Source organism: Paraburkholderia sp. CNPSo 3272 (assembly GCF_024206495.1).
Classification (GTDB): Bacteria; Pseudomonadota; Gammaproteobacteria; order Burkholderiales; family Burkholderiaceae; genus Paraburkholderia.
This window is the reverse complement of sequence record NZ_JAMBPQ010000001.1, coordinates 336323-393196: the sequence shown is the minus strand read 5'-3', so window position 1 is coordinate 393196 and position 56874 is coordinate 336323. Positions and strand designations below refer to the sequence as shown.

The following is a 56874-nucleotide window of genomic DNA, read 5'->3' as shown; positions in this document are numbered from 1 at the left end:
GACCCAGGGCCACGCAAGGAGGCGCGCATGATGAACCGGCGACGGCCCAAGCGTGTGGGACTCGTGCTCGGCGGGGGCGCGGCGCGCGGCTGGGCGCATATCGGCGCGATCCGCGCGCTCGAGGAAGCGGGCATCAAGCCCGACGTGGTGTGCGGTACATCGATCGGCGCGCTGGTCGGCGCCGTGTACGCGAACGGCGATCTCGACTGGCTCGAGGACTGGGTGGGCAAGCTCACCTGGCAGACCGTGGTGCGCCTGCTCGACTTGCGTTTCTCGGGCGGCCTGCTCGGCGGGCGCAAGGTGATCGACCTGTTTGCGCACCAGTTCAACGGCCGCTCGATCGATGACCTGAGGCTGCCGTTCACGGCGGTCGCCACCGAACTCGACACCGGGCGCGAAGTCTGGCTGCGCGAAGGCGGCGTGGTGGATGCCGTGCGCGCGTCGATCGCGATTCCCGGCATCTTCACGCCTATCTGGCATGACGGCGTGTGGCTCGTGGACGGCGGACTGAGCAACCCGGTGCCGGTGTCTGCCGCGCGCGCGATGCGTGCGGACACCGTGATCGCCATCGATCTCAATCACGACATTCTCAACGGCCGCGACCTGGGCGGTGCGATCGACACGATGCCGCGCGAGCTGCCCGTGGAGGCGAGCGACGCGGCGACGGCGGCGTCGGCTGCCCTGGCGGCCAGCGGCGGCGCCAATGGAGCGGAAAACAACGAAGCGGCGCCCGAACCGCTCCTGCGGCGTAACGGCAAGCGCTTTCCGCGCTGGCTGCAGCCAGCAGGCCCCGGCGCGTCGGGCGGCCCGGACGTGCGCGTGGCGCCGCCGCCCAGCACGCGCGTGCCGTCCGTATTGAGCTCGGTGGCGCAGAGCATCGACATCATGCAGGTGCGCATTACGCGCAGCCGCCTTGCCGGCGAGCCCGCCGACGTGCTGATCCAGCCGCGCCTGGGCGGCATGGGGATCTTCGACTTTCATCGCGCCTCGCCCGCCATCGAGGAAGGGCGCGCGGCCGTGCAGTACATGATGCCGGCCATCAAGGCGCAGCTAGGACTGGACTAGGGCGCCTCGAGGGCGCTGTACGTACGCAGATCAAGGACATGCCGTCCCTGTCCTCAGTCCATCGCCGCGAGCCATACCCAGCCGTGCTCCGTGCGGCGTAGCGCCGTCACGGAAAGCGGCGCGATTTCGATCGAGCGAAAAGCCGATGAAGGCGCGCCCAGCGCGTGGAGAATCGCCGCCCGGATCACGCTCGCGTGCGTGAAGGCGATCAGGTTGTGCCCTGAATCGGGCACCGTATCGAGCCAGGCGCCGACGCGCGCGCGGACATCGTCGAACGATTCGCCGCCGCCGGGCGGCCGAAAGCCTGGATCACGTGTCCAGGCCGCGAGGGCTCCGGGCGCTTCACGCGCGAGATCCGTCAGGCGACGGCCCTGCCACGCGCCGAAGGCGGTTTCGGCGAGCGCGTCACCCGTTGTCGCGCCCGCGAAGCCTGCTGCGCGCGCGCTCGCGCGGGCGATCGCGGCGGGACTCGTGAGTGCGCGCGGCGCCTCGCTATTGCGATTACCACCGGCCAGCCGCGCGTGCCAGCGCTCGCGCCATGCGGCAAGCGCCTCGACTGCGCGCGCGTCGAGCGCTTCTTCGGCGTCATCGCCCGCTACTGACACCTCAGGCACCTCAGGCGCTTGCGGGAATATGCCCGAGCGCAGCGCGGCGTTCGCCGCATGACTCACCAGCCAGACTGTCGTCGGCATGCTTCTCCTTACGCGTGACTACTCTTTGGCTGACATTCGGGCCGCGGCCAGCCGTCGCAGCGCGTAGAATACAGGCTCCACGACACGCGGAAGCCGGTGCAAGTCCGGCGCGGTCGCGCCACTGTAACTGGTTGCCGTCGAAAGCATCGAAGCAACGGAAGTCAGACCTGCGCGTCGTGAACCACTCTTTCAACGACTAGCGGGGCGCGTAACCCCAGGAGAAGTCAGCATGTCCGATACCACATTCCCCGTGCAGCACGCACCGGCCGCGCCGGCGCCCATTCCGCTGCGGGAGATCCTGCCCTGGGCCGTCTTCGGCGGCCTCATGCTGCTGCTGGCCCTGTACTTCGTGGGCGCCGAGCAGGGCGCCACGTCGATCTTCCCGGGCATGTACGTCCACGAGTTCGTTCACGACGGCCGCCATCTGCTCGGCTTCCCCTGCCACTGACCGGGAGCTGAATATGGTTGGCAAGTTGCTGGTACGCGGCATGCTCGCAGGCATCGCCGCGGGACTTCTCACGTTCGGCTTCGCGAAGATCGCGGGCGAGCCCCAGGTCGATCAGGCGATCTCCTTCGAGGAGAAAGCCGACGCCGCGAAGGGTGAGGCACCCGATCCCGAAATCGTCAGCCGCAAGACCCAGGCGAGCTTCGGTCTCTTCACGGGCGTGATGGTCTATGGCGCGTCGATCGGCGGGCTCTTCGCGCTCGTTTTCGCGTATGCAAATGGCCGCGTGGGGCGTCTTTCGCCCCGCGCGCTCTCGGCCTGGCTCGCGCTCGCGGCGTTCGTCGCGATCTACATGGTGCCGAACATCAAGTATCCGGCGAATCCGCCCTCGGTCGGCGACCCGGAGACGATCGGCTATCGCACCGGGCTCTTCTTCCTGATGATTGCGGTTTCGATCGCCGTGTCGGTGTTCTCGCTCAAGGTGCGCGCCGCGTTCGTGCCGCGCCTGGGCGTCTGGAACGCTTCGATCGTGGCGCTCGTGCTGTTCGTCGTCGTGATCGGCGCGATCCAACTCGCGTTGCCGACGATCAACGAGGTGCCCGCCGCCTTCCCGGCCGTGCTGCTGTGGAAGTTCCGCACGGTGTCGATCGGCATGCAGGCCATTCTCTGGACGACGATCGGCCTGCTTTTCGGCGCGCTCGCCGAAAAGCTGCTTGGCGCGAACGCCCGTGCGGGCAGCGCACGCGGCACGCAAACGCGCGCCGCTTAAGCTTCGCCGGGGCCGCGGCGCGCATGCGGGACGCCTATCGAAAAAGCGACCCCAAACTTGCGTAAATGCCCCGCGCGCCTCGCGTGCCGGGGCATTTTTTTTCGCCTTTCAAAAGCATCGCGCCCGCGGCTGCGTGGGCCCCATCCGCACGCATGCGTGCGCCGCGCAGCAATGCTGCACTGCAATATCCGCGCCGCGCGAATTTGAGCAATCCATTTTGCACTGAGACGATCCGCGCCAGTTCATCGGTTTCGGCGGCGCGCAGGTGCCGCGCGAGGCCGCCCGAAACGACAAAACAACTTTGTTCCGGAGACGCGCGTGATCCTTTACGGCTTTGGCCCTGTGCTGCTCGCCGGCACGATCCAGACCATCGAGCTTTCGCTCCTCTCGCTCGGCGTGGCCGTGCTGCTCGGTCTGGCTGGCGCGGCGGCCAAGCTCTCGTTCAACCGGCCGCTCGCGGCCGTGGCGACCGCCTACACGACGCTGATCCGCTCGGTGCCCGACCTCGTGCTGATGCTGTTGCTCTTCTACAGCATCCAGATCGGCGTGAACGAGGCCACCGACGCGCTCGGCATGGCGCAGATCGATATCGATCCGTTCGTGGCCGGCGTCGTCACGCTCGGCTTCATCTACGGCGCGTACTTCACCGAAACTTTTCGCGGCGCGTTTCTCGCGGTGCCGCGCGGCCAGCTCGAAGCGGGCCACGCCTACGGCATGAGCGGCGCGCGCGTGTTCGCCCGCATCCTCTTTCCGCAGATGATGCGTTTCGCGCTGCCCGGCATCGGCAACAACTGGCAGGTGCTCGTCAAGGCGACGGCGCTCGTCTCGATCATCGGTCTCGCCGATGTCGTGAAGGCCGCTCAGGACGCGGGCCGCAGCACCTTCAACCTGTTCTTCTTCCTCGTGATCGCGGCGCTCATCTATCTCGCGATCACCACGCTCTCGAACTTCGCGCTCATCTGGCTCGAGCGCCGCTATTCGGTGGGCGTGCGTCACGCGCAACTCTGAGGAAAAGGCCGTCATGAACGAAATCATTCAGCAATTCGGCCGCGCGTTCCTCTACTGGGACGGCGAGCATGTCTCCGGCCTTGCGATGACGCTGTGGCTGCTCGTGATCTCTGTCGCCTTCGGCTTCGTGTGCGCAGTGCCGCTCGCCGTGGCGCGCGTCTCGAGCCGCCGCTGGCTCTCGCTGCCGGTGCGCTTCTACACCTACGTGTTTCGCGGCACGCCGCTCTACGTGCAGTTGCTGCTCATCTACACGGGCGTGTACAGTCTCGCGTTCATCCGTTCGGAGCCGCTGCTCGACGCGTTCTTCCGCAGCGGCCTGAACTGCGCGGTGCTCGCGTTCGCGCTCAACACCTGCGCGTACACGACGGAGATTTTCGCGGGCGCGATTCGCGCTACCTCCCACGGCGAAGTGGAAGCGGCGCGCGCCTACGGCATGAGCCCGTTCACGATGTACTGGCGCGTGGTCCTGCCTTCGGCGCTACGCCGCGCACTGCCGCTGTACAGTAACGAGGTGATCCTGATGCTGCACGCGACCACGGTGGCCTTCACCGCGACGGTGCCCGATATCCTCAAGGTCGCGCGCGACGCCAACTCGGCGACCTACCGCTCGTTCGAGTCGTTCGGCCTCGCTGCGCTGATCTACTGTGCGGTATCGTTCGTGCTGGTGGCCGCGTTCCGCCGTGCCGAAAAACGCTGGCTCGGCCATCTCGCCGTGCGCACCCGCTGATTCACCGGAAACTGGAGGCCATCTTGGCTCAGACGCAATCCTCAGATAGCAAGCTCGTCGCGCGCGACATCCACAAGCGCTACGGCGACAACGAGGTGCTCAAGGGCGTCTCGCTCGACGCGAAGAAGGGCGACGTGATCAGCATCATCGGCGCGAGCGGCTCGGGCAAGAGCACGTTCCTGCGCTGCATCAATTTCCTCGAGAAGCCGAACGCGGGCGAGATCGTGGTGGACGGCGAGGCCGTGCGCACGAAGGCGGGCCGCAACGGCGACCTGGACGTGGCCGATCACAAGCAATTGCAGCGCATCCGCACCAAGCTCGCGATGGTGTTTCAGCACTTCAACCTCTGGTCGCACATGAACGTGCTCGAGAACGTGATGGAAGCGCCTATCCACGTGCTCGGCGTGCCGCGCAAGGAAGCCGAGGACCGCGCGCGGCAGTATCTGGAGAAAGTGGGCCTCGCGCCTCGCGTGGAGAAGCAATATCCCTCGCATCTTTCGGGCGGCCAGCAGCAGCGCGTGGCGATTGCGCGCGCGCTCGCGATGCATCCCGACGTGATGCTGTTCGACGAACCGACTTCGGCGCTCGACCCCGAACTCGTGGGCGAAGTACTCAAGGTGATGCAAAAACTGGCAGAAGAGGGCCGCACGATGATCGTCGTCACGCACGAAATGGGCTTTGCGCGCAATGTCTCGAATCATGTGATGTTCCTGCACCAGGGGCGCACGGAGGAAGAGGGCGCGCCCGCCGATGTGCTCGGCGCGCCGAAGAGCGATCGCCTGCGCCAGTTCCTCTCGGGCAGTCTCAAGTAAGCGGCGCGTTCAATCTCGCGCCTCGTCTCGCCGATGGTCCGTTCCACCGTTCGTTCTCCTGCTGCCGTTCCTGCTGCCGCGCCAGGCGGCCAGGCGCCGCTCGCGCGCGCCGGCCGCACGACCCAGGTGGCGATCGTCGCGCTGCCGCCTGTTTCGATGTCGGGCGTGGGCCCGATCGTCGACGCGCTCAATCTCGCCAACGAGATCGACGGCCGCGCGCTGTACCGCTGGCAGATGTGCTCGTGGAACGGCCGCCCGGTGCCGCTCGCGGGCGGCGCGCAGTGGCCCGCCGACTGCGCGTTCGGCGACGCCGTTGCGGCCGACTGGCTGATTGTCGTTACCGAGCGCTACCAGCAGTTCGCCGACTACCGGCTCTTTCTCGCAAGCCTCGCGCGCGTGGGCCAGCGCACGCCGCTCGTCACGGGCATTCACCACGGCATCTGGTGGCTCGCGATGGCGGGGCAGTTGCAGGGCTACCGCGTGGCCGCGAACTGGGAGACGTTCCAGCAGTTCGCCGAGCAGTTCGAACGCACCATCGTCACGCAGCACATCTACGAAATCGACCGCGACCGCGCGACCTGCTCGGGCGGTCAGGCCACGCTCGACTTCATGCTCGCGATGATCGGCCGCGACCACGGCCCGGAACTCGCCGAGCGCATTGCCGACGCGCTGGGCGCGAGCACGCTGCGCAGCGGCGACGAGCGTCAGCGCATTCCGTTCGTGACCGCGCCCGGTGAGCGGCACCCGCGCCTGAACGACGCGCTCAAGCTGATGGAGGCGAATATCGAAGACCCGCTCACGACCGACGAGATCGCGAATCTCGTGGGCGTGTCGCGGCGTCAGCTCGAGCGGCTCTTTCGCCAGTACCTCGGCGCGATGCCGTCGAAGTATTACCTCGGCCTGCGTCTGGCCAAGGCGCGCTCGCAGTTGCAGCGCACTAGCAAGTCGGTGGTGCAGATCAGTCTCGCGTGCGGGTTTTCGTCGGCGGCGCATTTTTCGAATGCGTATCGCGAGCGCTTCGGCGTGACACCGCGCGAGGATCGCCGCAACTGGATCGAGCGCCAGCACGGCGGGGCCGCCGCCGAGCCGCGCGCAGGCGCGCTCGTGGAGCCGCCGGAAATTCAATGAACGCGGCCGCGGCGCATCAAGCGCGCGGACCTTGCGGGTTCCGTACGAAAAAACGCGTCGCGCCTGCGCAAGACGTTTGCGCGCAGCTTGCCTACACTGCACAAGTGTCGACGGGACTTGTGCGCTTGAGCGCTTAGTCCCGTCCCATGCAACGCCACCTGAGCGAAAGGGCGCGGCCCCCACGCACACCGACCCCGAATTCGACACGCACTGAGTAAAAGAGGAATCGCCATGAACGACCAGACTGTGAGCCGCAAGACCTTCGACGAAGTGATGGTGCCGTGTTTCTCGCCCGCGCCGTTCGTGCCGGATCGCGGTGTCGGCTCGCGCGTGTGGGATACCGAAGGCCGCGATTACATCGACTTCGCCTGCGGCATCGCCGTGACCTCGCTCGGCCACGCGCATCCGGAGCTGCTGCGCGTGCTCCAGGAGCAGGGCAGCAAGCTCTGGCACATCGGCAACGGCTACACCAACGAGCCGGTGCTGCGTCTCGCGCGCCAGCTCGAAGCGCTCACGTTCGCCGATCGCGCGTTCTTCGCGAACTCGGGCGCGGAAGCCAATGAGGCGGCGCTCAAGCTCGCGCGCCGCGTGGCGTTCGATCGGCACGGCGCCGACAAGTTCGAGATCGTCTCGTTCACGCAGTCGTTCCATGGCCGCACGTTCTTCACGGTGAGCGTGGGCGGCCAGCCCAAGTATTCGGAAGGCTTCGGGCCCGTGCCGGGCGGCATCACGCATCTGCCGTACAACGACATCGAAGCGGCGAAGCGCGCCATCGGCGCGCAGACCTGCGCCGTGATCGTCGAGCCGGTGCAGGGCGAGGGCGGTGTGATTCCCGCCGATCCCGCCTTCCTGCGCGCGCTGCGCGAAGCGTGCGATGCGCACGGCGCGCTGCTCATTTTCGACGAAGTGCAAACGGGCGTGGGCCGCACGGGCCACTTCTACGCGTACGAAGATACGGGCGTCACGCCCGACATCCTCACGACGGCAAAGGCGCTCGGCAACGGCTTCCCGATCGGCGCGATGCTGACGACCGAAGCGATTGCCGCGCACTTCAAGGTGGGCGTGCATGGCACGACCTATGGCGGCAATCCGCTGGGCGCCGCCCTTGCGGGCAAGGTGGTCGAGCTGGTGAGCGATCCGGCGCTGCTGGCGGGCGTGCGTGCGCGCGGCGAAGCGATTCGCGCAAAGCTCGCGAAGCTCAACGAGCGTTTCGACATGTTCAAGGAAGTGCGCGGCAAGGGGCTTCTGATCGGCGCCGAACTGAATGCGCGCTTTGCGGGCCGCGCCAAGGACTTCAACGGGGCGGCCGCGAACCGCGGCGTGATGATGCTGATTGCGGGGCCGGACGTGCTGCGCTTCGCGCCCTCGCTCATCATTCCCGAAGCGGACCTCGACGAAGGCTTTGCGCGCTTCGAGCAGGCCTGCGCAGATGTGATCGGCGCACGCTAAATCGCAACCCAGCCGCAACCCAGCGCACACACAGGACCGACGATGCTATTCGTTCGCCCCGCCAGGCTTTCCGATCTCGACGCGATCGCCCACATGGCGCGCACCGCGCAGCCAGTGCTGCATTCGCTGCCGCACGACCGCGCGGCGCTGGAAGCGCGCATCGCGCTTTCAGAAGATTCGTTTCGCGCGGACGTGGACTTCCCCGGTGAGGAGTTCTATCTGTTCGTGCTCGAAGATTCCGCCACCGGGCGGCTCGTCGGCACCTCGAGCATCGTGGCGGCGGCCGGCTACGCCGAGCCGTTCTACGCGTTTCGCAACGACGCGCTCATTCACGCGTCGCGCGAGTTGCACGTGAACCGCAAGATTCATGCGCTCACGATGTCGCACGAACTCACGGGCAAGAGCCGCCTCGCGGGCTTCTACATCGAGCCGACGCTGCGCGGCGACGCGGCCGCTCATCTCATGTCGCGCGCACGCATGATGTACGTCGCGATGAACCGCCGACGCTTCACGCCCGAAGTGTTCTCGCTGCTGCTCGGCGTGACCGACGAGACGGGCGCCTCGCCCTTCTGGGAGGCCGTGGGGCGCAAGTTCTTCGGGCGCGACTTCAAGGACATCGAACTGGCCTCGGGCGGACGCAGCCGCACCTTCATCGCCGAGGTCATGCCGGCTTATCCGCTCTATGTGCCGTTGCTGCCGGAGCCGGCGCAGCGCGTGCTCGGCGAGCCCGATCCGAGCGCCTTGCTCGCTTATGAGATCCATCTGGAAGAGGGCTTCGAGCCGGATCGCTACGTCGATATTTTCGATGCGGGCCCCGTGCTGACTGCGCAGGTGGACCGCACGGCCTCGGTCGCCGGCAACGAGACGCGCACGGTGCGCGAAGTGGCGCTCGCAACGAACCTCGAAGGCGCGGCGTATCTGGTCGCGAGCCAGGGCGCGGGCGAGTTCCGCTGCGTGCTCGCGACGCTGCCCGAGAGCGAGAAGGGCGCTGACATCATCGCGCCGCTCGACGCGAGCGCGCGCGCCGCGCTCGGCGTGCAGGACGGCGAGCCGGTGCGCTGCGCGCCGCTGTATCGCGCCACCCCGCAAACTGAGGATGCTTATATGGGAGACGCACAATGATCGTGGTACGCGTCGTGCAAACGGGCGACGTGGACGCGCTCGTCGCGCTCGCCAAGGAAACGGGGCCCGGCCTCACCACCTTCAAGCCCGACCGCGAGGCGCTCAAGGCGCGCATCGAGCGCGCGCGGCGCACGCTGGCGGGCGAGGCCGAGCTGCGCGAAGCCGGCTACTTTTTCGTGATGGAAGACACGGCCACGGGCGACGTGGCCGGCGTTTGCGGCATCGAAACCGCCGTGGGCCTGGAGCAGCCGTTCTACAACTACCGCGTAAGCACCGTGGTGCACGCAAGCCAGGAGCTCGGCATCTGGACGCGCATGCGCGCGCTCAATATTTCGCACGATCTCACGGGCTATGCCGAGGTGTGCTCGCTTTTTCTTTCGCCGCGCTATCGCACGGGCGGGGTGGGCAGCCTGCTTTCGCGATCGCGCTTCATGTTCATCGCGCAGTTTCGCGAGCGCTTTCCCGAGCGCCTGTGCGCGGAATTGCGCGGGCATTTCGACGCGCAAGGCACGTCGCCGTTCTGGCGTGCGGTCGGTTCGCACTTCTACCAGATCGATTTCAACGCTGCCGACTACCTCAGCTCGCACGGGCGCAAGTCGTTCCTCGCGGAACTGATGCCGCGTTATCCGGTGTACGTGGAGCTGCTGCCCGAGGAGGCGCAGGCTTGTGTCGGCCTCACGCATGCCGACACGATTCCCGCGCGCCGCATGCTCGAAGCCGAGGGGCTGCGTTATGAAAACCACGTCGATATCTTCGATGCGGGCCCGGTGCTCGAATGCCATATCGTCGACTTGCGCACGGTGCGCGACAGCGTGGTCGTGCCGGTCGAGATCGGTGAGGCGCATGCCGAAGAGGGCGTGCGCTCACTCGTATCCAATACGTCGCTCGGCGATTTTCGCGTGGGTTTCGCGCCGGGCGTCGTGCACGACGGCGTGTTCACGCTGGGCGCGAAGGAAGCGGCGGCGCTGAACGTCGCAGCGGGCGATCCGGTGCGCGTGCTCGGCCCCGCAGCGAAGCAGAAACAGGGATGACCATGAACGAGCTTTACATCGATGGACAATGGTGCGCGGCCTCGGGCCCCGCGTTCGCTTCGCTCAACCCCGGCACGGGCGAGACCGTGTGGAGCGGCAATGCCGCGAGCGCCGAAGATGTCGATCGCGCCGTGAGCGCCGCGCGCCGCGCGTTCGCAGCGTGGGCGCAAACGCCGCTCGAAGCGCGCTGCGAGATCGTGAAGCGCTTCGCCGCGCTCGTCACCGAAAAGAAGGAAACGCTCGCCCAGGCCATTGGCCGCGAGACCGGCAAGCCGCTCTGGGAAGCGCGCACCGAAGCGGCGTCGATGGCCGCCAAGGTCGCGATTTCGATCACCGCTTACGGCGAGCGCACCGGCGAGAAGCGCGCGCCGATGGCAGACGGCGTGGCGGTGCTGCGCCATCGCCCGCATGGCGTCGTCGCCGTGTTCGGTCCGTACAACTTCCCGGGCCATCTGCCCAACGGCCATATCGTGCCGGCGCTGATCGCGGGCAACGCGGTCGTGTTCAAGCCTTCGGAACTCGCTCCGGAAGTGGCGCGCGTCACGGTCGAACTCTGGCGCGAAGCGGGCTTGCCCGCGGGCGTGCTCAACCTCGTGCAGGGCGAGCGCGACACCGGCATTGCGCTTGCGAATCACAAACAGATCGACGGGCTCTTTTTCACGGGCAGTTCGGACACGGGCACGCTGCTGCATCGCCAGTTCGGCGGCCGGCCCGAGATCGTGCTCGCGCTCGAGATGGGCGGCAACAATCCGCTCGTCGTCGCGCCGGTCGACGATATCGACGCCGCCGTGCATCACACGATCCAGTCGGCGTTTCTTTCGGCGGGGCAGCGCTGCACGTGCGCGCGCCGCATTCTCGTGCCCGCCGACGCATTCGGCGAGCGCTTCCTTGCGCGCTTCGTCGAAGTGAGTGCGCGCATTACGGTGGGCGAGTACGACGCCGAGCCGCAGCCCTTCATGGGCGCCGTGATTTCGGCGCGCGCCGCAGGCAAGCTGGTGAGCGCGCAGGCGCAGTTGCTCGAGCGCGGCGCACGCGCCTTGCTGCCGATGACGCAGCGCGACCCGGCGCTCGGCTTCGTGACGCCGGCGATTCTCGACGTGACAGGCGTGGCCGACCTGCCCGACGAGGAGCACTTCGGCCCGCTCGCGCAGATCATCCGCTACGCCGGTTTCGACGACGCCATCGCGCAGGCCAACAATACGGCGTACGGCCTCTCCGCGGGTCTGCTCGCCGACGACGAAGCGCTGTGGCAGCGCTTCACGCGCGAGATCCGCGCCGGCGTGGTGAACTGGAACCGGCCGACCAACGGTGCGTCGAGCGGCGCGCCGTTCGGCGGCGCGGGCCGCTCGGGCAACCACAGGCCGAGCGCGTACTACGCCGCCGACTACTGCGCCTACCCGATGGCTTCGGTGGAGAGCGCGCAACTGCAGATGCCCGCGAGCGTTTCGCCGGGTCTTCACTTCTAAGGAACGACGATGCAAACCCTTGAAGCCAACTTCGACGGACTCGTCGGCCCCACGCACAACTACGCCGGGCTGTCGTTCGGCAATGTCGCCTCGCAGAACAACGAGAAGTCCGTAGCGAACCCGCGCGCCGCGGCGCAACAGGGCTTGCGCAAAATGAAGCGGCTCGCCGACCTCGGCTTCGCGCAAGGCGTGCTGCCGCCGCAAGAGCGGCCGTCGATCCGGCTGCTGCGCGAGCTGGGCTTCGGCGGTAAGGATGCCGAAGCGATCGCGCGTGCCGCGAAAGAAGCGCCCGAACTGCTCGCGGCGGCTAGCTCCGCGTCGGCCATGTGGACCGCGAACGCGGCCACGGTGAGCCCATCGGCGGATACGCCTGACCGGCGCGTGCATTTCACGCCCGCGAACCTGTGCAGCAAGCTGCATCGCGCGATCGAGCACGAGGCCACGCGCCGCACGCTTTCCGCGGTGTTCGCGGACCCGTCGCACTTCGTCGTGCACGAGGCGCTGCCGGGCACGCCCGCGCTCGGCGACGAAGGCGCGGCCAACCATACGCGCTTCAGCGCGCAGTACGGCGAGCGCGGCGTGGAGTTCTTCGTGTACGGGCGCAGCGAATACCGCCGCGGACCGGAGCCCAAGCGCTTCCCGGCGCGGCAGACGTTCGAGGCGAGCCGCGCCATCGCGCAGCGCCACGGCCTGACCGATGCCGGCACCGTGTTCGCTCAGCAGAATCCGGACGTGATCGACGCCGGCGTGTTCCATAACGACGTGATCGCGGTGGGCAACCGCAGCACGTTGTTTTGCCACGAGCGCGCGTTCGTCGACCAGAAGGCGGTGTACGACGAGCTGCGCACGAAGCTCACGGCGCACGACGCGCCGTTCCACGTGATCGAAGTGCCCGAAGCGCGCGTGAGCGTGGCCGATGCGGTGTCGTCGTATCTCTTCAACAGCCAGTTGCTGAGCCGCGCGGACGGCACGCAGATTCTCGTCGTGCCGCAGGAATGCCGCGAGAATCCGCACGTGGCGATCTACCTCGACGAACTGGTCGCGAGCAGCGGGCCGGTGGACGAAGTGCTCGTGTTCGATCTGCGCGAGAGCATGAAAAACGGCGGCGGTCCGGCATGCCTGCGTCTGCGCGTGGTGCTCAGCGCGCAAGAGCGTGCGGCAACGGCGCCCGGGGTGTGGATGAACGACGCGCTCTTCACGCGCCTCGACGGCTGGATCGAGCGGCACTATCGCGACCGGCTCGCGCCGCAGGATCTGACCGATCCGACGCTGCTCGTCGAGTCGCGTACGGCGCTCGACGAACTCACGCAGATTCTCGGCCTCGGATCGCTCTATGACTTCCAGCGCTGATACCCCGCTCGAGGACTTTCTCGCGTACACGCTCGCGGGCGCGCGCCCAGCCACGCCCGAGGCGGCGCGCGGCGAATGCGCGGGCGGCGTGCGCTGGCAATGGCTCGACGAGGGCGTGCTGGAGCTGGAACCGGCGCACATCGACGAGACGACGCGCAGCGTGCTGCTTTCGGCAGGCGTGCACGGCGACGAGACCGCGCCGATCGAGCTGCTCTCGCAACTCGTGGCCGACATCGCCGCGGGTCGGGCGCCGCTCGCCTGCCGCGTGCTCGCGGTGCTCGGCAATGCCGGCGCGATGCGCGCCGGCGAGCGCTATCTCGACGACGACCTCAACCGCCTGTTCGGCGGCCGCCATGCGCGGGTGCCGGCGAGCCGCGAGGCGCCGCGCGCCGTGGCGCTCGAAGCGGCGGCACAGCGCTTCTTCGCGAAGGCCGCGAGTTCGGCCGCTGCGCCGTTCGCGCGTTGGCACCTCGACATGCATACGGCGATCCGCGCTTCCGCGTTCGAGCAGTTCGCGCTGCTGCCGCACACGGGCGAGCCGCCCGCGCGCGCGATGCTCGAATGGCTCGCCGACGCGCGCATCGCAGCCGTGCTGATCCACACCGAGAAGGGCGCGACCTTGTCGTCGTTTACGGCGGAGACGTGTGGCGCGCTCGCCTGCACGCTCGAACTGGGCAAGGTGCGTCCGTTCGGCCAGAACGAGCTGGCTCGCTTCGCCGGCGCCGATGCCGCCGTGCGCCGTCTCGTGGCGGGAAAATTGTCGTTGCCCAAGGGTGCGCAGATGCCGCGCATCTTCACGGTGATCGGCCAGATCACGAAGCAGAGCGCGGCGCTCAAGCTCAACGTGGCCGCCGACGTGCCCAACTTCACGCCGTTCCCGCGCGGCGAGGTGCTGGCGGAGGACGGCGCCTACCGCTACGTGGTGCAGCACGACGAGGAGCGCATCGTGTTTCCGAATCCGGGCGTGAAGCCGGGCTTGCGCGCCGGCCTGCTCGTCGTCGATACGACCCGCGAGACGCTCGCCGCGCTCGCTTGAGCGTTTGCCGCAAGCGCGTGCGCTTTCACGCGCTTGCGCATCCACGACACCCACTTGCATGTTCGAACGCAGCGCGTGCGCTCGCCGCCGCGCTCGGGCGCGTCTTGCGCCCCGTGCCGCCCGCGCGGCGGGGCGCCGGCGCGGTCGCGGTACAATCGCGCCCTCGCGGTTGCTGCGGCGCACCACACGAGGGGCGCGCGATTGAGCCGTGTTTTTGGCGCAGCGATCCTGTGCCGGCGCCGGGAAGCCGTCTTTTAGCGGTGAATCGAACCATGAAGCTGCCCGAACGGGCTTCGCCGGCGCACCTAATCTGACTGGAATGAGACATTGATGAAGAAGAACTGGAACAAGCTGGCAACGCTCGCGTTCTGCGCGTCCGCCATGACGGCAGGCGCGGCAGGGGCCGCACACGCCGCCGATATCAAGGAAGTCCGCTTTGGCGTGGAGGCGTCGTACGCGCCGTTCGAATCGAAGTCGCCCGCGGGCGAACTGCAGGGCTTCGATATCGACGTGGGCAATGCCGTCTGCGCGAAGCTCAAGGCGAAGTGCGTGTGGGTGGAAAACTCGTTCGACGGCCTGATTCCGGCGCTGCAGGCGCGCAAGTTCGCCGCGATCAATTCCGACATGTCGATCACGGACCAGCGCCGCCAGGCCATCGACTTCACCGACCCGATCTACGCGATCCCGAACCAGATGATCGCGAAGAAGGGCAGCACGCTGCAGCCCACGCCCGAGTCGCTCAAGGGCAAGCACGTGGGCGTGCTCCAGGGCACGATCCAGGAAACCTACGCGAAAGCGAAGTGGGCGCCCGCGGGCGTCGACGTCGTGCCGTACCCGACGCAGGACCAGATCTACGCGGACCTCGTTTCGGGCCGCCTCGACGCCTCGTTTCTGGACGCCGAAGCTGCCTCCAAGGGGTTCCTGAACAAGCCGCAGGGCGCGGCCTTTGCATTCGCGGGCCCACAGGTCGTGGACGCAAAGCTGCTCGGCGAGGGCGTGGGCTACGGCGTGCGCAAGAACGACGCGGCGCTCAAGACCGCGCTGAACGGCGCGCTCAAGGACCTGAAGGCGGACGGCACGCTTGATCGCATCGCCGCGAAGTATTTCGACGTGAAGGTCGTGCTCAAGTAATCGGCCAGCACTGCCGATAGACCGACAGACCGACAGACCGCCCGGCCGCGCAAAATCCAGCCGGTCGGTTTTTTTTCGCGCCTTTGCTTCGGATTGCATATCAAGTGGTTCGTGCGTCGAGCGGCAACGCCATGCCGGCGACGCGTGTGGCACTGCAAAAACCGCAAAAAAATCCCGCGGATCGCGCAGAACTTCATTTCCGCGCCTTACTTGCCAGGATAAAATCGAGACAAGAAAGTGCCCTGTCCGGCGCGCAATGTGTGCGAAGCGCAAACGGTTGCGGCATGCCAGGAAACAAGACCAGGGCGCCGCCATGCGCGCGGCGCCGCGCGGGGGACCCCATGAGCTTCAACGCCGCAGACCGGCCGCAGATGTCGGAAGTCGCGGGCAGCACGCAGTCGCCGGAACAAGCCGGCCCGCCCATCGACGTGTATTTCGCGCGCCAGCCGATGCTCGACCGGGAAGGGCTCCTTTGCGCGTTCGAGACGTCGCCGCGCCTCGTGGACCGGCGCGAAAGCGCGGAAATCGAACAAGAGGCCGAAGCGGCCGCCAAAGACCAGGCCTCGGGCCTCGCGCCCAAGCCTTCCGCCACGAGCACCGCGCTCATCAAAAGCTTCGCCGCGCCCGTCTTGCGCGCGTCGCTCGCGGGCCATCCCGCCTGGCTCGACATGACGCGCGATGCGCTTTTCCACGACGGCCTGCAGCGCGTGAGCCCGGAACGGGTCATGTTCGAGTTGCCCGTTGATATCGGCGCGGACGCGGACCTGATCGCGCGGCTCGTCGAGCTGCACCGCCGCCGCTACCGCTTCGCGCTCGACCACGTGTCGAAGGCGGACGAGTCGCTCGCGAAACTGCTGCCGTACGTGGACGCCATCAAGATCGATATCCGCGAGATCGCGCCCGCGGTGCTGCCGAAGTTCGCGAGCGTGATGAAGGCGGCGGGCAAGCTTCTCGTGGCCATGGGCGTCGAGACCCAGGAAGACTATCAGCGCGCGCACGACTTAGGTTTCGACCGCTTCCAGGGCTACTTCTTCGCGAAACCGCATGGCGGCGCGCGCCGCTCGAGCGCGCCGCGCCAGGCGCTGCTGAACCTGCTGCATCTGCTCGCGGCCGAGCCCACCGTCGCGCAGCTCGAAGCGGAGCTGAAGCTCAACCCCGTGCTCGTGATGCATCTGATGCGGCTTGCCAACTCGGGCAGCATGAACATCGGCCGCAAGGTGACGACGCTGCGCGAGGCGATCAATGCGACCGGCACCAACGCGATCGCGCGCTGGACGCAGTTGCTGCTCTACGCGGACGGCCGCAAGATCGCCGCCGAAGACGACCCGCTGCTGCAACTCGTGGCCACGCGTGCGCGCTTCATGGAAATCGCGGTGACTCAGCTTGCCCACGCGCACCTCGAAGAGGAAGACGCGGCGTTCCTCGTGGGCGTGTTCTCCTTCGTCGAGGCGGTGTTCGGCGGCCCCCTCGAAAGCACGCTCGAAGTGCTCACGCTTGCCAAGCCGATCCGTACGGCGATCGTGAAGCGCGAGGGCGCGCTTGGGCGGCTGCTCGAACTTTCCGAGGCGCTGGAGCGTGCGGACTGGGCCCGCGTGGATGCGTTGTGCGCGGCGCTCGAGCCGCTCGACGCCGCGACGGTCGCGGCGATCTCGCTCACGGCGGCGGAATGGGCGGGTACGTCCGGCCGCGACGCGGAAGACGAGGGGCTGGAGCGGATCGAGGATTGAGCGGGCGGGGCGGTGCCGCGAAGCGATGCGGCGCCGCGCTCAGTCGTAACTCAGTCGGGAGTCAGGCGGTTTGCGGTACGTGCGTGAAGAAGCGCGCGAGCTGCTGCGCGAGATCGTTCAACGCGCTCATCTCTTTCTGTGAAATGCGGCGCGGCTCCTGGGTCACGAGCCAGTCGCCGTACAACAGTGCAACGGGCTCGACGCCAGGCGCCCCCACAGGCAGCAGGACGAACGCGCGCGCGTCGTCGAAACTCGCGCGATACCAGCCTGGCAGGCGCGCGAGTATCTTCGCGTCGCGCGCGTTCTCGATGAAGATGCCGACCTTGTTCGCGATGGCGAGATGAAACACGTCGGGCTGGAACGCGGCGGAAAACGAGAGCTTTGGCAGCACGTCGCCCATGTGCGGGCCGAAGCCGTGCTGCGCCTCGAACATGTTCGCACCGCGTCGCACGAACACCACGCTGCGTGCGAAACCGAGGCCCGCGAGCACGGTTTCGGTCGCGAGCGTGAGGGCGGTGCTCAGCGCGCTGTCGGCCGGCAATGCGCGCAGGTCCTCGACGCCGGCCGCAATGCGCGCCTCGGGATCGAGCGCTTCGCGGGCGATGGCGTCGGCGTTGGCGCGCAATTCGACGATCTCGCGCATCACGCCATCTTCGGCTTCCTCGCGCGCGAGCGCGAGACTCATCTGCACGAGCACATCGGCATCGGTCGAGAGCGCGCGGCCGTAGTGCTGCGCAAGCTCGGCGATATGCGTCTCGCGCATCTCTTCCGAGAGGCCTTGCGTGGTCAGCACGCGCGCGACTTCGGTCGAATAGTTGGTGATGGCGCGCAGCCACTGGACGTCGCGCGGTTCCTTGTCGGCCGGGTCGTACTGGCGCATGCCCGCACGGATCGTGTCGGGCAGGCGCCAGCGCGTGGCGGCTTCGAGGCCGAGTTCTTCGAAGGTCACGCCGAGCACTTCGAGGCAGGCCTCGTCGTCGCTCGCGCCTTCGTCGATCTCGCGGCGGATCTGGTCCCACTCGGGTTCGAGGTAGAACACCACGAGCAGCTTGCCCACCTGGCGCATCAGCGTGCAGACCACGGCCTCTTCGCCCGCGCGTAGGTCGCCATGCTCGGTGAGCTTGCGCGCGACACAGCCCGAGAGCATGGTGCGGTTCAGTTCGAGCTTGGCGTCGATGCGGCGCGGCGCGCTGTGGTGAAAGTGATCGACGATCTTCAGGCCGACGACGAGATGGCCGACCGCGTCCATGCCGAGCACCATCAGCGCGCGCGTGACGGTCGTGATGTTGCCGCCGAACGCCATGTACATGGCCGAATTCGCGAGACGCAGCACCTTCTGCGTGAGCGCGAAATCCGAGAGCACGACCTTCACGAGCGCGCTGAAATCGTAGTCGTCGTTGGTCATCGCCGCGACCGTGGTGCGCAGCGATTGCGACAGCAAGGGGAAGTCCCCGCGTTCATTCATGCGGGCCCACAAGCGGTCTAGCAGGACGGCCTTTACCATCTGAACCATGTCAATTTCGCGAAAGCCCTGCTGTTTGCGATGCCCGCATCATTGCACCTCGTGCACGTGCAACGCACCCGAAACGAAGCGCTGCTGCAATTCTTCTGAAGGCAGCGCCTTGCAGACGAGCCATCCCTGGATATGCTCGCAACCCATGTTCGTCAGCAGCTCGCGCTGCGCCTCCGTCTCCACGCCCTCGGCCACGAGTTCGAGATCGAGCGTACGCGCGAGCCCCACCACCGCGTTGACGATCGCCTGATCGTTGCGCGAAGTGATGAGGTTCTCGACGAAGCTTCGATCGATCTTCAGCTTCGAGAGCGGGAAGCGCTGCAGGTACGCAAGACTCGAATACCCCGTGCCGAAGTCGTCCACCGCGAAGCGAATGCCAAGCGAGGTAAGCTCTTCGAGCAGCGTTTTCGCATGCTGCGGATCGTGCATGAGCAGGCTTTCGGTGATCTCGAACACCAGCCGGCCCGGATCGACCCCGGTGAGCTCGATCGCCTCCTCGACACTTTCCCTGAAACGCGGATTGCGGAACTGCTGGGGCGAGACATTGACCGCCACGTACTGCAGCTCGATGCCTTGCTCGTCCCATTGGGTCAGTTGCATACAGGCAGCCTTCAAAACCCAGTTGCCGAGATAATTAATCAGGCCGACGGATTCCGCAAGCGGAATAAACGTTGATGGCGGCACGAGACCGTGCAATGGATGTTGCCAGCGGATCAATGCCTCCACGCCGACCACGCCGCGCGACGCGCTGCTCGTGATGGGCTGGAAGTGTAGCGAGAATTCGCCGTTGCGCACACCGTCGTAGAGGTCCGACTCCAGCTTCAGGCGCATCGCGTCGGTGGGATCGTCGACGGGGACGTGCAACGTCAGCGTGTTGCCGCCGATTGCCTTGGCCTGCTGCAGCGCCTGATCCGCGCGGCGGATGAGCGGCGTGGTGTCGGCGCTGCCATCGGCCTCGCTCGCCGCGGACGCATCAGGCCGCTGGTCCGGATGGAACGCAATGCCGATGCTCGCCGAAAGGTGCACGGGCTGGTTGCGAAACGAGTACGGCTGCAGGATCGAGGTGAGCAGGCGCCGGCCGAGCGCTTCGGCGGCGGCGCGCACTTCGTCGGGCGCGGCGTGGCGTTGCGGCGTGATCAGGATGGCGAATTCGTCGCTGCCGATGCGCGCGATCATTTCGCCCTGCAGCGCGAGGTGGGTGAGGCGCCGCGCGGTCTCGCGCAGCAGCTCGTCGCCGGCGTCGTAGCCGAGTGCGCGGTTTACACGCTGATAGTCGTCGAGGTCGAGCAGCAGCAGCGCCACCGGCACGCCGAAATGGTCCGCGTCGGCCTGGGCGCGCTGCAGCGCGGGCGCAAGCGCGGTCTGATTGGGCAGGCCGGTGAGCGGGTCGTGATGGAGCGCGTGGGTGAGCGCGGCCTCGGTGCCCTGCCAGCCGGAGACATCGAAGCCCGCGACGGCGAAGCCGGTCGTCTCGCCATACTGGGCGCGCTGCACGCGCAGCTCCACGGGAAGCGGGTAGGTGAGCGCCTTGACGAGGTCGATCGTGTCCTTTTCCACGGCGCCGCTGTGCGCGGCGCGCGCGATGAGCGCCTCCAGGCGCTCGTGATGCTCGGGCGTGACGATGTCGGCGAGCGTCGCGCCGAGCAGGAACTCGCGGTGATACCCCGCGAAGCGCAGGCTCGCGTCGGAGACGTAGAGAAAGTGCAGCCTCGCGTCCACATGCACGAGGAAGTCCACCGCAGCGGCCGTGTTCTCGAACGAGCGCGAAACGGCGTCGGCATAATCGGGTCCGGCTGCGCCAGGCAAGGAGGGCACGAGCGGCGCGGCGCCCTGGTCGGCGGCTGCGTCTGCTGCCTGCGCTGCAACTGCTGCGCTGTGTGCCTGCGCGGCATGCGGCGCGTTCGCGTCGCCAGGCATGGGCGGGTCGCCGGCAATGTCCTTGAGGCCGGCAAGCGCGTAAAACCGGTCGACGACCGTGCGCAACCAGCCCTCGCGGGGCGCGGAGATCCTGTTCGCTTCCATGTCTGTCGCTGGCAACCCTTTGTTTGTCTGTGGCGTCCCGGCCGGTTTCCATGTCCGGCTGAAGCCGCCCATCAGAGCAAGTTATCGACCCCGGACGAGAAATCTTTAGCCGCGGCGACCGAAAAAACACCTAACGCATAAAGGTGACGGGAGATCGGTGCGGTGGCGTCCAGATTCGGTTAAAGTGGCGCCGGTCGAGACGCCGTTCGCCTTGCGCGATGGGTCGGCGCGCGTGAAGCGCCCGTCTTGCGGGCCGCAGGGGCGGCCCGGCGCGTCGGCGGCCATTACCGGCCATTCCATCCGTACGAGTCATCCGCCATGTCCGATTCATCGTCAGCGTTTGCCGCGCCGGCAAGCGAGGCTGCGCGAGACGATGCGGGCAGGGGCACCCCTGGTTCCGCGCCTTCTATGCCGTCAGCTTCACAACCCGGCCTTGCTGCCGGGTCATCCACCGGTCCGCAGCCGTTTGTCTATCTCGGGCGGCAGCCCATTCTCGATCGCAATGGCGCGCTCAACGCCTATGAGCTGCTGTTCCGCGGCGGCGCGCAGAACCGCGCGGACGTCGACGACGACGCGCTCGCCACGGCCCAGGTGATGACGCGCACGATCGGCCAGCTCGGCGTGCCCGCGGTGCTCGGCCGTCACTACGGCTATGTCAACATCAGCCGCGAGCTGCTGTTCGACGACATCGTGCATCTGCTGCCGCCGGGCCGCTTCGTGCTGGAGGTGCTCGAACACGTGCGCTTCGACGCCGCGGTGCTGGAGCGTCTCGCGCAACTGCGCCGGGCCGGCTATCGCATTGCCTTCGACGACGTGTGCGAGATCACGGAGAACCTGCTGCGCGCGTTGCCCTATGCGGACATCATCAAGGTCGACCTGCTGCAAACCGAGCGCGCGGCGTTGCCAGGCCTCGTCGCGAGCCTCGCCGCGCACGGCAAGACGCTGATCGCCGAGAAGGTCGAGACGGGCGAGGACTTCGAACTGGCCTCGTCGCTCGGCTTCGAGCTGTTTCAGGGCTACTTCTTCGCGCGCCCGCAGGTGCTGCGCGCGCCGCGCGTGCGCGCTTCACGCCTCGCGCTCGTGCGCCTGCTCGCACTGGTGGCCAACGACGTCGGCACGGCCGAACTCGAGCGCGAGCTGCGCAGCCACCCGGGCGTAGTGGTGCAGCTGTTGCGTCTCGTCAATTCGAGCGCGTACTCGCCGGGGCGGCCGATTTCGTCGCTGCGCGAAGCGGTGCTCGCGGCGGGCACGCGCCAGATCGCGCGCTGGGCGCAACTGCTGCTCTACGCGAGCGGACGCGACCTGCCCTGGGGCTCGGACCCGCTCGTGCAACTCGCGGGCACGCGCTCACACTTCATGGAGCTTGCCGCGCGCAGCCTGAGCCCGCAGGACCCCGATTTCGCCGATGCCGCCTTCATGACCGGCATCTTTTCGCTCGTGCACGTGCTGGTGGGCTCGACGCCCGAGCACACGCTCGATCGTCTCGGTCTTGCGCGCGAGATCGTCGAGGCCATCGACGGTCATCGCGGCGAGCTCGGCACGCTGCTGCGCATCGCGACCGCGGCCGAGCGCGGCGATCACGACGGCGCGCAGCGGCTCGCGCGCGAGGCGGGCGGCATGTTCAACGCGCTCACGCCGCCGCTGCTCGGCGAGCTGAATCTGTGGGCCGGCGCGTGGTTCACGGCCTACGCCGACGGTTGAAACCGGGTTGTAAGATTGGCCCCGGGGGCGCGCGCTGCGAGTGCCGCAATTGTGTGATCCAATACCGGTATCGCCGCGGCGTCATGCGTCTCATTTGCATGATGGGCAAGACCCGCGGGCAAAACGCGCGCCGGCGTGGCGATTCAACTCGAGGGCATTCGACATGAAACCGAGGTTCTTTGCGGCGGGAGCCGTGGCGCTCGTCTGCGCCGGGCTTGCGCTCTTTACGCTGTCTGCACAGGCAACACTCAAGCCGGGCGATGCCGCGCCCGACTTCACGACCCAGGCATCGCTGGGTGGCAAGACCTACACCTATTCGCTCGCTTCGGAGCTGAAGAAGGGGCCCGTGGTGGTGTACTTCTACCCCGCTGCGTTCACGAAGGGCTGCACGATCGAGGCGCACGAATTCGCTGAAGCGGTCGATCAGTACAAGCAGTACGGTGCGAGCGTGATCGGCGTTTCGCACGACAACATCGACACGCTGACGAAGTTTTCGGTGAGCGAGTGTCGCAGCAAGTTCCCGGTGGCCGCCGACGAAGACTCGAAGATCATCAGGTCGTACGACGCGTCGATGCCGATGCACGAATCGATGGCCAATCGCGTGTCGTATGTAATCGCGCCGGACGGCAAGATCATCTACGAATACACGAGCCTGTCGCCGGATCAGCACGTGAGCAACACGTTGCGCGCCTTGAAGGAATGGGCCGCGCAGCATCCGCAGCAGTAGGGATCGCGAGCTATCGCAAACCGTAGTAAGCCACGAGGCCCGCCACGCGCGCGGGCCTCGTCGCGGTCTGTCCCAGTCGTCCCTCCGCGTTTCGCCCTGGTTTTTCTCTCCCGCCGCACGGATTCCTCGCATGCCGATCGTCGTCGTACTTCTCGCCATTGCCGCGCTCGTCTACGGCGCGTACTGGTCCTTCAACGCCATCGGGGCGCGCTTCGGCACGGGCGTTGCCGTGGGCGCAGCGGTGCTCGCCGCGGCGTTGTTCGTCGCGCTCGTCGCCTGGTGGTGGCGCCGCATGCGCGACGTGGCGCCCAATATGCGCGGCGAAGGCGACTGGACGCACCGTGTGGCCGGCGCCTGGGGCGAGGTCCGTCTCGCGGCGGGCAAGCGCTTTTGCGAGCTGACGCAGGGCGGGGCGCATGGCGCGTATATCTTCGCCGACCTGCAAGGCGCGCAGCCGGCGCACGATGCCAACGGCTGGCACGTGGCGCTGCGTGTGGCCGATCCGAAGCACCCGCTCTGGCAATTGCCGATGCAAAGCGAGCGTGAAGCGAAGCGCTGGGCGCGCATTTTCAGGCTGGCGATTGCGCAAAAACTCTGAGCGCGGCGGCCGCGCCGAACGATCCGGCCGCGCCGCTGTCTCAACAAGTTCCCGGCAGTCCTGGCCGGCAACGCACACTGGATATGTCACGAAGACCCTGGATCGCGGCGGCCTTGATCGCCGTCTGCGCCACGCTGCTCGCGGCGTGCGACCAGCAAAAGGTCGCCGACGCCGTCAACGCGATCAAACCCGATTCGATGGCATTCGGCGGCCTGCGCATTGGCGTGTCGACGGTCGAGGACGTGCGCCGGCAGGCGGGCAAGCCCGAAATGGTGTGGGAAGACGACGACGGCGCGCAGCGCCTCGAATACCCGCGCGGGCCCAACGGCCTCACCACGTGGATGCTCGACTTCGACGCGAACGGCAAGCTCGTGGCGATGACCCAGGCGCTTACGGCGCAGAATATCGCCCAGGTCGTGCCGGGCATGCCGCAGGACGAAGTGCGGCGCCTGCTCGGCAAGCCGGCCGCGGTAGCAAAATACGCGCTGAGCCACGAGGAAGTGTGGAGCTGGCACTGGGCCGAAGGCGGTGTGGCGGGGGACGGCATGTTCAACGCCCATTTCGCGCCGGATGGGCTCGTAATCAGGACGTCGCGCTCGGATGCACCGGGTCACGAGCAGCATTGAGGCGGCGAGCGCATCGATCGCGCCAGCCGCAAGGAGGAAGCAGATGAAACGTATCGCGTTGCTGTGGCATGTGGTGAAGGGCGATGCGCGCGTGCTGTGGCACGCGCTGCGCCAGCCGGGGCGCCCCGTGTGGCTCGTGCCCGCCACCGCGTTGCTCGCGCTCTATGCGCTCGACCCGTTCAACATCGCGATGCCGCTCGCCGGCGTTGTGGACGATGGGATCATCGTGCCGCTGCTGCTGCATCTGATCGTGCGTTGCCTGCCGGCGCATTTGCGCCAGCGTGAGTCTCGAAGAACTGCACGCGCATAAAAAACGGCTGAAGCACGCTTCAGCCGTTTTCTGCCGCAAGACCGCCCACTCACTCCGCCTGCGCCGCGGGCGCCGCGCGCCCGCGCTTCGCATCCCACCACATGCGCAGCCGGTCCATGTACAGGTAGACCACCGGCGTCGTATAGAGCGTGAGCATCTGGCTCACGATCAGACCGCCCACGATCGAAATGCCGAGCGGCGCGCGCAGCTCCGCGCCTTCGCCGCGCCCGAACGCGAGCGGCAGCGCGCCGAGCAACGCCGCACAGGTCGTCATCATGATCGGCCGGAAGCGCAGCAGGCAGGCCTGGTAAATCGCATCGCGCGAACTCAGCCCCTCACGCGAGGCCTGAATCGCGAAGTCCACCATCATGATCGCGTTCTTTTTCACGATGCCGATCAGCAGAATCACGCCGATCAACGCGATGATGCTGAACTCCGTCTTGAAGAGCAGCAGCGCGAGCAGGGCGCCCACGCCCGCCGAGGGCAAGGTGGACAGAATCGTGAGCGGGTGGATGTAGCTCTCGTACAGAATTCCCAACACGATATACACGGCCGCGAGCGCCGCGAGTATCAGCAGCGGCTGGTTGTCGAGCGACTGCTGGAACGCCTGCGCCGTGCCCTGGAAGCTGCCGTGAATCGTGGCGGGCATGCCGATCTCGCCCATCGTGTCGTAGATCGCCTGGGTGGCGTCGGAGAGCGATTTGCCGGGCGGCAGGTTGAACGAGATCGTCGAGGCCACGAACTGGCTCTGGTGATTCACCGAAAGCGGCGTCGTGCCGGGGCCGAATGAGGCGATCGACGAGAGCGGCACCATATTCTCCTTCGACGTGGACACAGCCGCGCCCGACGACGCGCTCGACTTGCCGCTCGCGGCGAGCGAGTTGGTCGCGAGGTTGCGCGCGGAGTCCGCGGCGATGGCTGCGGCGCTCGTCGCGGTGGTGGCGGCCGTGCCGCCCGTCTTGGCGGTGGTGGGGCCCGTCACCGTGCCGGCCGTCGCGTTGGTGCTCTGCGCGCCGCTCGCCGTGCCGCCCGAGGTGCTCACCCAGATCTCGTTGAGCATGGTCGGGCTCTGCCAGTACTTCGGCGCGACTTCCATCACCACGTGGTACTGGTTGAGCGGGTTGTAGATCGTCGAGACCTGGCGCTGGCCGAACGCGTCGTAAAGCGTGTTGTCGATCTGCGAGGGCGTGATGTTCAGCCGCGCGGCGCTCTGCCGGTCGATGTTGATCATCGACTCGAGGCCGCCTTGTTGCTGGTCCGAATTCACGTCGGCGAGTTCGGGGCGCGCCTGCAGCGCCTCGGTGAGCTTCGGCCCCCACTTGTAGAGATCGGCGGTGTTGTCCGCGAGCAGCGTGAACTGGTACTGCGCGTTCGACTGCCTGCCGCCCACGCGAATATCCTGCACCGCTTGCAGGAAGGTGCGCGCGCCCGCCACGTTCGAGAGCGGCCCGCGCAGCTGTGCGATCACCTCGTCGGCGGAAATCTTGCGCTCGCTCTTGGGCTTGAGCGAGACGAACATGAAGCCCGAGTTGGTCGCGCGCCCGCCTGAGAACCCCGCGACCGATTCCACCGCCGGGTTCGCCTGCACGATGCGCATCATTTCGGAGAACTTCACCTTCATCGCCTGGAACGAGGTGGACTGGTCGGCCTGGATGCCGCCGATCAGACGCCCCGTGTCCTGCTGCGGGAAGAAGCCCTTGGGCACGATCACGTAGAGCGCGACGTTCAGCGCGATGGTCGCGACGAGCGTGAGCAGGATGACGAACGGATGCGCCAGCGCCCAGCCGAGCGTGCGCTCGTAGCCGCCCTGCATGCGCTGGAAGCCGCGTTCGAGCCACTGCGCGAAGCGGCCTTCTTCCTTCTTCTCATGCGCCTCTTCGAGCAGGCGCGAGCACATCATCGGCGTGAGCGTGAGAGAAACGGCGAGCGACACCGCAATGGCGAGCGAAAGCGTGAGCGCGAACTCGCGGAACAAGCGCCCGACAATGCCGCCCATCAGCAAAATAGGCAGGAACACGGCAACGAGCGAGACGCTGATCGAGAGCACCGTGAAGCCGACCTCGCGCGCGCCGAGCAGCGCCGCCTTCATGCGCGGCACGCCGTTTTCGATATGCCGCGAGATGTTCTCCAGCACGACGATGGCGTCGTCCACGACGAAGCCGGTCGCGATGGTGAGCGCCATCAGCGAGAGGTTGTCGAGCGAGAAGCCCATCAGGTACATCGCCGCGAAGGTGCCGATGATCGAGATGGGCACGGCCACGCTCGGAATGAGCGTCGCGCGCCAGTTGCGCAGGAACAGGAACACCACCATCACGACGAGCGCCACGGCGATGATGAGCGTGCGCTCGGTGTCCTTGAGCGAGGAGCGGATCGTGACCGAGCGGTCGGACGTCGGGATCACCTCGACGTCGGCGGGCAGCGACGCCTTGAGCTGCGGCAGCATGGCAACGACGCGGTCCACGGTCTCGATGATGTTCGCGCCGGGCTGGCGGTAGAGGATCACGAGCACGGAGCGCTTGCCGTTGGCGAGGCCGATGTTGCGCAGGTCTTCCACCGAATCGACCACTTCGCCGACGTCCGAGAGCTTCACGCCCGCGCCGTTGCGGTAAGCGATCACGAGGTCCTTGTACTGGCTCGCCTTGCTTGCCTGGTCGTTGGTGTAGAGCTGGAAGCGCTGCGGGCCGAATTCGAGATCGCCCTTCGGGCTGTTCGCATTGGCCGAGGCGAGCGCCGCGCGCACGTCTTCGAGGCCGATGCCGTAGTGAAAGAGCGCGTGCGGCTCCAGCTCCACGCGCACGGCCGGATTCGCCGAGCCGCTCACGTCGACTTCGCCCACGCCGTCCACCTGCGAGAGCGACTGTTGGAGCACCGTGGCCGCCGAGTCGTAGAGCTGGCCCGCGCTCAAGGTGGGCGAAGTGAGCGCGAGAATCAGGATCGGCGCGTCGGCGGGGTTGACCTTGTGGTAGGTCGGGTTCTGCCGCAGGCTCGTGGGCAGGTCCGCGCGCGCCGCGTTGATCGCCGCCTGCACGTCGCGCGCCGCGCCGTCGATGTCGCGGTTCAGGCCGAATTGCAGCGTGATGCGCGTGCTGCCCACCGAGCTCTGCGAGGTCATCTCCGTGACGTCGGCTATCGAGCCGAGGTGGCGCTCCAGCGGGCTCGCCACGCTGGTCGCCACCGTTTCCGGGCTCGCGCCCGGCAAGGTGGCCTGCACGGAGATGGTCGGAAAGTCCACCTGCGGCAAAGGCGCGACCGGCAGCTTCGTGAACGCGAAGAGGCCGGCCAGCGCGATGCCGATGGCGAGCAGCGTGGTCGCGACGGGGCGCGAGATGAACGGGCGCGAGAGATTCATCGCGTCAGCTCTCCGACGAAGGCGACGCCGCACCGTGCGAACCACCGCCGAAGCGCTGGCGCAGACGCTGCGCGATCCGGTCGAACGCGAGGTAGATCACCGGCGTCGTGAAGAGTGTGAGCGCCTGGCTCACGATCAGGCCGCCCGCAATCGCGATGCCGAGCGGCCGGCGCAGCTCGCTGCCCGCGCCGTAGCCGAGAATCAGCGGCACGGCGCCGAGCAGCGCGGCCATCGTCGTCATCATGATCGGCCGGAAGCGCAACAGACACGCCTGGTAGATCGCCTCGCGCGGCGATTTGCCTTCGTGGCGCTCGGCCTCGAGCGCGAAGTCGATCATCATGATGGCGTTCTTCTTCACGATGCCGATCAACAGTACGATGCCGATGATGCCGATGATGTCGAGGTCGTGCCCGGTGAGGATCAGCGCGAGCAGCGCGCCGATCCCGGCCGACGGCAGCGTGGAGAGAATCGTGATGGGATGCACGAAGCTCTCGTACAGCACGCCGAGCACGATATACATCGTGACGATGGCCGCGAGGATCAGGAACAGCTCGTTGGACAGCGACGACTGGAACGCGAGCGCGGCGCCCTGGAAGCGCGTCTGGAACGAGGCCGGCAGGGCGATGTCCTTTTCCGCCTGCTGGATCGCCTTCACCGCCGCGCCGAGCGAGGAGCCCTGAGCCAGGTTGAACGAGACCGTCGTGGCCGGGAACTGCGAGAGATGCGTGACGAGCAGCGGCGCGGGCCGCTCGTTGAACTTCGCGATGGCCGACAGAGGCACCTGGCCCGTGCTCGAGGTCGAAGAGGGCAGGTAGATCGAATTCAGCGCGTCGGTGTAGTGCTGCAGAACCGGATCGGCTTCGAGAATCACGCGGTACTGGTTCGACTGCGTGAAGATCGTCGAGATGATGCGCTGGCCGTAGGCGTCGTAGAGCGCGTTGTCCACCGTCGCGGGCGTGATGCCGTAGCGCGCGGCGCTCGCGCGGTCGATCTCGATGAACACCGAGCTGCCCTGGTCCTGCAGGTCGGTCGCCACGTCCGCGAGTTCGGGCAGTTGCTTCAGGCGCTGCACGAGCTTCGGCACCCAGATCGTGAAGTCCTGGATGTTCGGCGTGGTGAGCATGAACTGATACTGCGTGGGGCTCACGGTCGAGTCGATCGTGAGGTCCTGCACCGGCTGCATGTAGAGCGTCGCGCCCGGCACGTGGGCCACGCTCGTTTGCAGGTCGCGGATGATCTCGCTCGCCGTTTCGCTGCGGTCGTCGCGCGGCTTCAGGTTGATGAGCATGCGGCCGCTGTTGAGCGTGATATTGGTGCCGTCCACGCCGATGAACGAGGTGAGGCTCTCGACGTTCTCGTTCTTGAGAATTTCCGCGGCGAGCGCCTGCTGGCGCTCGGCCATCGACGCATACGACACCGATTGCGGCATCTGCGTGATGGCCTGGATCACGCCCGTGTCCTGCACGGGGAAGAAACCCTTGGGCACGATCACGTAGAGAATGCCGGTGAGCACGAGTGTGATGAGGAACACGATCATCGTGAGGCGCTGGCGTGCGAGCACCCATTCGAGCGCCACACCGTAGCGGCCGATCACATAGTCGAAGAACGCATGCACGCGCGCCTCGAAGCGGTGGCTTTCGGGCGGCGGCGTGTGGCGCAGCATCTTCGCGCACATCATCGGCACGAGCGTGAGCGAGACCACGGCCGAGATCACGATCGTCACCGCGAGCGTGATGGCGAATTCGTGGAAGAGGCGGCCCACCACGTCGCCCATGAAGAGCAGCGGAATCAGCACCGCGATGAGCGACACGGTGAGCGAGATGATGGTGAAGCCGATCTGCTTCGAACCCTTTAGCGCCGCTTCGAGCGGTGTGTCGCCCGCCTCCACGTAGCGCGCAATGTTCTCGATCATGACGATGGCGTCGTCCACCACGAAACCGGTCGCGATGGTGAGCGCCATCAGCGAGAGGTTGTCGAGCGAGAAGCCGCATAGGTACATGACCGCAAGCGTGCCGATCAGCGAGAGCGGCACCGAAAGGCTCGGAATGATCGTGGCGTAGATGTTCGCGAGGAACAGGTACATCACGAGCACGACGAGCACCACCGACATCAGCAGTTCGAACTGCACGTCGCGCACCGAGGCGCGGATCGTGGTGGTGCGGTCGGTGACGATCTGCACATCGAGCGAAGAGGGCAGCGATTCCTGCAGTTGCGGCAGGAGCGCCTTGATGCTGTCCACCACCTGGATCACGTTCGCGCCCGGCTGGCGCTGCACGTTCAGGATGATCGCGGGCGTGCCGTCGGCCCACGCGCCGAGCTTGGTGTTCTCCGCGCCCTGGACGATGTTCGCGACGTCGGTGAGCATGACGGGGCGGCCGTTGCGGTACGCGATGACGGCGTCTTTATACGCGTCGGCGTCGGTGAGCTGGTCGTTCGCGTTGATCGTATAGGCGCGCGTGGGGCCGTCGAAGTTGCCCTTGGGCGTGTTGACGTTCAGGTTCGAAATGCTCGTGCGCAGGTCGTCGAGGTTCAGGCCGTAGGCCGCGAGCGCGCGCGGATTCGCCTGGATGCGCACGGCCGGGCGCTGGCCGCCCGAGAGGCTCACGAGGCCCACGCCCGCCACCTGCGAAATTTTCTGCGCGAGGCGGGTGTCGGCGAGATCCTGGATCTGCGTGAGCGGCAGCGTCTTCGAGGTGATCGCGAGCGTGAGGATCGGCGCGTCGGCGGGGTTGACCTTGGCGTAGATCGGCGGCGCGGGCAGGTCCGAGGGCAGCAGGTTGCCTGCCGCGTTGATGGCGGCCTGCACTTCCTGTTCCGCCACGTCGAGCGGCAGGTCGAGGCTGAACTGGAGCGTGATGACCGAGGAGCCCGCCGAACTCTGCGACGACATCTGGTTGAGCGACGGCATCTGCCCGAACTGGCGTTCGAGCGGCGCCGTGACCGAGGACGTCATCACGTCCGGACTCGCACCCGGGTAGAAGGTCTGCACCTGGATGGTCGGGTAATCGACTTCGGGCAGCGCGGAAAGCGGCAAAAAACGCAGTGCGACGAGGCCGACCAGCATGATCGCCGCCATGAGCAGCGCCGTGCCGACCGGCCGCAGGATAAAGGCGCGGGATGGATTCATGCTGGCTTACTGGGCTTGCGTCTGCGAGGCGTGGCGATGGCCATGTCGCGCGCCCGAGGCCGCGGCGGCCGACGAGGCGCCTTTCGCGCCCGCGGCTGCCGACGCTGCCTTTGCGTGTTGCGGATGCTCGGCGGGAATCGTGATCTTCGCGCCTTCGCGCAGACGGTCGGAGCCGTCGGTCACCACGCGCTCGCCCACGGTGAGGCCCGAGGCGATGCTGGTGCGCTCGGCATCGACTGGGCCGACCTTCACGAGCCGCACGGTCACCGTGTTGTCGGGCTTCGCGACGTAGACGTACTGCCCCTGCGAGCCGTTGAGCACGGCCGAAGTGGGCACGATCACGGCGTCGTGGATCGTATCGACGAGCAGGCGCGCGTTCACGAACTGATTCGGAAAGAGCCCCTGCTCATGGTTCGTGAAGCTCGCGCGCAGCTTGACGGTGCCCGTGGTGGTGTCGATCTGGTTGTCGATGGTCTGGAGCGACCCGGCTTCGAGCATCGTCGTGTTGCTGCGGTCGTAGGCCGTGACCGACATTTTCGTGCCGGCGCGCAGTTGCTTCATGATGGGCGGCAGATTGTCCTCCGAAGTCGTGAAGATCACGCTGATCGGCTCGAGCTGCGTGAGCACGACGATGCCGTTGGTGTCGCTGGGCGTCACGTAGTTGCCCGGATCGACCTGGCGCAGGCCCACGCGGCCCGAGACGGGCGCCGTGATGCGCGCGTAGGTCAGATCGAGCTTGTAGGTATCGACGCTGGCCTGATCGGACTTGACGGTGCCCTCATATTGCTTGACGAGCGAGGCCTGCGTGTCGACCTGCTGGCTCGCGATCGAGTCTTGCGAGAGCAGCGTCTGGTAGCGCTTGAGGTCGAGGCGCGCCGTGGCGAGCAGCGCCTGGTCGCGGGCGAGCTGGCCTTCGGCGTTGGCGAGCGAGATCTGGTAGGGACGCGGGTCGATCTGCGCGAGCACGTCGCCCTTTTTCACCATCTGGCCTTCCTGGAAGTACACGTCCTGAAGCGTCCCGGATAGTTGCGTGCGCACCGTGATGTCGGCGAGCGGCGTAACCGTGCCGAGCGCGGTGATGACGATGGGCATGTCGCCGGCCTTCGCCGTGGCCACGCTCACGGGCTGCGGCATGTTGGCCATGGCGCCCGGACCGCCGCGACGCATATGCGCGCCGGCCGCCGGTGTCGCGTTGCCGCCCGAGAGCGCCTTGTTCCACGGCTGCCAGCGCGCGAGCACGATGCCGGCGATTACGATGACCACACCCAGTGCGATGAACTTGCCCTTGCCGCGCCTCGCGGCGACCGGAGCGGGGGACTGCGGCGTCGTGTCTTTATGGGGGGAATCCGGGCGCTTTTCTTGTTGATCCATCGGTCAGGTCGGTAACAGGTTCTCGAAGCGGGGTTCTCGAAGGCTCTTGGCTGAGCGCACTACAGGTGCCGGCCGCGGAGCGCACGCAAAAAGCGCACGGCGCCGGCGCGGCGGGCGCGCGCCGATGCTACGCAGATCGTGCGCAAGCAAGATGTCAGGACGCGCCGCGCTGCGGCCCGAGTGCCGCGCCGTGCGCTCACGGGCGTGGACGGCGTCGTTGGCGGCTGGCTGGCGTTACGGGCGAAGGGCGGCGGCGCAGCTGGCCCTTGCCGCCAAAAAGCATGATGCTACGTTGCCCGCTTCGTTACAGTCCAGTGCCGTTTCTTTCGAGACGTTACGAGCGTTACACCCTTCGTGTGTTTTTCGTAAGGCGCAGGCGCTCGCGTCTTCAGGTCGCGTGGGGCAGGCGCAGGGCGCCGCCGATTTCGTCGACGACGCGCGCGACGCATTCGCGCATCAGCGGCACGACGTGGCCGACGAGCCACTCGCGGGGGCACTGCTGCGCGGCGCCGCCGCAGTTGATGGCGTAGATATCGCCGTTGGGACCCGCGAACGCCGTGGCGATGGCATTGAGCCCCTCGTACCATTCGCCGATCGCGAGCCCGTAGCCGTGGGCGGCCGTTTCGGCGAGCGCGGCGTCGAGCCGGCTGCCGAAGACGCCCCAGTCGTTGCCGGTCGAAGTCTGCAGCGCGGCGGTGAGCTCGGCGCGCGCGTGCGGATCGAGCGCGGCGAGGTAGGCGCGCCCGACGGCGGTGCGGCCCATGTCGATGCGCGAGCCGACCTCGAGGCGCGTGACGAGCACGGCGGTGCGCGGGCGGATCGCGTCGATCACGACCATGTCCAGACGGTCGCGCACGGTCAGGTGCACCGAGAGCGCGGTGCGCTCGGCGAGCCGCGTGAGAAAAGGCCGCGCCCGGCTGCGGATGTCGGAGTTGCGCAGGAAGCCGTTAGACAGCTCGAGCACCGACGAGGTGAGCACGAAGCGTTCGCTGTCGGCGAGCCGGGCGAGAAAGCCCGTGCTTACGAGCGTGCCCGTAAGACGCGAAAGCGTGGGTTTGGGAATGCCCGTGAGCTCGGTCAGTTCGCGGTTGCTCAGCGGCGCGTCGGCGGCCGCGACGCAGCGCAGCACGGCAAGGCCGCGCGCGAGCGCAGTCACTTCGTCGGCGCCGCCGTCTTTATCTCGCGGAGTTTCCTCAGAATGGCGCGAATCGGGTGCGGAAGTCATTGGGCGGCAATTTTCCGAAACGGGATTTCAGTTTTGAGAGTTCGCGCGAGGCGTTACAAAATCGGTGCGGCCGCGCCGCGGTGTGCAGTCGTTTGCGTTCGATCAAGGCGGCGCTCGCTAAATTAGGGCGCTACTCCTCAGACGATTGTAATGGATGCCAGAAGCTCGACGATTGGCGCATTTTGGCGAGATTTTGCTTGACTTAGTCAGCACGTAGGTAAAAAATGGAATCCGATTTCGGCAATCCGCCTTAACCCCGCAAATTGCGGGGTTTTAATGTGCCCTACGGTATGCAATTCGCATAATTGCGCATCTTTTTCCGATGGCACCGCGCAGCCGAATACCGTCTCTCAGGTTCTAGCACGGCCCTCGGAATGGCTAGAACTTTTCAAGGCGCCACGTGCAAGCGTGGCGCCTTTTTTTCCGTTAATGGGGCACAACGTAGTTGGCTCCAAAGCGTTTGAGGCGCTGGAATAAGGGTAAAGTTGGCTCCAGCAGGCGTGACGCGTTGTGCATTGCAGCAAGACTCTCCTTTATCTAATTGGTTCCAGACCAACGCAGCACCGCTCCGTAATCTGCCCTTTAAGTCGGGGCGGTTGAACCTGCTTCCTGACATCGTTCGACCAACATCCACTCCAAGCATCCGGCCGGATACTCTCGCGGCCACTCCCTTGCAAGCACCTCTAAAGAGCTGCGCATCGCCGCGCCAAGCCTCGGTCGCGCCTCTCTCTCCGGCACACCTGCTAGCAGTTCCCCGGCGATAGTCATCCTGTCCTGCGCACGGCGCAAACGAACAAAGCTGTCGCCGAAGTTTTTGAGGTCATTCAACGCGACGGCTACATCCGACAAGGCATCGTCGAGCAGGGTACAAAGCAAATCGATTTTTGCTTGTTCGCAGGCGTTGGCTGGGCAGGCGTCGTTCCTGCTCCGTTACTGCTGCGCCCCGCCTGGGTTCAAGGAAGTATTCCGACTCGTCAGGAATAACGCCGTCCCTGTATCGCGTGTCTTCCCACAACAGGCGCCAATGGGTGCCCACACGCTCTCTGCGAGATTCAGCCTCGTTCCATTGGCCATCGACGTTGGGCGCCTTTGTCTCCTTCACCAGATAGTTAAAGCAACCATTGTTCTCGACACTTTTCATGCCCAAAGGCACCAGGCCGAAGACCTTTTCCCGCTCGACCGTAACCGGCTCCCATATCCCGTCCACCGGTACGCGCTGCCCGGAACTGATGATGAGGTCCGTCGCCGCGGGCACTTCGGGAATTTCGACCGGAAAGACAGGATAGGGCAACTGAGAGAACTGGTACCTGTACATCTGGGGGTCTAGCAGCTCTCCCGGGCTTGAGTACCGGGCCGACAGGCGAGGAACGAAGGGAACCTCGAGCGGGGCGTAATCGCACCCATAGCGGGACGCAAGCAGCAGTCGATTGAGTGCCTCGACCTTCTCTGGGTAGGGTGCCGTCTGTGTACCTCGTTCCCAGTAATCCGGGTGCGTGTACAGAAAGTTCCGGACCGTCCCGCTTTTGTCCATCACGACGTCAAGGGGCTCGCCCGTTCGCCATACGAATCGGTGCCCCTTCCCGAGTTCGTCAACGCCCCTGTTGTACAGACTTAGCGTTTCATAGATTCCGGGAAGCAAATCGGCATCCATCCGCTCGGGGTCGCTTTTGGGCCACGTTCTGACAGCATTCTCGAATGCCCGGGCAAACACCTCCCAGGCATCCCGTTTCTTCGCCCACAGCGAATAGCTGGTCAGTCGCTTCAGCAGCCAAAACACCCGGCGGCGTGTCCCGGAATCCTGCATGTCATAGTCTTTCGTGACGTACCCCATCAAATCTACTCCTGTACGCTCGCGGCGGTACGAGACGCCGCGACGGTTTTACTGTTCGCTACCTTGGTTTTATTTCGTCGCTGGCAAACTTTTCTTGCCGCGGTGTGCTTCATCGTGAGAGCGACAAATTGGAGGTCGTTAAATTTAACGCGCGGAGTGGTTCTTATCACGTTTCGTGTACATGCTCGATGGTTTTTTCTATCCGCAGTGGCGACGACGGCAGTATCTTGTCAAGTAAGATTTGCAGATACGGAGAGCGCTATGAATTGAAATTTGTTGACTTGCTCGCACCTAGGGGATTCTCCTGAGTCGGCCGCGCGGAGTCTCAACTTGTCAAAGGACACTTTAGCAAATTGGAGAGTAAGATTTGGAACGGAAGACGTGGCGAGACGACCAACACATACCAAAATCGTAAAATGGCGTCGTGAATGGAGGAATGCGGTGAAGCTGGAAGGCGGCCCACGACGAATTACGCTCGCGCAGAAAAGGAATTATTCAATTTATAAGAATCTGAATCTGTACGACCATGATTGGATAATTAAATTCAATCTTGATGTCTGGCGTGAGGCATACGTTGTATCAAAGGCAGACGCGTTCCTGGAAGAGGCGATAGCCAGATTGCGATTGGCACGCGCAAATCTTGAATCGCTTGCAAAGCCAGTTCGCATTACTGGGACGGCATTGCGGAGTGTTTCGGGTTTGGGCACTTCGACGCGTCCCGACATTAGAGAGTTGCTTTCCCAGCTTCTGGAATCGAAAGAAGAGTTTCGGGAGCGAGCATCCAACTATTGGCTCTCGCGTCTAAACGAGAGGCAGGCGATTACTCGGCAGCGTTTTGAGCAGATAACGGGGCTTGGTGCGCTTTCTGACGAACACAAGCACGGTTTCAAGCGTGGTGCGAAAGAAAGCCACGTTTGAACGCGTAACGGAAACTGCCTCGTTGTCTTCCGGAAACAGCGGTCTGAATGCACGCTGGATATGCTGCAACGCAGCGAACACTAGCATATGGAGCTAATTAAAAAGTCGCGCTCTTGGCCGTCACACGGCCTTGGCGCAGACTTTGTGCGATTTGTGCGGGACTCCGGGTTTCAACGGTACGCCGTTGAGTCCAGCAATTTGGGTCCCCGAGAGAATGGGATATACGCAGTGTAGGGACTCAGCGGCATTTTTTGATGCGAACTATGTTGTGCTCCATTATCCGTGCGGCTGCGCGCGGGCAAACGTGCGACAGGCGATCAGGCGACCTCGCCGCTGAAGCGCTCCCTCAACTCACGTTTGAGCACCTTGCCGATCGGGCTGCGCGGCAGCGCGTCGACGACTACCAAGGCGGCAAGTCGCTGCATTTTCCCCAATTGCCCGTTGGCCCAGTCGGCGAGCGCGTCGGCGGTCGCTGCCGAACCGCGCCGGAGCGTGACGAACGCCACCGGCGTTTCGCCCCAGCGCGCCGATGGCACGCCGACCACCGCCGATTCGAGAACGTCGGGGTGCCGGGCGAGCACCTGTTCCAGATCGCTTGGGTAGATGTTGAAGCCGCCCGAGATGATCATGTCCTTCTTGCGGTCCATTAGCACGAGGAAGCCGTCTTCGTCGAAGCGGCCGACGTCCCCCGTCCGGATGAAGCGCCGGCCATCGCTGTCATGCCACTCGGCTTGCGCCGTCTTGTCCGGTTGCCGGTGGTAGCCGGTCATCATGGCAGGCGAACGCCCAACGATTTCACCGGCTTGCCCAGCGGCGACTTCGCGTCCGTCGGCGTCGATGAGGCGCATTTCATGGCCGTTCAACGGGCGGCCAACCGTGTGCAGCTTGTCGGGAAACTCGTCCGCGCACAGTTCGCATGACGCGCCGCCTTCGGTCATGCCATAGAACTCGGTGAGCTTGCCGGGCCATCTGCGCAGGGCGTCCGCCTTGAGGGTCGCCGCGAAGGGCGCGCTCGTGGAGAACTTCGAGTGGAAGCTGGACAGATCGTAGCGATCGAAGTCCGGATGGCCGAGGATGCGCTGGTATTGCACCGGCACGAGCATGGTGTGCGTGACGTGCTTGCGCTCGGCAAGCTCGAGATATTGCTTCGCATCGAACTTTGGCATGAGGACAACCGTTCCGCCGAGCGCCAGCGTCGGGAAAAAGCTGACCAGTGTGGTGTTCGAATAGAGGGGCGTCGCAATCAAGGTGACGGCGTCCGGCCCGTAGCCGCGCTCGAGGCTTCGCAGCGTATAGGCGTAGCGCATCGCGTGCGACTGGACGATTCCTTTGGGCGCGCCCGTCGTGCCGGACGAGTAGATGATGTTGAACGCCCACTCCGGCCGAATTTCCACGTGCAAGGGAGCGGCGCCCACGCTCGCCAGCCAGGCGTCGTAGTGCCCGGCCGCACTGATGTTGACGACGCGCAGCGCAGGCGGCAGCGCGACGCCCGCAAGCAACTGGCAAACCGCGTCGTCCGCGAAGAGGATTTGCGCCTGGGAGTTCTCCAGCATGCCGACGAGGCTGTCGGGATGCGTAGATGGCGACAGCGGGGCGACTGCCAGTCCTGCCCTGAGCGCGCCGAAGAAGACGGCGCCGTAGTGAATGGAACTCGACGCGCAGATGGCGACGACGTCTTCGGGTGCCAGTCCGTCACGCTGCAGCGCGGCAGCACAGCGGTCGATCAGCGCATCGAGCGCGGCGAATGTGATCGTCTCGTCTTCGCAGACAATGGCCGTACGCGCGCCGTGTTCCGCCGCGCGTTGGCGAATCATGGCGGTCAAGTCGACGAACGGGGAGTCGGATGACGGGGACTGCACGGACATGGCCTCATACCTCACTGGAAAGATGGCTTCGCGATGGCGTGATGCGGTTCACTTGCGCAATGGTCTCCCTTTTGGTGGGCGGGCTCGCTTCACGGTTTCTGAACGTGCGTTTGATTCTCGGGCCGGTCATTGCGCCCGGCAACGACAATTTTGCTGGACAGACCGTCAAGGCGACTTTGACAGTGTGCCCGCAAGGCCGCGGCGTCATGTGAACGCGACCCCCGCCCGGTTTCTGCCATACCATCGCCTGATCACCCGTTAGATGCAGTCGCACATGCTGTCCGAAGAGGGAACGGGGCGTTACGCTGCCGCGCTCACGGCGGCCGAGTCGATTCGTGGGCTGGTGCCGCTCAAGCGCCGCTCAAGCGCTTTGCGACGGTGGAAAAGATTGCCTCGACCGTGCTGCATCTGAGCGCGGCGGAATTGGCCGTCATGATCGGCACCGAGGTGATCGTCGGCGGCGGCATGGGCCAGCTTTGATGGTCCGTCAGTGATGCGTATGGGGTGCGGCGGCAGGGCGCCGCCCGCATGAGCGTCGTGCGCGCCGGTCAGGAAACCGTTTCGCGTTCCGGCGTGGCCGTGATCTTGTGGATCGACAGGTCGGTGCCATTGAATTCCTGTTCGCGATCGATGCGCAGGCCGACGAATTTGCGCAGCAGGCCGTACACCACGAGGCCGCCGAGGAAGGCGATCACGATGCCCGCAAGCGTGCCGACGATCTGCGCGCCGAGCGAGACGCCGCCCAGGCCGCCGAGCCAGCGCTGGCCGAAAATGCCCGCGGCGATGCCGCCCCACGCGCCGCACAGGCCGTGCAACGGCCACACGCCGAGCACGTCGTCGATGCGCCAGCGGTTCTGCACGCAGGTGAACATATAGACGAAGAGCGCGCCGGCGACCGCTCCCGTCACGAGCGCGCCGAGCGGATGCATGATGTCCGAACCCGCGCAGACGGCCACGAGCCCCGCGAGCGGCCCGTTGTAGGTGAAGCCCGGATCGTTGCGGCCCGCGAACCAAGCGGCGAGCGTGCCGCCCACCATGGCCATGAGCGAGTTGACGGCGACGAGACCGCTGATCTTGTCGATGGTCTGCGCGCTCATCACGTTGAAGCCGAACCAGCCCACCGCGAGCACCCATGCGCCGAGCGCGAGAAACGGGATGTTCGAAGGCGGATGCGCGGCGATGCGGCCGTCGCGCGTGTAGCGGCCGTGGCGCGGCCCGAGCAGCAGCACGGCCGGCAGCGCGATCCAGCCGCCGAACGCGTGGACGACCACCGAGCCCGCGAAGTCATGGAACGGCACGCCGAACACGTGCGTCATCGCATCCTCGAAACCGAGGCGGTTGTTCCATACCATCCCCTCGAAGAACGGATAGATGAAGCCAACGATCACGAAGGTCGCGAACAGTTGCGGATTGAACTTCGAGCGCTCGGCGATGCCGCCCGACACGATGGCCGGAATAGCCGCCGCGAAGGTGAGCAGGAAGAAAAAGCGCACGAGCGCATAGCCGTTGTGCTCGGCGAGCACGTCGGCGTGCGAGAAGAACTGCACGCCGTAGGCGAGCGTGTAGCCGATGAAGAAGTAGGCGATCGTCGAAATCGAAAAATCGACGAGAATCTTCACGAGCGCATTGACCTGGTTCTTCTTGCGCACGGTGCCGAGTTCGAGAAACGCGAACCCTGCGTGCATGGCAAGCACCATGGCGGCGCCCAGCAGCAGAAATAGCGTGTCGGTGCCGGTTTTTAGATTGTCCATCTGGCGTACCCAGTTTGCCCAAAATGGGCGCATAGTCAGCAAGATGCGGGCCAGTTTCGGCGCCAAACTGGTGAATTTGCAGCTGCATCAGGCGTCAAGCCGGTGCGGCGGTGCACCGATGCGGGAAAATAGTCGGTATGGGTCGTCGGAGCGAGTGCTGGCGTCTGGGGCGAATGCACCACGTTTCGGCACAATCTCGGGGCCCGCGCGCAGTAGTGGGGAAATCGCGCGCCAGAACAGGGCGTTTATTTCGATTTTCCTTTCCATATCAATGAATTGTCGGCTAATAGAAATGATGGCGCGTGTGCGGGAGGAATAACTTCGAGCGCACATAGGGCGCAAACGCCGACATAATGGCCGGATTGCCACCTCACGCACGTCCGGTCGCCCGGTACCGCCACGCAATGCGCCTCACGACCAAAGGGCTTCTGCTGATCGCGATTCCCGCCGTATTCGAATTGAGCTTGCTGTCGGCCATCGTGAAGGCCGAGACCGACGCCGCCGCCGCGGAGCGTTGGGGCCAGCACAGCCAGGCCGTGCTGGCGCAGGCTTCGCGCGTGCTCGAACCGGTGCTGGTGGAGTCGGTCAAGCTGCGCGGTGCGGTGGCGGCCAACGACACGAGCTATTCCACCCCGGTTTCGATGTGGATGGACGTGGATCGCCGCATTGACCGGCTCGTCGATCTCGTCTCCGATAATCCCTCGCAGGTCGAGCGCGCCGTGCAGATTCGCCACGCCGTGCAGAACTATCGCCAATGGTCGGACCGCGTGCAGGACCTCTTGCGCTCGGGCCGGCGTGCCGATCTCGCCGAGCGTTTTCGCGCGCTCATGGCAGCCGACGTGCTCGACCGCGTGCGCACGCAGATCGTCTCGTTCCAGACCGAGGAGCGCCGCCTCGACGTGTTGCGGGTGTCTACCGCCGAAGCGGCGCGCGCCCAGCAGCAGACACTGGTGATGACGGCCGTGCTCGGCTCGATCGTGCTGGTCGCGCTTGCGGTCTGGGTGTTTACGCGCGGCGTGCGCGGGCGGCTCGATGCGCTTTCCGACAACGCCAACCGGTTGGCCGCAAACGAACCGCTCGCGCCGCTCACGGTTGGCAGCGACGAAATTGCCGAGCTCGACCTCACGCTGCACCAGATCAGCCAGCGGCTGATCGAAGCCGAGCGGCTGCGCCTCGGTTTTCAGGCCGACCTCGCGCGGCGCGCGGACCAGCTCGCGCGCATCAACGAAAACCTGCGCCAGCAGACGCAGGAAAACGAGATGTTCATCCACGGCGTGTCGCACGATCTGCGCGCGCCGCTCGTGAACCTGCAGGGCTTCTCGCGCGAGCTCAATCACGCGTGCAACGACCTGCGCGATCGCATCGCGCATTCTTCGCTCTCGCCGCAGGCGCGCGCGCGCATCGAGCGCACCATCAACGAGGATATCGGCGAGGCGCTGCGCTATCTGCAAACGGCCGTGCTCCGCGCATCGCACATCATCGACGCGCTGCTGCGGCTCGCGCGCGTGGGGCGCGTGGAGTACCGGCGCCAGCGCGTAAGCGTGCAGGAGCTGGTGCAGCGCGTGGTCGACGCGATGCACGCGTCGATTCGCGCACGCGGTGCGCAGGTGAGCGTGCAAACGCTGCCCGACGTATGGGGCGACCCGACGGCGCTCGAGCAGGTGTTTGCAAACCTGATCGGCAATGCGCTGAACTATCTCGATCCGGCGCGCGACGGACGCGTCGAGATCGGCACGGCTCATGCGCCGCCGGGCGTGGAGTCGCTGCAGATTTTCTATGTGCGCGACAACGGGCTCGGTATTCCCGAGGTGGGGCTGCCGCGGCTCTTTCAGGCGTTCCAGCGCATGCACGGCAACGTGACGCCGGGTGAGGGCATCGGGCTCGCGCTTGTGCGCCGCGTGGTGGAACGGCACGGCGGCCGCGTGTGGGTGGAGTCGACGGAAGGCGAGGGGACGACGTTCTATCTGACGCTGCCCGATGCGCTTGCGGTCGCGCCGCCGTTGCCCGGCGACGCGGAGCAGATCATCAGCGCGCTCGAGCGCGCAGAGCGGTCGGAAGCTTCGCCCGGTGGCCTTGCAGGATAGGGTGCGGATGGTGCGAATGGCGCGGACGCCAAGGGCAGCGTGCGTAACGAATCGCGGGCGGCACGCGCCCAGTGCCAAACCGGGGCGACGCGCGAGCGGATCAGCGCTCGCTCACGGCTCGATGCGCGTGCCGAGGAGCGCGAGGAACTGGCGCAGCCATTCGGGATGGGCGGGCCACGCCGGCGCGGTGACGAAGGGGGCGTCCGTAACTGCGCTGTCGATCCCGATATCGGCGTATTCGCCGCCCGCGAGCCGCACCTCGGGCGCGCAGGCCGGATACGCCGAAATGCGCTTGCCGCGGATCACCTCGGCCGCGGCGAGCAGCTGGGCCGCATGGCAGATCGCCGCGATGGGCTTGTTCGCCTGGGCGAAGTGACGCACCATCTCGATGACCTTCGGGTCGAGGCGCAGGTATTCGGGCGCGCGGCCCCCTGCAATGGCGAGCGCGTCGTAGCTGGTGGCGTCGATTTCGTCGAAGGTCGCGTTGAGCGCGAACTGGTGGCCCGGCTTTTCGGTGTAGGTCTGGTCGCCCTCGAAGTCGTGGATGGCGGTCTTCACGCGCTCGCCGGCCTTCTTGCCCGGGCACACCGCGTCGACGCGGTGGCCGACGGCCTGCAGCGCCTGGAACGGCACCATCGTTTCATAGTCTTCGGCAAAATCGCCGGTGAGGAACAGGATCTTCTTGACGGCCATCGTTTGTCTCCAGAGGTGGACGGTGGAACAGATCGTGCGCGTGGGCAGTCTACTCCATCATGTTTGACGATTTCGCAAAGCACGGCGTCGCGGGCGACGCACTGCAAACCATCGACTGGCGGCGCTACGTGCCGGGCCAGGACGCGGGCCCGCTCGCTGCGTTGTTCCGCGCGTCCGTGACCATACTCGCGGCCTCGTTCTACGACGCAGCGCAGCGCAGCGCGTGGGCTGCGGCCGCCGACGATCTCGCGGACTTCGACGCGCGCCTTTCACGCGGCGTCACGCTCGTGGCGCACAGTGGCGGCGTGGCAGCGGGGTTCGGGCAGCTCTTTCCGCTCGATCACGTCGAGATGCTCTACGTCGCGCCGGCGTGGTCGCGCCGCGGCCTCGCCACGGCGTTGCTGGCGCGGCTCGAAGCGCTCGCGCGGGAGGCGCGCTCGACGGTATTGAGCGCCGATGCGAGCGCGGTGTCGCGGCCGGTTTTCGAGCGCGCGGGCTTTTCGCTCATTTCGTCGGAATCGGTGTTGCGCGTAGGCGTATCATTGCCGCGTTTTCATCTATGCAAGCCGCTTCATGCGGCGAATTTTTCAGGATGACCATGTATTCGAAGGTTTCGACGCAAAGGTTGACGCTTGCCTCCCTGTTCGTGTGTGCGGCGCTCGCCGCCGGCTGTAACAAGCACGACGCTTCCGCACCCGCTCTGGGCAAACAGTCCGCCGACGCCGTGAAGCAGGCCACGCAGGACACCGCCAACCAGGCCGCGCAGCAGGCGGCGCAAACGCTCGACAAGGCCGCGAGCTTCGTGAACCAGCAGCTCGGTGCAGCGCAGCAGAAGCTCGATTCGGCGGCCTCGCAAAGTCAGCAGGCGAGCGCATCGACGGCCGAACTGGCTTCGGCGGCGCAGGGCCAGTTGCGCGGCGCGGCAAGCACGGCGCAAGCCTTGCTCGGGCAGGCCGCCGCGGCCACCGGCACCGGTTTGACGAGTGCGGGGCACTCGTTGCAACGCTGGGCGAGCAACGCCGCCGCGTCGGCGCCGGCATCGGATGCTTCGAAGTAAGGCCGCAGCCGTGCGGGCCGCAGTTGACGGGTTGACGCTACGAATTAATGTAATTATGATGGTTACACTTCTTGGCGCGCGTGGTTCGAACCATTCGTGCGCCGCTCAGCAGTGGCAGGTTCGCCGTGAATACGAGTAGCCGTTTCGCCTTTGCCGTTCACGTGCTCGCGCTGCTGGCGCAGCAGGAGGGTGTGCCGCTGTCGTCGGAGATCATCGCCGGCAGCGTGAATACCAATCCCGCGCTGATTCGCCGGCTCCTGTCGATGCTTGCCAGCGCGGGCCTCACGACGTCGCAACTGGGAGCGGGCGGTGGCGCGCTGCTGGCGCGCGAGGCGCAGGCGATCACGCTGCTCGACGTCTACCATGCGGTCGACGACGCCCAGTTGTTCGCCATGCATCGCGAGGAGCCGAATCCGGCCTGTCTCGTCGGGCGCCATATCCAGCAGACGCTGCGCGGCGTGATAGACGACGCACAGCGCGCCATGGAGGCGTCACTGGCCGCCCGCACGCTCGCGGACGTCGTCGACGACATGGAGCGCAGCGAGCGCAAGCTCGAACGCGCGCGGGCGCGGCGCGCCTGAGCGCACCGCACGCTGCCAGTTTCATCAGCGGGGCATTGCCCCGTTTTTTCACCCCTGAAATGTAACTTCGGTAGTTACATAAATACGGAAACAGGAGTCAGTTCATGAGCAAGACGCTGAAAATCGCCCTCTTTGGCGCAACGGGCATGGTCGGTTCGCGCATCGCCGCCGAAGCGGCGCGCCGCGGCCACCAGGTGAGCGCGCTGGTCCGCCAGCCCGAGCGCGTGGCGGCCGTCCCGAACGTCCACGCGGCGAAGGCCGATTTGCTGGACGCGGCGAGCATCGCTGCCGCGGTGCGCGGCCACGATGTAGTGGCGAGCGCCTACGCGCCGCCCAAGGATCAGCTCGGCGACCTGCTGGTCGCGAGCCGCGCGCTCGTGGAAGGCGTGCGCGCCGCGGGGCTCAAGCGCCTCGTAGTGGTGGGCGGCGCCGGCTCGCTGGAGGTCGTGCCCGGCAAGCAGCTCGTCGATACCGAAGGCTTCCCCGACGCCTACAAGGCGATCGCGCTCGCCCATCGCGAGGCGTTCGACTACTACCGCACGGTCGCCGACATCGACTGGACCTTCTTCGCGCCGGCCGCGATCATCGCTCCCGGCGAGCGCACGGGCGCGTTCCGCACGGGCGCCAATACGCTGATCGCCGATGCGAAGGGCGAGAGCCGCATTTCCGCCGAAGACTACGCGATCGCCTTCGTCGACGAGCTGGAGCAGGGCAGCTTCATTCGTCAGATCACAACGGTAGCCTACTGAGGCGCGAAGCGGCGGGCCCTGCGCTGACAAACTGTTACGCACGCGCGAGGCGCGCAGAGTTGGAGTGCGGCTAAACTGGAACGTCCTTTTTTTGCCCCTCCGCCATGACTACCAGCATCGGACGCGATGGCGCGGGCGCCGGGCCGTCGCGCATGCGCATCGACCCAGCGGATCGTGCACTTCTTTCGCGCGCTGCGCCGGCGCGCTGGTGTGTCCGCGCGTTCCTGCGCGCGCTCATGCTTCTCGCCTGCCTCGCGGCGTGCCTCACCATGCCGCTGCGGGCCGCCGCCCAAGCCGCGCCGGCGCCCGTGCTGCCGGTGCTCAAGAGCATCATCACCGGGGCGCCGGCGGGTGCCTCGGGGGCTTCGGCGGCCGAAGCGGCCTCGGCGCCGTCACCGGCGAGCCAGGCCGAGTTCACGCGCTCGCTCGACAGTGTCATTAGCACGCTCGACAACGAGCGCCAGCGCACCGCGCTCCTGAATCAGCTCAAGAAACTTCGCAGCGCTTCGCAAAACGTAGGGCCCGCGCCCGCTTCGGGCCCGGCGGCGAACTCGGCGGGGCTGCTGGGCGCGATTGCGTCCGGACTCGCCTCGGTCGAGTCGGACGCGCGCCGCGGCCGCAGTCCGTTCCACTACTGGGCTGGGCGCTTCAGGGCAGCCGGCGTCGAGCTTTACGACATTGCCTCGGCCGGAGAGGGCGAAAGCCCCGGCCGTATCGTGTTCGATCTGTTCGCCATGCTGGCCGGCTGGGGCGCGTGCGCCGCGGTGCTGCGCTGGATCGAGCGGCGGCTGCTCAGGCGCTTCGATGTCGAGACCGGCCTGCGGCCCGATCCGCGCACTATCGATCTGCTGATTTTCGTCGTGCATCGTGCGGCGCCATGGATCGTGGCGTTCGTCGGCGCGCTCGTGGTCGAGCGCTCGCTGCCGGACGCGCTCGGGCGCACGCTCGCCCTCGTGATCGCCTACGCGATCGTCGCGGGTGCGGTGTTTTCTTCGATCTGCCTGATCATGTTTTCGCTGTTCGGCTCGGGCCACCGGCGCGCGGCCGTGCGCCTGCTGATCGCGCGCTCGCGCCGGCTGCTCTTTGCGATCGGCGTGCTCGCGGCGCTCGGCGACGCCGCCACCAATTTCGAAGTCGCGCGCCAGCTGGGCGCGAACCTGGCCGCACTGGTGAGCACCGCCGCGAACATGGCGGCCGCGGTGCTGACGGTGGTGTTCGCCTTTGGTTTCCGGCGGCCGGTCGCGCATCTCATCCGCAATCGCAGCTATTCGCTGCGCCACCGCCACAAGGCGCTCACCGAAGTCCTCGACGTGCTCGCCTCGCTCTGGCAACTGCCGATGCTGCTGCTCGCCGGCGCTTCGATCGTCGCCACGTTCGGCGGCATCGGCAGCCGCGACGACGTGCTGCAGATCTCGGTGGTCTCCGCGCTCCTGCTCGTGCTCGCGTTCTTCCTCTCAGCGGTCGTACTGCGCATCACGCGCCCGAACCCCGCGCGCGTACGGCGGCGCTCGCCGTATCTGCGGCGCCTGCTGCGCTTTGCCGGCACGCTGCTCGTGGTGTTCATCTGGTTCGCGTATTTCGAGTCGTGTGCGCGCCTCTGGGACATTTCGCTTGCGGCGATCATCGAGGCGAACGTGGCCGCGCGCGGCATCGCGCACGCGATCTTCGCGATCGTGTCGACGGTGTTCCTCGCCTGGCTCGTGTGGATCACGATCGATACCGCGATTCTCGAAGCGCTCAATCCGAGCGGTCCGCGCACCAAGGGCCGCGCGCCCAGCACGCGCGCGCGCACCATGCTGCCGCTCGTGCGCAATGCGGTGCTCGTGACGATCCTCACCACCACGGGCATCGTCACCGCGGCGAATCTCGGCATCAACGTCACGCCGCTGCTCGCCGGCGCGGGCGTGATCGGTCTTGCCATCGGCTTTGGCGCGCAGTCGCTGGTGGCCGACCTCATCACCGGTCTGTTCATCATCATCGAGGAGACGATTTCGGTGGGCGACTGGATCGACATCGACAACGGCCACGCGGGCACGGTCGAGCATCTGTCGATCCGCACCGTGCGGCTGCGCGACGGGCAGGGCGCGATCCACGCGATTCCGTTCTCGCAGATCAAGATCGTGAAGAACCTCTCGCGCGATTTCGCGTTCGCCGTGTTCGAAGTGCGTGTGCCCTTCTCGGTCGATCTCGATACGGTCACCCGCATGATTCGCGAGACCGGCGCGGAACTCGTGGCCGACTTCCGCTATCGCCGCGAGATACTCGGGCCCGTGGAAGTGTGGGGGCTCGACCGCTTCGACCCGAACTGGATGGTCGTCAAAGGGCAGATCAAGACGCGGCCGCTGCAGCAGTGGAGCGTGGCGCGTGCGTTCAATGCGCGCCTGAAGCGCCACATGGACGAAGCCGGCATCGACATGCCGGTGCCGCAGATGCAGGTGCACGTGTCCTCGCGCAGCGGCGAAGTCGAGGAGGCGCATGGCCATCCGCATCCGTCTGGCGTGCATGTGAGCGGCGGCGTCGCGCGCGATGCCTCGCACGAGCCGCGGCCCGCACCCCCGCCAACGGCGGGCCCCGAGGGCGCGCCGCCGCAGATTCCCACGGCGGGCAGCCGCGGCTGAAGGTCTGCGTCGCCGCTCGGGACAAACTCAAACGCACCTTCTCGCGCCGCGGTTGCGCTGGCGCCGGGCGGCTGCCCGGCGGCCTTGCGCAGTCAGACGGTAAGCAGTGCGAAGGGGGCAGCCGCGTCAAGAGGCGAGCGCCGGCTTGCGCACGAGCGGCAGCACGTCGTTGACCTGCGTGCCGATGTGTTCGGCGGCGACGCCGTAGACATGCAGCGAGACGGCGCGCGCGTCGCTGCCGTTCGAAAGCCGGTGAATGCCGGTGCGCCCGCGTCCGCCGAACGACACCGCGCCGCTCGCGCGCGGATGCGAGCGAACCACGTCGGCGCCCTGACGTGCGTCGTCCCACGCGTAGAGCGTTTCGGTCAGCGTGCCGTCGAGCACGGCGTAACCGCACCAGGTGTGATGCGCATGGATCGGGCTCGCGTGGCCCGGCTGCCAGACGAGCGCCGCGACCGTGTAGCGGCCGCGGCTGTCGGCCGCGATGACATGACGCCGGTACGTCTGCGCGCTGCCTTCGCGCTGCGCAGGCGTGACGAGCGCAGGGTCGGCGAGCGCACGCGTGAGCGCCGCGCGCAGGCCGCGCGCGAAGCGGACGCAGCGCGACGGGTCGCCGGGCATCGCGCAGCCATCGAAGGCGGCGTCGATTGCGGCGGTGAGGCGCGCGACGGCGGCGGCGTGCTGCTGCGCGGTGTGGACGGCGTTCAGCAGGGCGAGTTCGGCAGGGGCGTTCATGGCGTGTTCTTCTTGCAGTTTCTACAAGAAGATTTATAACCGTTCGCGCCTGGAAAGAGTTTTCCTATTCTTTTCTCGTTTGCCCACCGTGTAGAATAAATTTCTACGCTTCGGGGAGTGCGGAAATGGATCTCATCGACAGAAAGCTGGTTGAGCTGCTGCAGCAGGACGCGACCATGCCGGTCGCGGAATTGGCGCAACGCGTCAATCTTTCGCAAACGCCGTGCTGGAAGCGCGTGCAGCGCCTGAAGGAAACGGGCGTAATCCGCGCGCAGGTCGCGCTGTGCGACCCACGCAAGCTCGGCGTGGGGACGACGGTGTTCGTCGCCGTGCGCACGAACCAGCACACCGAGGCATGGGCGCAGACTTTCACGCGCGCCGTGCAGGAGATTCCCGAAATCGTCGAGGCGTATCGGATGAGCGGCGAGACCGACTACCTGCTGCGCATCGTGGTCTCCGATATCGACGACTTCGACCGCGTCTACAAGCAGCTCATTCGCGCCGTGCCGCTGTTCGACGTCAGTTCGAGCTTCGCGATGGAGCAGCTCAAATACTCGACGGCGCTGCCGGTGCGCAGCGGCGCCTAGCGTGACCTGGCGGGCCGCGGCGCAAGCCGTCTGCAAGGCATGGCGGCGTAGAATGCCCGTTCCTGTCATCCAATTCGAGGCTGGGCACGACCGATGAACGAACCGCGCAAGAAGAACCCCACCGTCGGCGTTGCCGTGCTCATCGTCGTGGTGGTGCTGTTCGTGATCGGCACCGTGCTCTTCAACGCGCTCAAAAGCAAGCGCGAGTACGACGAGACCGTGGGCGCCGGCGCGGCGCATGCATCCGCGAGCACGGCCGCCTCGCAAGCGAGCGGCTCGACGCAGTGACGCGCCGGGCCGTCTCCTGCTTATTCCTCCGGTAGTCGGATGATGCTCGCGTCCCGGCGAATCAGCCAGGACGCCGTGATCATCTGCTTGCACTGGTGGGCGAGCAGCTTGAGTTCCTGCGGCAGTTCCCCGGCGGCGCCGAGCGCGCGCTCGGCTTCCACCACCATCGCATCGAGTTCGCGCGTGAGCTGCTTCGTGATGTCGGCCTGATCGGCGGGCGCAGGCGTGCCCGCTTCTGCGGCGACGAGGTTCTCGCGCACGCACGAAAGCGCGCGCTCGAGCGCGTCGAGCTTGACCTCCGGCTGGTCGGTCCGCGCCGTGCTGCGCAGGAGCGGGGCGGTGGCCGTGATCTGCGAAGCGAGCACGTGGCTGCGCACGAGCAGGTCGTTGAGCTCGGGCACGAACTTCTGCGCGGCCTTCGGTTCGAGCATCATGCGCTGGAACGCCTGGCCGAGATTCGCAAACGCCACGTGCACGTTCTTGCGCGCGAGCCGGTAGCGGAAGTCGCGCGCGAGCGACGGCGCCGCGGCGGCTGCTCCCGCTGTGGCCTGGGCGGTTTGCGCAGCGGCTTTCGCGCCCACGGCTGACACGGGCGAGCCGGGAGCGCCGGCGGTGGGCGAGTCGTCGAGGGTCGCGACGGCGGCGACCGGTTCGTCGATGACGCTCGCCGCGTTCGCCGAAGCGCTCGCCATGGCGCTCGCGCTGCCGGGCAGCGGATTCGCCACGCCGCCCGCAGCGGCTGCTAGCGTCGCCGTGGGCGTTGCGTGGGCGGCCACGCGCGCGCCGGCCTCGCTCACCGCGGGGCCCGCGAACGCCGGCTGCGGCGCGCTCGTGCGCCCGCTCCACCACCAGCTCGCCTCGAGATAGCTGCGCGTCGCGGCGATCATGTCGTGCACGAGCTTGCCCATCAGGCGGTATTCCCAGTACGGGAACAGATGGCTCGCGGCGATGGCGATCATGCAGCCCACCACCGTGTCGATCGCCCGCTCGCCGATGATGCGCATGCTGCCCGGCGCGAGCAGATGGAACATCAGGAGCACATAGGCCGAAGTGAACACCACACTCGCCGTGTAGTTGAAGAGCAGGAGGCTGTAGCTCATCACCATCGCCGCGAACATCGAGACGAGCAGCACGAGCGGCTGCTTCACGAGCAGGATCAGCGCAATGCTCGCGATACAGCCGATCAGCGTGCCGACGATACGCTGCGCGTTGCGCTGGCGCGTGAGCGAGTAGCCCGGCTTCAGGATGATGATGCTCGTCATCACGATCCAGTAGGCGTTGGTGAGCGGCAGAAGCCGCCCGAGCCAGAAACCCACCGCCACGGCGATCGTCACGCGCAGCGCGTGGCGAAAGCTCGGCGAGGCCATCGTGAGGTTCGAGAAGATCTGCAGCCAGGACACGCGGCGGTTCGTCACGAAGCGTGTGAGCGCCTCGTCGATACGCAACTCTGTTTCGGTCGTCGGTACTTCGCTCGCGAGGCTGCGGCGCATGCGGTCGATCAGGCGTGTCGCACTCCAGATACGCCGGAACGACGCTGAGATCGCCGCATAGGCCTCCGGATCGGTCGCGGCCAGGTCGCGTTTTTTCAGCAGCTCGAGTTCGTATTCGATGGCGCGCAATTCGGCCTTCACGTTCACGCTCGCGCGCGGCGCCTCGTTTTGCAGCACTGCAAGGCCGATGTCTTCGAGATCGGCGGCGGCCTTGCGGATCAGGTCGCGGTAGAACACGAGCAGGTCGGAGGCGCCGAAGGTGTTGCGCACGAGCGGATAGTCGGTGTGCGCGCCCACGAACAGCTCGTGCAGATCGACGGTGTTGATGAACAGGTTGAAGTGCATCGCGCGCCGCGCATCGATCTTGCCGGCCCTGAGCTTGGGCAGGTTGCGCAGCACGATGTCGCGTGCCGCGTCCTGGCGCTCGACGGCGGCGATCTGCTTCGCGACCAGGTTGCGGTAGCACTCGTCGAGATCGTTGTCGAGGTCGAAGAACTGGGCACGTGCGAGCAGGTAGTCGGCGCAGGCGAACACGCTTTCGGCGAGCGCCTGCTGCTCGATGCGATCGAGCATGAGCTGGCTGATCGAGGTCGACCACGCCGTGTACCAGAGGCCGCCCAGCAGAATCCACAGCGCATTGACGAGCGCGAGGTGCGGCGTGAAATGCTCTTCGAGCGTCATCACCATCATGAAGAGGGTGGCGAAGCTGATCTGCGGCCAACGGTTGCCGTAGACCACGATCAGCGAGAGCACGAAGGTGAGCGGCACCACGGTGGCCCAGAGCGCGATGGGACTGAAGGTGGCGAGGCCCGTGGCGTAAGCGGAGAGAAACCCGATGACGCTGCACGCGAGCATTTCGTTGCGCTTGTACTTGAGCGGCCCCGGCATGTCGACCACGCAGGCGCCGAGTGCGCCGGTCGAGATGGTGAAGCCCAGTTCGCTCTTGTGAAAGACGAACAGGCACAGGACGGCGGGAAGCGAGATGCCGATCGCGATGCGCAGACCGCCGTAAAAGTACTGGCTATAGAGGAATTTCCTGATTTCTACGGAGTAGCGCATCGACTGCCGGGGGAAGTTCGAGAGCGGACAGTACGCCGCGGATTGTGGCGCTGAGTCTAACGTATTTCGGGCGCGATCTGACCGCCGATGCGTGCCGGACTGGGCCGAGGGCGGCGCCGGCGTCTCAGTCCACGCTGAGCGTGCTCGGGTTCGTTGCCGCGGCCGCGTCGCCGAGCAGGCCGTGCGTGCCGTGAATGCGCCGCATGCGCGTGCGATACCAGAAGGTCCAGGCCATCAGGCCGCCGAACACGCCATAGCCGATGATCGGCGAGACGACGAGAAAGCGTTCGATCGGCCAGGTGGCGGCCAGATACGTGCGCAGTGCGGAATCGAGACAAAGCCCGAAGCCCCAGATGAACGTGAGCAGGCGCATGGCCGCCGCGAAGCTCGCGTTTTCCTTCCAGAGCTGTTCGAGCCGCGCGACGCCTTCGCGTGTCTCGCGCGCGACTGTCGCTCGCGTGAGATAGAAGACGAGCGGGCGCTTCGCGACAAGCGAGATCAGGAACGCGGCGCCGATCGCGCCCGAAGCGAGGCTTTCACGCATCAACAGCACGCGCGGGCTGCCGCCGAACGCCACGGCGACAAGCGAGAGCACGATGCCGAGCAGAATGACGGCGGAGAGCGCATCCACACGCCGAAAGCGCACGAGTTCGACGATGCTCCAGGCAAGCGGCGGCGCGGCCGACGCAATGAGGCCGCCGACTTCGCCCCAGTGCGGCTCGGCGAGACGGTAGGCGACCCAGGGAAGCAGCAGGTTGACCGCCAGTTCGGCAACGAATGCGGGACGCAGCTTCATGGGGTGCGCGCTCCTGAGGGTTCGCCCAAGGGAATGTCGCAAGTATGGTTCATGCGCCGCGCGGCGGCAAACTGGCTGCGCAGCGGGACGACGGCGCAGCGGCATTGCGCATGCGCGGCGGATTGGTTTGCCGCTTGCGCGATGGCATGTCACGCCTGTGTCATGCCGGTGCCGATTCAGGCGCGCTGTGCGACACTGCCGCGTGTCCGGCCCGAAGCGGCCTGCTTTCTTTCTGGTTGCCCATGACCGCACGCGCGCCCATCCCGTTGCAGGAAATCGAACTCGTCGCCGTTCGCGCACAGGGCGCGGGCGGCCAGAACGTGAACAAGGTGTCGAGCGCGATTCATCTGCGCTTCGACATCCGCGCCTCGTCGTTGCCCGAGGTGCTCAAGATGCGCCTGCTCGCGCTTGCCGACCGTCGGATTACGAGCGAGGGCATCGTCGTGATCAAATCGCAGGAATACCGCACCCAGGAACAGAATCGCGTGGCCGCGCTTGCGCGCCTCGAGGAGCTGGTCGACAGCGTCAGCGTGACGCGCAAGGCGCGCGTGGCGACGCGCCCCACGCGTGCCTCGAAGCTGCGCCGGCTCGACAGCAAGGCGCGCACCGGTGAGCTGAAGGCGGGGCGTCGGCGCGTAACCGATTAGTGATCCGGACCGGGCGGCGGATTGCCGGTCTGCGACGTGGCTAAACCCGGCACGCGCCACGGGTGCTCGCGCGGAAAGTCCGCGTTTGGCATGGCTCGGGACGCGCTGCGGCATGGGCTATTCGTGGGCGCTCCTACTGCGCGGACCTCACTGCTGCCTCTGAAGCAGGCGTTCGAGCGACGGCGGCAACCGCCTGGACTAGGTCGTCAAGTGTGGGGCGAGAGACAGAAACTGCGCGCATGAGCCGTGCCTGGCGCGGCGACGCATGCCATGGAAAGCCGGAGGAGGGGATGCCGCGAGTGGGCGCCCGCGTTGGATGCGAGCGCCTCGCGTGCCGCCTGCGGGCAGCACGGTGTGCCGTTCAGTGCGCCGTGTCGGGCACGTCGAGAATCAGGATGATGGTCCAGTCTGCGTCGCCCTCGTGATGGTATTGACGCTCCGCCACTATAAACGGCTGCTGCTTGCCAGCCGGGCCGAGAAACAGCACGTCGCCTTCCATCGGCAGGCATTCGATGGGGGGCAGCGCGAGGTACGCGTCCTGGTTGCCGCCGCGCGGCATCAGCTTTTCGATCTTGCGTGAGGCCGCTTCGGTCCATTCGATGTCGAGCTGGATGTTGCTCATTGCGTTTCTCCGCGCGTGGCGCGCACAAAAGGTTGGGTCTATGCCGACCGCGTCTGGCCGACCGCGTCTGGCCGACCGGGGCGTTTTCGAGGTGCGCGACTTTAGCATACCGCGCCGGCGCGTCGGCGCGGCGCCGATGCGCGCCAGGAGACCCCAAACGCAGCCAGGCGGCGCGGCGAAGAAAAAAGCCGATGGCGGCTAAACCGGCATCGGCTTCATCCCCGGGAAGGCGTTGTCCGCGGGCGCTGGGTTGCGCGCGGCCAGGCGTCGTCCGTTCTTACTGGGCAGGGGCCTTCTTGTGATGCGGATGCCCCGACTTGTGATGCATCATGGGCGCCGGCGCAGGCGCGGCTTCCTGTTGCTGCTGTAAAGCCTGCGCGCGTTGCAGGACGTCGTCGGCCTTGGCCGGGTCGGTGCTCATCGTGATGCCGTTATCCGACTGCGCATGCGCAGCGCCCGCCAGTGCGGAAAGTGAAATCAGGACTGCGAGGGACATTTTTTTCATCTCTACCTCCGAAGGAGCGGTTTATGGACCCAGCCGGTATCTGTCCAAGCAGGATGGACATGCCATTCTAACGATCAAATACTCGCGCCAGATGACATCACGTAAGCCGTTTTGCGCGGAAGTTACACCTCGTTACATATGGGGTCGTCGAACGGTCATACTAGAACCAGCCGATCATCCGATAAACATAAAACTGGGCAACCCCAATCGATTCGTGGAGCGCCGTTTCGGCGGACTTGAGATTCGCGATGCGCGGGAGCAGGCCGCGCTCGACCCGGCGCACGCTGGAAACCGCGGGCAGCGGGTCCATGTCGAAGCGCCGGAAATCGAGCATTGCACGGCGCATCTGGTAGGAGGACGTGACGAGCAGGAGCGTTTCGTCGTTCCCGGCGCGGACGATGGGCGCGACGTTGCGCGCGTTCTGATACGTCGTGAGGCTCTGGTTTTCCAGCACGAGGTCGGCACTCGGCACACCGGCGCGCAGCAGGTAGGGCGCGTAGTTGTCGGCCTCGGCGCTTGCATGGTGCTCCGGGTTGCCGCCGCTCACGATCACGCGGCACGCGCCGCCCGCGCGCGCGCACTGCGCGTACAGTTCGGCGGCAAGTGCAATGCGTGCGTAGACGTCGCGCGCGGGGACCAGTCGGCCGTCGCGGGATTCGGTGCCGCCGCCCAGCATGATGATGGCGGTGCGCGCGCCGAAGTGCGCCGGGCCGTTTTTCGCTTGATCGTAGGGAGTGCGATATAACTCCGGCTGGGCGATATCGAGCAGCACGGCGGTGAGCCAGCCGGTCGCGAGAAGCCAGAAGAGCGCGGCCGCGCAAGCCGCGACGCGCCAGCGCGCGCTGCGCCACAGCAGGCCGAGCGCAACAAATAGCACAAACAAAACGAATAGAATCAATTTGGATGAGGTAACGTATTGTTTTCGGGAAAATGCGCGTCCAACCGACCTTTGCGCCGCGAGCGTGGCGCGGCGTTGGCCGTGCGTGAAGCGGCGAAGCCGCTTCACGGGGGCCCGGATAACCTGCAGTCCCTGCCGCTGCACATCGCACGGATAGGGCGCGTGAGCCCGGCAGGGCACAGACTGCGCCGTTCTCAGGTCTGCATTGCGCCGCAGCCGGCTCGCGCGAGGCTCAATGATCGCAGGACTGCATTTTAAGAAAGAAGTGAGATGACCACGTATTCCAACGAAGCAGTACTCGAAGCGCTGAGGCGGGTGCAGTATCGGCAGGTCCCGTGGGCGCGTCGTCCTGAAGTATTCCAGTATTTGCGCGATCTCGGCATGATGGACATCGTCCGGCAGCGCACGGTTGCGCCGGCGCCGGGTTTCCATGCGCCGGTCGATATCGCGGTGCTGACCGATCGCGGTCGCGCTGAGTTCGCCCGGCTCGCTCGCGACGAGCGCACGGTGCAGTGGAGCGCGCATCGCGTGGCCGACTACGTCGCGGAGCGCGTGCTCCAATCCGGCCTCGAAGCCAGCCAGTAGCACAGTCTGTTCTCTTCGTCCCGCCAAAAAAAAGCCCGCATCGAAAGATACGGGCTTACCGGAATTACTGCTGCCACGCTGTGCTTGATGGCGTAAAGGTAGACCGCACATGAAGCGCGGTGGTTCCCCGGGGCAGGGTATATGCTGAGCCGCGACCTGCCGGACGGTCTTGCGTCCGTCGTCATCGCTGCTCTTTCGTCGGTTCCGGCAGTCCCCTCGCTGGTGTTTCGCTGGCCGGCTTACCGGCGCTGTGCTGGTTCCTGCCTCTGTGGCGCGCTGCGGCGGGCATTGTCCGCAATGTCGCCGCGCAAGTCGCCGCGCGGCACGGGCGGTTTGCTCGCGGTCGGGCCAGGCGCTACGGGCGGCATAGCGCGCGCGCCGGTGCGCGAGATCGACCATGACGGTACGGAGGCATGCGGCGGCTGGGCCGCGGCACTGAACGACACGAACGAGGCGGTCGGCGCGAAGAGGGCGAGGGCGGACAGCGAAACCATGATGCCCCGAATGGGCAGGTTCATGGATTTCATGGTGGTTCCCCGTCAATCCTGTTTCTTGACGTTAGTGGACATGCTCCTAAGCTAACGTCGGGAACGAAAGCGCGCTGTAAATATTAGTAAAGAGATGTATCGCGCGGTGCCGATCGCTGGTTATGGGCGCAGCCACGTCGATGCAGCCTGCATCGGCTGGGGAGGGGGCACTGCTGGCACATGACCCGAAAGCCGATCTGAAGCGGCCACGAAATGCGCAAGGGTGCGCAAGAGGTGAGAGGAAAACACGCCGGGCGCATGAGGCGCCCGGGGGAAAAGCAATTCAAGCGTGGCTCAGGCCATCTTGACCGGCGCGCGCCACGATTCCGGATTGGTCCAGAACGCGCCGCGCAGGCGATCGCGGCTCGGAGGCGCGGGCGGCTTGGTCGCCGTGGCGCCGATACGGCCGCGCAGCGAAATTTCACGCCCGTTCGTGCTCAGTCGCTTGACGATCTCTGCAA

Annotated in this window: 49 protein-coding genes, 1 pseudogene and 1 riboswitch (1 of these 51 running past the window's edge); of the genes and pseudogenes, 31 read left to right on the top strand and 19 right to left on the bottom strand. The window is 66.3% G+C overall.

All coding sequences use genetic code 11. The features are described from left to right. Nucleotides 1–27: 27 nt before the first annotated feature. Nucleotides 28–1065, top strand: a complete 1038-nt coding sequence (locus M3I53_RS01910) for a patatin-like phospholipase family protein (RefSeq protein WP_254314277.1) — start codon at nt 28–30, stop codon at nt 1063–1065. Nucleotides 1066–1118: 53 nt separating this feature from the next. Here the strand turns inward: M3I53_RS01910 and M3I53_RS01905 are convergent, their stop codons facing one another. After that, on the bottom strand, nt 1119–1757 hold the full coding sequence (locus tag M3I53_RS01905) for a histidine phosphatase family protein (protein WP_254314276.1): 639 nt from the start codon (nt 1755–1757) through the stop codon (nt 1119–1121). A 44-nt stretch (nt 1758–1801) separates the two neighbouring features. Beyond that, nucleotides 1802–1947: riboswitch (cobalamin riboswitch) on the top strand. A 39-nt stretch (nt 1948–1986) separates the two neighbouring features. Here M3I53_RS01905 and M3I53_RS01900 point away from each other — a divergent pair. The 14 genes from M3I53_RS01900 to M3I53_RS01835 all read left to right on the top strand — a co-directional run bounded on the left by M3I53_RS01900 (nt 1987) and on the right by M3I53_RS01835 (nt 16958). Next, nucleotides 1987–2205, top strand: a complete 219-nt coding sequence (locus tag M3I53_RS01900) for a CbtB-domain containing protein (protein ID WP_254314275.1) — start codon at nt 1987–1989, stop codon at nt 2203–2205. A gap of 13 nt (nt 2206–2218) precedes the next feature. Continuing rightward, a complete protein-coding gene (locus M3I53_RS01895; protein WP_254314274.1) occupies nt 2219–2971 on the top strand; it encodes a CbtA family protein in 753 nt (250 codons plus the stop codon). A gap of 318 nt (nt 2972–3289) precedes the next feature. Then, nucleotides 3290–3979 carry an ABC transporter permease gene (locus tag M3I53_RS01890; RefSeq protein ID WP_158758057.1) on the top strand — a complete coding sequence of 230 codons (690 nt, stop codon included), beginning with the start codon at nt 3290–3292 and terminating at the stop codon, nt 3977–3979. A 13-nt stretch (nt 3980–3992) separates the two neighbouring features. Beyond that, nucleotides 3993–4706, top strand: coding sequence for an ABC transporter permease (locus M3I53_RS01885; RefSeq protein ID WP_028204763.1), 714 nt, complete (start codon nt 3993–3995; stop codon nt 4704–4706). Between the two features lie 20 nt (nt 4707–4726). Beyond that, entirely contained in the window at nt 4727–5518 is a 792-nt protein-coding gene (locus M3I53_RS01880; RefSeq protein WP_069267914.1) for an ABC transporter ATP-binding protein, read from the top strand. A 156-nt stretch (nt 5519–5674) separates the two neighbouring features. Then, on the top strand, nt 5675–6646 hold the full coding sequence (locus M3I53_RS01875) for a GlxA family transcriptional regulator (RefSeq protein WP_254314384.1): 972 nt from the start codon (nt 5675–5677) through the stop codon (nt 6644–6646). A gap of 231 nt (nt 6647–6877) precedes the next feature. Next, nucleotides 6878–8095 (top strand): aspartate aminotransferase family protein, encoded by a 1218-nt coding sequence (locus M3I53_RS01870; RefSeq protein ID WP_254314273.1) that lies wholly within the window; start codon nt 6878–6880, stop codon nt 8093–8095. Between the two features lie 42 nt (nt 8096–8137). Beyond that, the gene (gene aruF / locus M3I53_RS01865; RefSeq protein ID WP_254314272.1) at nt 8138–9217 is read left to right on the top strand and encodes an arginine/ornithine succinyltransferase subunit alpha; all 1080 of its coding nucleotides are present in this window, start codon (nt 8138–8140) and stop codon (nt 9215–9217) included. Then, the gene (astA, locus tag M3I53_RS01860) at nt 9214–10248 is read left to right on the top strand and encodes an arginine N-succinyltransferase (protein ID WP_254314271.1); all 1035 of its coding nucleotides are present in this window, start codon (nt 9214–9216) and stop codon (nt 10246–10248) included. Before aruF ends, astA begins: the two co-directional genes overlap by 4 nt. Nucleotides 10249–10250: 2 nt before the next feature. Further along, complete coding sequence (gene astD, locus M3I53_RS01855) at nt 10251–11714, top strand: succinylglutamate-semialdehyde dehydrogenase (RefSeq protein WP_254314270.1); 1464 nt, start codon at nt 10251–10253, stop codon at nt 11712–11714. Nucleotides 11715–11723: 9 nt separating this feature from the next. Beyond that, a complete protein-coding gene (gene astB, locus M3I53_RS01850; RefSeq protein ID WP_254314269.1) occupies nt 11724–13064 on the top strand; it encodes an N-succinylarginine dihydrolase in 1341 nt (446 codons plus the stop codon). After that, the gene (gene astE, locus M3I53_RS01845; protein WP_254314268.1) at nt 13048–14100 is read left to right on the top strand and encodes a succinylglutamate desuccinylase; all 1053 of its coding nucleotides are present in this window, start codon (nt 13048–13050) and stop codon (nt 14098–14100) included. The genes astB and astE overlap by 17 nt, the downstream gene beginning before the upstream one ends. 330 nt (nt 14101–14430) lie before the next feature. Further along, nucleotides 14431–15231: an ABC transporter substrate-binding protein gene (locus tag M3I53_RS01840; protein ID WP_254314267.1), complete on the top strand. Its 801-nt coding sequence runs from the start codon at nt 14431–14433 to the stop codon at nt 15229–15231. A 341-nt stretch (nt 15232–15572) separates the two neighbouring features. Then, nucleotides 15573–16958: an EAL and HDOD domain-containing protein gene (locus M3I53_RS01835; protein ID WP_375542446.1), complete on the top strand. Its 1386-nt coding sequence runs from the start codon at nt 15573–15575 to the stop codon at nt 16956–16958. A gap of 61 nt (nt 16959–17019) precedes the next feature. Here M3I53_RS01835 and M3I53_RS01830 read toward each other — a convergent pair whose 3' ends face one another. Then, nucleotides 17020–18462: an HDOD domain-containing protein gene (locus M3I53_RS01830; RefSeq protein WP_254314382.1), complete on the bottom strand. Its 1443-nt coding sequence runs from the start codon at nt 18460–18462 to the stop codon at nt 17020–17022. A gap of 48 nt (nt 18463–18510) precedes the next feature. Then, nucleotides 18511–20493, bottom strand: a complete 1983-nt coding sequence (locus M3I53_RS01825; RefSeq protein ID WP_254314266.1) for a bifunctional diguanylate cyclase/phosphodiesterase — start codon at nt 20491–20493, stop codon at nt 18511–18513. Nucleotides 20494–20901: 408 nt separating this feature from the next. On the opposite strand from M3I53_RS01825, the gene M3I53_RS01820 reads away from it, so the two are divergent. The 5 genes from M3I53_RS01820 to M3I53_RS01800 all read left to right on the top strand — a co-directional run bounded on the left by M3I53_RS01820 (nt 20902) and on the right by M3I53_RS01800 (nt 24455). Then, nucleotides 20902–22194, top strand: a complete 1293-nt coding sequence (locus tag M3I53_RS01820) for an EAL and HDOD domain-containing protein (RefSeq protein WP_254314265.1) — start codon at nt 20902–20904, stop codon at nt 22192–22194. A gap of 163 nt (nt 22195–22357) precedes the next feature. Then, complete coding sequence (locus M3I53_RS01815; protein ID WP_254314264.1) at nt 22358–22921, top strand: peroxiredoxin; 564 nt, start codon at nt 22358–22360, stop codon at nt 22919–22921. A 130-nt stretch (nt 22922–23051) separates the two neighbouring features. Further along, nucleotides 23052–23519 carry a hypothetical protein gene (locus M3I53_RS01810; RefSeq protein WP_254314263.1) on the top strand — a complete coding sequence of 156 codons (468 nt, stop codon included), beginning with the start codon at nt 23052–23054 and terminating at the stop codon, nt 23517–23519. Between the two features lie 83 nt (nt 23520–23602). Beyond that, nucleotides 23603–24145 carry an outer membrane protein assembly factor BamE gene (locus tag M3I53_RS01805; RefSeq protein WP_254314262.1) on the top strand — a complete coding sequence of 181 codons (543 nt, stop codon included), beginning with the start codon at nt 23603–23605 and terminating at the stop codon, nt 24143–24145. 43 nt (nt 24146–24188) lie between these two features. After that, nucleotides 24189–24455: a hypothetical protein gene (locus M3I53_RS01800; protein ID WP_254314261.1), complete on the top strand. Its 267-nt coding sequence runs from the start codon at nt 24189–24191 to the stop codon at nt 24453–24455. Between the two features lie 49 nt (nt 24456–24504). Here M3I53_RS01800 and M3I53_RS01795 read toward each other — a convergent pair whose 3' ends face one another. The 5 genes from M3I53_RS01795 to M3I53_RS01775 form a co-directional block, all read right to left on the bottom strand. Then, a complete protein-coding gene (locus tag M3I53_RS01795) occupies nt 24505–27804 on the bottom strand; it encodes an efflux RND transporter permease subunit (RefSeq protein WP_254314260.1) in 3300 nt (1099 codons plus the stop codon). Between the two features lie 4 nt (nt 27805–27808). Next, nucleotides 27809–30931, bottom strand: a complete 3123-nt coding sequence (locus M3I53_RS01790) for an MdtB/MuxB family multidrug efflux RND transporter permease subunit (RefSeq protein ID WP_254314259.1) — start codon at nt 30929–30931, stop codon at nt 27809–27811. Between the two features lie 6 nt (nt 30932–30937). Further along, nucleotides 30938–32302, bottom strand: coding sequence for an MdtA/MuxA family multidrug efflux RND transporter periplasmic adaptor subunit (locus M3I53_RS01785; protein WP_254314258.1), 1365 nt, complete (start codon nt 32300–32302; stop codon nt 30938–30940). Nucleotides 32303–32690: 388 nt separating this feature from the next. Next, entirely contained in the window at nt 32691–33527 is an 837-nt protein-coding gene (locus M3I53_RS01780; protein WP_254314257.1) for an IclR family transcriptional regulator, read from the bottom strand. 820 nt (nt 33528–34347) lie between these two features. Beyond that, on the bottom strand, nt 34348–35358 hold the full coding sequence (locus tag M3I53_RS01775; RefSeq protein ID WP_254314256.1) for an Imm72 family immunity protein: 1011 nt from the start codon (nt 35356–35358) through the stop codon (nt 34348–34350). 441 nt (nt 35359–35799) lie between these two features. On the opposite strand from M3I53_RS01775, the gene M3I53_RS01770 reads away from it, so the two are divergent. Beyond that, complete coding sequence (locus tag M3I53_RS01770) at nt 35800–36276, top strand: hypothetical protein (protein WP_254314255.1); 477 nt, start codon at nt 35800–35802, stop codon at nt 36274–36276. Nucleotides 36277–36593: 317 nt separating this feature from the next. Here M3I53_RS01770 and M3I53_RS01765 read toward each other — a convergent pair whose 3' ends face one another. Next, nucleotides 36594–38141: a class I adenylate-forming enzyme family protein gene (locus M3I53_RS01765; RefSeq protein WP_254314254.1), complete on the bottom strand. Its 1548-nt coding sequence runs from the start codon at nt 38139–38141 to the stop codon at nt 36594–36596. Between the two features lie 548 nt (nt 38142–38689). Next, nucleotides 38690–39892: an ammonium transporter gene (locus M3I53_RS01755; RefSeq protein ID WP_254314253.1), complete on the bottom strand. Its 1203-nt coding sequence runs from the start codon at nt 39890–39892 to the stop codon at nt 38690–38692. 404 nt (nt 39893–40296) lie between these two features. On the opposite strand from M3I53_RS01755, the gene M3I53_RS01750 reads away from it, so the two are divergent. Beyond that, nucleotides 40297–41976, top strand: coding sequence for an ATP-binding protein (locus tag M3I53_RS01750; RefSeq protein WP_254314252.1), 1680 nt, complete (start codon nt 40297–40299; stop codon nt 41974–41976). A 111-nt stretch (nt 41977–42087) separates the two neighbouring features. On the opposite strand, the gene M3I53_RS01745 is transcribed toward M3I53_RS01750, so the two are convergent. Then, a complete protein-coding gene (locus tag M3I53_RS01745) occupies nt 42088–42669 on the bottom strand; it encodes a DJ-1/PfpI family protein (protein ID WP_254314251.1) in 582 nt (193 codons plus the stop codon). Between the two features lie 59 nt (nt 42670–42728). On the opposite strand from M3I53_RS01745, the gene M3I53_RS01740 reads away from it, so the two are divergent. From M3I53_RS01740 to M3I53_RS01720, 5 genes are all read left to right on the top strand, one after another. Further along, nucleotides 42729–43265, top strand: coding sequence for a GNAT family N-acetyltransferase (locus M3I53_RS01740; protein ID WP_254314250.1), 537 nt, complete (start codon nt 42729–42731; stop codon nt 43263–43265). 2 nt (nt 43266–43267) lie between these two features. Further along, on the top strand, nt 43268–43726 hold the full coding sequence (locus M3I53_RS01735) for a hypothetical protein (RefSeq protein ID WP_254314249.1): 459 nt from the start codon (nt 43268–43270) through the stop codon (nt 43724–43726). A 125-nt stretch (nt 43727–43851) separates the two neighbouring features. Then, on the top strand, nt 43852–44307 hold the full coding sequence (locus tag M3I53_RS01730) for an Rrf2 family transcriptional regulator (RefSeq protein ID WP_254314248.1): 456 nt from the start codon (nt 43852–43854) through the stop codon (nt 44305–44307). Nucleotides 44308–44411: 104 nt separating this feature from the next. Next, a complete protein-coding gene (locus M3I53_RS01725; protein ID WP_254314247.1) occupies nt 44412–45056 on the top strand; it encodes an NAD(P)-dependent oxidoreductase in 645 nt (214 codons plus the stop codon). 104 nt (nt 45057–45160) lie between these two features. Further along, the gene (locus tag M3I53_RS01720) at nt 45161–47674 is read left to right on the top strand and encodes a mechanosensitive ion channel family protein (RefSeq protein WP_375542445.1); all 2514 of its coding nucleotides are present in this window, start codon (nt 45161–45163) and stop codon (nt 47672–47674) included. A 126-nt stretch (nt 47675–47800) separates the two neighbouring features. Here M3I53_RS01720 and M3I53_RS01715 read toward each other — a convergent pair whose 3' ends face one another. Then, nucleotides 47801–48409 carry a cysteine dioxygenase family protein gene (locus tag M3I53_RS01715; RefSeq protein WP_254314246.1) on the bottom strand — a complete coding sequence of 203 codons (609 nt, stop codon included), beginning with the start codon at nt 48407–48409 and terminating at the stop codon, nt 47801–47803. A 125-nt stretch (nt 48410–48534) separates the two neighbouring features. Between M3I53_RS01715 and M3I53_RS01710 the strand changes: the two genes are divergently transcribed. Both M3I53_RS01710 and M3I53_RS01705 read left to right on the top strand, forming a co-directional pair. Next, nucleotides 48535–48996 carry an Lrp/AsnC family transcriptional regulator gene (locus M3I53_RS01710; RefSeq protein ID WP_133184185.1) on the top strand — a complete coding sequence of 154 codons (462 nt, stop codon included), beginning with the start codon at nt 48535–48537 and terminating at the stop codon, nt 48994–48996. Between the two features lie 93 nt (nt 48997–49089). Beyond that, nucleotides 49090–49284 (top strand): hypothetical protein, encoded by a 195-nt coding sequence (locus tag M3I53_RS01705; RefSeq protein ID WP_254314245.1) that lies wholly within the window; start codon nt 49090–49092, stop codon nt 49282–49284. Nucleotides 49285–49304: 20 nt separating this feature from the next. On the opposite strand, the gene M3I53_RS01700 is transcribed toward M3I53_RS01705, so the two are convergent. Continuing rightward, nucleotides 49305–51833, bottom strand: coding sequence for an FUSC family membrane protein (locus M3I53_RS01700; RefSeq protein ID WP_254314244.1), 2529 nt, complete (start codon nt 51831–51833; stop codon nt 49305–49307). Between the two features lie 124 nt (nt 51834–51957). Next, nucleotides 51958–52629, bottom strand: coding sequence for a VC0807 family protein (locus M3I53_RS01695; protein ID WP_254314243.1), 672 nt, complete (start codon nt 52627–52629; stop codon nt 51958–51960). 242 nt (nt 52630–52871) lie between these two features. Here M3I53_RS01695 and arfB point away from each other — a divergent pair, with 242 nt between their 5' ends. Further along, nucleotides 52872–53276 carry an alternative ribosome rescue aminoacyl-tRNA hydrolase ArfB gene (arfB, locus tag M3I53_RS01690; RefSeq protein ID WP_254314242.1) on the top strand — a complete coding sequence of 135 codons (405 nt, stop codon included), beginning with the start codon at nt 52872–52874 and terminating at the stop codon, nt 53274–53276. A 361-nt stretch (nt 53277–53637) separates the two neighbouring features. On the opposite strand, the gene M3I53_RS01685 is transcribed toward arfB, so the two are convergent. From M3I53_RS01685 to M3I53_RS01675, 3 genes are all read right to left on the bottom strand, one after another. Continuing rightward, on the bottom strand, nt 53638–53898 hold the full coding sequence (locus tag M3I53_RS01685) for a DNA-binding protein (RefSeq protein ID WP_133184189.1): 261 nt from the start codon (nt 53896–53898) through the stop codon (nt 53638–53640). 277 nt (nt 53899–54175) lie between these two features. Next, nucleotides 54176–54403, bottom strand: coding sequence for a hypothetical protein (locus M3I53_RS01680; protein ID WP_254314241.1), 228 nt, complete (start codon nt 54401–54403; stop codon nt 54176–54178). Between the two features lie 160 nt (nt 54404–54563). Beyond that, nucleotides 54564–55286: a YdcF family protein gene (locus tag M3I53_RS01675; protein ID WP_254314240.1), complete on the bottom strand. Its 723-nt coding sequence runs from the start codon at nt 55284–55286 to the stop codon at nt 54564–54566. 285 nt (nt 55287–55571) lie between these two features. On the opposite strand from M3I53_RS01675, the gene M3I53_RS01670 reads away from it, so the two are divergent. Continuing rightward, nucleotides 55572–55886, top strand: coding sequence for a hypothetical protein (locus M3I53_RS01670; RefSeq protein ID WP_254314239.1), 315 nt, complete (start codon nt 55572–55574; stop codon nt 55884–55886). A gap of 239 nt (nt 55887–56125) precedes the next feature. Here the strand turns inward: M3I53_RS01670 and M3I53_RS01665 are convergent, their stop codons facing one another. Further along, nucleotides 56126–56413, bottom strand: a complete 288-nt coding sequence (locus tag M3I53_RS01665; RefSeq protein ID WP_254314238.1) for a hypothetical protein — start codon at nt 56411–56413, stop codon at nt 56126–56128. 297 nt (nt 56414–56710) lie between these two features. Next, nucleotides 56711–56874, bottom strand: a pseudogene (locus M3I53_RS01660) (transposase); its annotated part runs 232 nt beyond the window's last position; the annotation flags it as partial.

Bases quoted from the DNA above. Each gene is read 5' to 3' on its own strand.
- M3I53_RS01910 (WP_254314277.1), top strand. From the start codon at position 28: ATGATGAACCGGCGACGGCCCAAGCGTGTGGGACTCGTGCTCGGCGGG.
- M3I53_RS01905 (WP_254314276.1), bottom strand. From the start codon at position 1,757: ATGCCGACGACAGTCTGGCTGGTGAGTCATGCGGCGAACGCCGCGCTG.
- M3I53_RS01900 (WP_254314275.1), top strand. From the start codon at position 1,987: ATGTCCGATACCACATTCCCCGTGCAGCACGCACCGGCCGCGCCGGCG.
- M3I53_RS01895 (WP_254314274.1), top strand. From the start codon at position 2,219: ATGGTTGGCAAGTTGCTGGTACGCGGCATGCTCGCAGGCATCGCCGCG.
- M3I53_RS01885 (WP_028204763.1), top strand. From the start codon at position 3,993: ATGAACGAAATCATTCAGCAATTCGGCCGCGCGTTCCTCTACTGGGAC.
- M3I53_RS01875 (WP_254314384.1), top strand. From the start codon at position 5,675: ATGTCGGGCGTGGGCCCGATCGTCGACGCGCTCAATCTCGCCAACGAG.
- M3I53_RS01870 (WP_254314273.1), top strand. From the start codon at position 6,878: ATGAACGACCAGACTGTGAGCCGCAAGACCTTCGACGAAGTGATGGTG.
- aruF (WP_254314272.1), top strand. From the start codon at position 8,138: ATGCTATTCGTTCGCCCCGCCAGGCTTTCCGATCTCGACGCGATCGCC.
- astA (WP_254314271.1), top strand. From the start codon at position 9,214: ATGATCGTGGTACGCGTCGTGCAAACGGGCGACGTGGACGCGCTCGTC.
- astD (WP_254314270.1), top strand. From the start codon at position 10,251: ATGAACGAGCTTTACATCGATGGACAATGGTGCGCGGCCTCGGGCCCC.
- astB (WP_254314269.1), top strand. From the start codon at position 11,724: ATGCAAACCCTTGAAGCCAACTTCGACGGACTCGTCGGCCCCACGCAC.
- astE (WP_254314268.1), top strand. From the start codon at position 13,048: ATGACTTCCAGCGCTGATACCCCGCTCGAGGACTTTCTCGCGTACACG.
- M3I53_RS01840 (WP_254314267.1), top strand. From the start codon at position 14,431: ATGAAGAAGAACTGGAACAAGCTGGCAACGCTCGCGTTCTGCGCGTCC.
- M3I53_RS01835 (WP_375542446.1), top strand. From the start codon at position 15,573: ATGAGCTTCAACGCCGCAGACCGGCCGCAGATGTCGGAAGTCGCGGGC.
- M3I53_RS01830 (WP_254314382.1), bottom strand. From the start codon at position 18,462: ATGGTAAAGGCCGTCCTGCTAGACCGCTTGTGGGCCCGCATGAATGAA.
- M3I53_RS01825 (WP_254314266.1), bottom strand. From the start codon at position 20,493: ATGGAAGCGAACAGGATCTCCGCGCCCCGCGAGGGCTGGTTGCGCACG.
- M3I53_RS01820 (WP_254314265.1), top strand. From the start codon at position 20,902: ATGCCGTCAGCTTCACAACCCGGCCTTGCTGCCGGGTCATCCACCGGT.
- M3I53_RS01815 (WP_254314264.1), top strand. From the start codon at position 22,358: ATGAAACCGAGGTTCTTTGCGGCGGGAGCCGTGGCGCTCGTCTGCGCC.
- M3I53_RS01810 (WP_254314263.1), top strand. From the start codon at position 23,052: ATGCCGATCGTCGTCGTACTTCTCGCCATTGCCGCGCTCGTCTACGGC.
- M3I53_RS01805 (WP_254314262.1), top strand. From the start codon at position 23,603: ATGTCACGAAGACCCTGGATCGCGGCGGCCTTGATCGCCGTCTGCGCC.
- M3I53_RS01800 (WP_254314261.1), top strand. From the start codon at position 24,189: ATGAAACGTATCGCGTTGCTGTGGCATGTGGTGAAGGGCGATGCGCGC.
- M3I53_RS01795 (WP_254314260.1), bottom strand. From the start codon at position 27,804: ATGAATCTCTCGCGCCCGTTCATCTCGCGCCCCGTCGCGACCACGCTG.
- M3I53_RS01790 (WP_254314259.1), bottom strand. From the start codon at position 30,931: ATGAATCCATCCCGCGCCTTTATCCTGCGGCCGGTCGGCACGGCGCTG.
- M3I53_RS01785 (WP_254314258.1), bottom strand. From the start codon at position 32,302: ATGGATCAACAAGAAAAGCGCCCGGATTCCCCCCATAAAGACACGACG.
- M3I53_RS01780 (WP_254314257.1), bottom strand. From the start codon at position 33,527: ATGACTTCCGCACCCGATTCGCGCCATTCTGAGGAAACTCCGCGAGAT.
- M3I53_RS01775 (WP_254314256.1), bottom strand. From the start codon at position 35,358: ATGGGGTACGTCACGAAAGACTATGACATGCAGGATTCCGGGACACGC.
- M3I53_RS01765 (WP_254314254.1), bottom strand. From the start codon at position 38,141: ATGTCCGTGCAGTCCCCGTCATCCGACTCCCCGTTCGTCGACTTGACC.
- M3I53_RS01755 (WP_254314253.1), bottom strand. From the start codon at position 39,892: ATGGACAATCTAAAAACCGGCACCGACACGCTATTTCTGCTGCTGGGC.
- M3I53_RS01750 (WP_254314252.1), top strand. From the start codon at position 40,297: ATGCGCCTCACGACCAAAGGGCTTCTGCTGATCGCGATTCCCGCCGTA.
- M3I53_RS01745 (WP_254314251.1), bottom strand. From the start codon at position 42,669: ATGGCCGTCAAGAAGATCCTGTTCCTCACCGGCGATTTTGCCGAAGAC.
- M3I53_RS01740 (WP_254314250.1), top strand. From the start codon at position 42,729: ATGTTTGACGATTTCGCAAAGCACGGCGTCGCGGGCGACGCACTGCAA.
- M3I53_RS01735 (WP_254314249.1), top strand. From the start codon at position 43,268: ATGTATTCGAAGGTTTCGACGCAAAGGTTGACGCTTGCCTCCCTGTTC.
- M3I53_RS01725 (WP_254314247.1), top strand. From the start codon at position 44,412: ATGAGCAAGACGCTGAAAATCGCCCTCTTTGGCGCAACGGGCATGGTC.
- M3I53_RS01720 (WP_375542445.1), top strand. From the start codon at position 45,161: ATGACTACCAGCATCGGACGCGATGGCGCGGGCGCCGGGCCGTCGCGC.
- M3I53_RS01715 (WP_254314246.1), bottom strand. From the start codon at position 48,409: ATGAACGCCCCTGCCGAACTCGCCCTGCTGAACGCCGTCCACACCGCG.
- M3I53_RS01710 (WP_133184185.1), top strand. From the start codon at position 48,535: ATGGATCTCATCGACAGAAAGCTGGTTGAGCTGCTGCAGCAGGACGCG.
- M3I53_RS01705 (WP_254314245.1), top strand. From the start codon at position 49,090: ATGAACGAACCGCGCAAGAAGAACCCCACCGTCGGCGTTGCCGTGCTC.
- M3I53_RS01700 (WP_254314244.1), bottom strand. From the start codon at position 51,833: ATGCGCTACTCCGTAGAAATCAGGAAATTCCTCTATAGCCAGTACTTT.
- M3I53_RS01695 (WP_254314243.1), bottom strand. From the start codon at position 52,629: ATGAAGCTGCGTCCCGCATTCGTTGCCGAACTGGCGGTCAACCTGCTG.
- arfB (WP_254314242.1), top strand. From the start codon at position 52,872: ATGACCGCACGCGCGCCCATCCCGTTGCAGGAAATCGAACTCGTCGCC.
- M3I53_RS01685 (WP_133184189.1), bottom strand. From the start codon at position 53,898: ATGAGCAACATCCAGCTCGACATCGAATGGACCGAAGCGGCCTCACGC.
- M3I53_RS01680 (WP_254314241.1), bottom strand. From the start codon at position 54,403: ATGAAAAAAATGTCCCTCGCAGTCCTGATTTCACTTTCCGCACTGGCG.
- M3I53_RS01670 (WP_254314239.1), top strand. From the start codon at position 55,572: ATGACCACGTATTCCAACGAAGCAGTACTCGAAGCGCTGAGGCGGGTG.
- M3I53_RS01665 (WP_254314238.1), bottom strand. From the start codon at position 56,413: ATGAAATCCATGAACCTGCCCATTCGGGGCATCATGGTTTCGCTGTCC.